Source organism: Salinigranum marinum, assembly GCF_024228675.1.
Taxonomy (GTDB): domain Archaea; phylum Halobacteriota; class Halobacteria; order Halobacteriales; family Haloferacaceae; genus Salinigranum; species Salinigranum marinum.
In genome coordinates this window covers 1182850-1238788 of the sequence record NZ_CP100461.1, presented here as the reverse complement: position 1 = coordinate 1238788, position 55939 = coordinate 1182850, and the positions used below count along the sequence as shown (strand labels likewise).

At 69.2% G+C, this 55939-nt stretch carries 52 protein-coding genes and 1 pseudogene (1 of these 53 cut by a window edge); 28 read left to right on the top strand and 25 right to left on the bottom strand.

What is annotated here, in order from left to right; translation table 11 throughout:
• The 3 genes from NKJ07_RS06060 to NKJ07_RS06050 all read left to right on the top strand — a co-directional run.
• Positions 1-416 carry the 3' portion of a metal-dependent hydrolase gene (locus NKJ07_RS06060; RefSeq protein ID WP_318569687.1) on the top strand. Its footprint begins 307 nt before the window's first position, so 416 of the gene's 723 nt are visible here — the last part of the coding sequence; the start codon falls outside the window, past its left edge; its stop codon occupies positions 414-416.
• A 47-nt stretch (positions 417-463) separates the two neighbouring features.
• Positions 464-910 (top strand): SRPBCC family protein, encoded by a 447-nt coding sequence (locus NKJ07_RS06055; protein WP_318569686.1) that lies wholly within the window; start codon positions 464-466, stop codon positions 908-910.
• A gap of 131 nt (positions 911-1041) precedes the next feature.
• On the top strand, positions 1042-2763 hold the full coding sequence (locus NKJ07_RS06050) for a sensor histidine kinase (protein ID WP_318569685.1): 1722 nt from the start codon (positions 1042-1044) through the stop codon (positions 2761-2763).
• A gap of 130 nt (positions 2764-2893) precedes the next feature.
• Here NKJ07_RS06050 and NKJ07_RS06045 read toward each other — a convergent pair whose 3' ends face one another.
• Together NKJ07_RS06045 and NKJ07_RS06040 are read right to left on the bottom strand one after the other, a co-directional pair.
• Positions 2894-7114 carry a PKD domain-containing protein gene (locus tag NKJ07_RS06045; protein WP_318569684.1) on the bottom strand — a complete coding sequence of 1407 codons (4221 nt, stop codon included), beginning with the start codon at positions 7112-7114 and terminating at the stop codon, positions 2894-2896.
• Positions 7115-7240: 126 nt separating this feature from the next.
• A complete protein-coding gene (locus NKJ07_RS06040) occupies positions 7241-7924 on the bottom strand; it encodes a hypothetical protein (RefSeq protein ID WP_318569683.1) in 684 nt (227 codons plus the stop codon).
• Between the two features lie 89 nt (positions 7925-8013).
• Between NKJ07_RS06040 and NKJ07_RS06035 the strand changes: the two genes are divergently transcribed.
• Positions 8014-8433, top strand: coding sequence for an OsmC family protein (locus tag NKJ07_RS06035; protein WP_318569682.1), 420 nt, complete (start codon positions 8014-8016; stop codon positions 8431-8433).
• A 110-nt stretch (positions 8434-8543) separates the two neighbouring features.
• Positions 8544-8951 (top strand): OsmC family protein, encoded by a 408-nt coding sequence (locus NKJ07_RS06030; protein ID WP_318569681.1) that lies wholly within the window; start codon positions 8544-8546, stop codon positions 8949-8951.
• Positions 8952-9051: 100 nt separating this feature from the next.
• Here NKJ07_RS06030 and NKJ07_RS06025 read toward each other — a convergent pair whose 3' ends face one another.
• Complete coding sequence (locus NKJ07_RS06025) at positions 9052-9189, bottom strand: hypothetical protein (RefSeq protein WP_318569680.1); 138 nt, start codon at positions 9187-9189, stop codon at positions 9052-9054.
• Between the two features lie 81 nt (positions 9190-9270).
• Complete coding sequence (locus NKJ07_RS06020) at positions 9271-10056, bottom strand: HAD-IIA family hydrolase (RefSeq protein ID WP_425504730.1); 786 nt, start codon at positions 10054-10056, stop codon at positions 9271-9273.
• Positions 10057-10136: 80 nt separating this feature from the next.
• Here NKJ07_RS06020 and NKJ07_RS06015 point away from each other — a divergent pair, with 80 nt between their 5' ends.
• Both NKJ07_RS06015 and NKJ07_RS06010 read left to right on the top strand, forming a co-directional pair.
• On the top strand, positions 10137-10412 hold the full coding sequence (locus tag NKJ07_RS06015) for a hypothetical protein (protein ID WP_318569678.1): 276 nt from the start codon (positions 10137-10139) through the stop codon (positions 10410-10412).
• Between the two features lie 98 nt (positions 10413-10510).
• Positions 10511-11302: a GTP cyclohydrolase III gene (locus tag NKJ07_RS06010; protein ID WP_318569677.1), complete on the top strand. Its 792-nt coding sequence runs from the start codon at positions 10511-10513 to the stop codon at positions 11300-11302.
• 131 nt (positions 11303-11433) lie between these two features.
• Here the strand turns inward: NKJ07_RS06010 and NKJ07_RS06005 are convergent, their stop codons facing one another.
• The 3 genes from NKJ07_RS06005 to aroA all read right to left on the bottom strand — a co-directional run bounded on the left by NKJ07_RS06005 (position 11434) and on the right by aroA (position 17533).
• Entirely contained in the window at positions 11434-14556 is a 3123-nt protein-coding gene (locus NKJ07_RS06005; RefSeq protein ID WP_318569676.1) for a translocation/assembly module TamB domain-containing protein, read from the bottom strand.
• A 181-nt stretch (positions 14557-14737) separates the two neighbouring features.
• Positions 14738-16102: a right-handed parallel beta-helix repeat-containing protein gene (locus tag NKJ07_RS06000; protein ID WP_318569675.1), complete on the bottom strand. Its 1365-nt coding sequence runs from the start codon at positions 16100-16102 to the stop codon at positions 14738-14740.
• 144 nt (positions 16103-16246) lie between these two features.
• Positions 16247-17533 (bottom strand): 3-phosphoshikimate 1-carboxyvinyltransferase, encoded by a 1287-nt coding sequence (gene aroA, locus NKJ07_RS05995; RefSeq protein WP_318569674.1) that lies wholly within the window; start codon positions 17531-17533, stop codon positions 16247-16249.
• Positions 17534-17673: 140 nt separating this feature from the next.
• Here aroA and NKJ07_RS05990 point away from each other — a divergent pair, with 140 nt between their 5' ends.
• Positions 17674-18096 carry a CBS domain-containing protein gene (locus NKJ07_RS05990; protein ID WP_318569673.1) on the top strand — a complete coding sequence of 141 codons (423 nt, stop codon included), beginning with the start codon at positions 17674-17676 and terminating at the stop codon, positions 18094-18096.
• Positions 18097-18190: 94 nt separating this feature from the next.
• Positions 18191-19378, top strand: coding sequence for a Xaa-Pro peptidase family protein (locus NKJ07_RS05985; RefSeq protein WP_318569672.1), 1188 nt, complete (start codon positions 18191-18193; stop codon positions 19376-19378).
• Here NKJ07_RS05985 and NKJ07_RS05980 read toward each other — a convergent pair.
• Positions 19354-19839 (bottom strand): hypothetical protein, encoded by a 486-nt coding sequence (locus NKJ07_RS05980; protein ID WP_318569671.1) that lies wholly within the window; start codon positions 19837-19839, stop codon positions 19354-19356. The genes NKJ07_RS05985 and NKJ07_RS05980 overlap by 25 nt on opposite strands.
• A gap of 320 nt (positions 19840-20159) precedes the next feature.
• Between NKJ07_RS05980 and NKJ07_RS05975 the strand changes: the two genes are divergently transcribed.
• The 5 genes from NKJ07_RS05975 (at position 20160) to surE (ending at position 24986) form a co-directional block, all read left to right on the top strand.
• Positions 20160-20678, top strand: coding sequence for a hypothetical protein (locus tag NKJ07_RS05975; protein ID WP_318569670.1), 519 nt, complete (start codon positions 20160-20162; stop codon positions 20676-20678).
• Positions 20679-20778: 100 nt separating this feature from the next.
• A complete protein-coding gene (locus NKJ07_RS05970; RefSeq protein ID WP_318569669.1) occupies positions 20779-21627 on the top strand; it encodes a prephenate dehydrogenase/arogenate dehydrogenase family protein in 849 nt (282 codons plus the stop codon).
• Entirely contained in the window at positions 21624-23054 is a 1431-nt protein-coding gene (locus NKJ07_RS05965; RefSeq protein WP_318569668.1) for a small ribosomal subunit Rsm22 family protein, read from the top strand. Before NKJ07_RS05970 ends, NKJ07_RS05965 begins: the two co-directional genes overlap by 4 nt.
• 102 nt (positions 23055-23156) lie before the next feature.
• Positions 23157-24149, top strand: coding sequence for a hypothetical protein (locus NKJ07_RS05960; protein ID WP_318569667.1), 993 nt, complete (start codon positions 23157-23159; stop codon positions 24147-24149).
• A 60-nt stretch (positions 24150-24209) separates the two neighbouring features.
• Complete coding sequence (surE, locus tag NKJ07_RS05955) at positions 24210-24986, top strand: 5'/3'-nucleotidase SurE (RefSeq protein ID WP_318569666.1); 777 nt, start codon at positions 24210-24212, stop codon at positions 24984-24986.
• A gap of 12 nt (positions 24987-24998) precedes the next feature.
• On the opposite strand, the gene NKJ07_RS05950 is transcribed toward surE, so the two are convergent.
• Positions 24999-30218, bottom strand: coding sequence for a right-handed parallel beta-helix repeat-containing protein (locus NKJ07_RS05950; RefSeq protein ID WP_318569665.1), 5220 nt, complete (start codon positions 30216-30218; stop codon positions 24999-25001).
• A gap of 153 nt (positions 30219-30371) precedes the next feature.
• The gene (locus NKJ07_RS05945; protein ID WP_318569664.1) at positions 30372-31166 is read right to left on the bottom strand and encodes a helix-turn-helix transcriptional regulator; all 795 of its coding nucleotides are present in this window, start codon (positions 31164-31166) and stop codon (positions 30372-30374) included.
• Positions 31167-31263: 97 nt separating this feature from the next.
• Between NKJ07_RS05945 and NKJ07_RS05940 the strand changes: the two genes are divergently transcribed.
• The gene (locus NKJ07_RS05940) at positions 31264-31830 is read left to right on the top strand and encodes an arsinothricin resistance N-acetyltransferase ArsN1 family B (protein ID WP_318569663.1); all 567 of its coding nucleotides are present in this window, start codon (positions 31264-31266) and stop codon (positions 31828-31830) included.
• A gap of 34 nt (positions 31831-31864) precedes the next feature.
• Here the strand turns inward: NKJ07_RS05940 and NKJ07_RS05935 are convergent, their stop codons facing one another.
• The 3 genes from NKJ07_RS05935 to NKJ07_RS05925 form a co-directional block, all read right to left on the bottom strand.
• Complete coding sequence (locus tag NKJ07_RS05935) at positions 31865-32971, bottom strand: hemolysin family protein (protein WP_318569662.1); 1107 nt, start codon at positions 32969-32971, stop codon at positions 31865-31867.
• Between the two features lie 176 nt (positions 32972-33147).
• On the bottom strand, positions 33148-33438 hold the full coding sequence (locus NKJ07_RS05930) for a chorismate mutase (protein ID WP_318569661.1): 291 nt from the start codon (positions 33436-33438) through the stop codon (positions 33148-33150).
• A 55-nt stretch (positions 33439-33493) separates the two neighbouring features.
• Entirely contained in the window at positions 33494-34372 is an 879-nt protein-coding gene (locus NKJ07_RS05925) for a shikimate kinase (RefSeq protein ID WP_318569660.1), read from the bottom strand.
• Positions 34373-34404: 32 nt separating this feature from the next.
• Here NKJ07_RS05925 and NKJ07_RS05920 point away from each other — a divergent pair, with 32 nt between their 5' ends.
• The 3 genes from NKJ07_RS05920 to NKJ07_RS05910 all read left to right on the top strand — a co-directional run bounded on the left by NKJ07_RS05920 (position 34405) and on the right by NKJ07_RS05910 (position 35513).
• Positions 34405-34560 (top strand): hypothetical protein, encoded by a 156-nt coding sequence (locus tag NKJ07_RS05920; RefSeq protein ID WP_318569659.1) that lies wholly within the window; start codon positions 34405-34407, stop codon positions 34558-34560.
• A 252-nt stretch (positions 34561-34812) separates the two neighbouring features.
• Positions 34813-35283 carry a DUF5796 family protein gene (locus NKJ07_RS05915; RefSeq protein ID WP_318569658.1) on the top strand — a complete coding sequence of 157 codons (471 nt, stop codon included), beginning with the start codon at positions 34813-34815 and terminating at the stop codon, positions 35281-35283.
• Positions 35280-35513 (top strand): DUF7508 domain-containing protein, encoded by a 234-nt coding sequence (locus tag NKJ07_RS05910; RefSeq protein ID WP_318569657.1) that lies wholly within the window; start codon positions 35280-35282, stop codon positions 35511-35513. Before NKJ07_RS05915 ends, NKJ07_RS05910 begins: the two co-directional genes overlap by 4 nt.
• A 148-nt stretch (positions 35514-35661) precedes the next feature.
• On the opposite strand, the gene NKJ07_RS05905 is transcribed toward NKJ07_RS05910, so the two are convergent.
• Positions 35662-35796 carry a DUF7128 family protein gene (locus NKJ07_RS05905; protein WP_318569656.1) on the bottom strand — a complete coding sequence of 45 codons (135 nt, stop codon included), beginning with the start codon at positions 35794-35796 and terminating at the stop codon, positions 35662-35664.
• 89 nt (positions 35797-35885) lie between these two features.
• Here NKJ07_RS05905 and NKJ07_RS05900 point away from each other — a divergent pair, with 89 nt between their 5' ends.
• From NKJ07_RS05900 to NKJ07_RS05890, 3 genes are all read left to right on the top strand, one after another.
• Positions 35886-38108 (top strand): AAA family ATPase, encoded by a 2223-nt coding sequence (locus tag NKJ07_RS05900; RefSeq protein ID WP_318569655.1) that lies wholly within the window; start codon positions 35886-35888, stop codon positions 38106-38108.
• Positions 38109-38198: 90 nt separating this feature from the next.
• Complete coding sequence (locus tag NKJ07_RS05895) at positions 38199-38507, top strand: hypothetical protein (RefSeq protein ID WP_318569654.1); 309 nt, start codon at positions 38199-38201, stop codon at positions 38505-38507.
• 96 nt (positions 38508-38603) lie between these two features.
• On the top strand, positions 38604-39011 hold the full coding sequence (locus NKJ07_RS05890) for a DUF7522 family protein (protein ID WP_318569653.1): 408 nt from the start codon (positions 38604-38606) through the stop codon (positions 39009-39011).
• A 3-nt stretch (positions 39012-39014) separates the two neighbouring features.
• On the opposite strand, the gene NKJ07_RS05885 is transcribed toward NKJ07_RS05890, so the two are convergent.
• Positions 39015-41864: a DEAD/DEAH box helicase gene (locus NKJ07_RS05885; RefSeq protein ID WP_318569652.1), complete on the bottom strand. Its 2850-nt coding sequence runs from the start codon at positions 41862-41864 to the stop codon at positions 39015-39017.
• A 92-nt stretch (positions 41865-41956) separates the two neighbouring features.
• Here NKJ07_RS05885 and NKJ07_RS05880 point away from each other — a divergent pair, with 92 nt between their 5' ends.
• Complete coding sequence (locus NKJ07_RS05880) at positions 41957-42235, top strand: hypothetical protein (protein ID WP_318569651.1); 279 nt, start codon at positions 41957-41959, stop codon at positions 42233-42235.
• Between the two features lie 30 nt (positions 42236-42265).
• Here NKJ07_RS05880 and NKJ07_RS05875 read toward each other — a convergent pair whose 3' ends face one another.
• From NKJ07_RS05875 to NKJ07_RS05865, 3 genes are read right to left on the bottom strand one after another with little or no spacing between them, the layout of a single operon-like run.
• Complete coding sequence (locus NKJ07_RS05875; RefSeq protein ID WP_318569650.1) at positions 42266-43060, bottom strand: metallophosphoesterase; 795 nt, start codon at positions 43058-43060, stop codon at positions 42266-42268.
• A complete protein-coding gene (locus NKJ07_RS05870) occupies positions 43061-44821 on the bottom strand; it encodes a hypothetical protein (RefSeq protein WP_318569649.1) in 1761 nt (586 codons plus the stop codon).
• Positions 44818-46104, bottom strand: a complete 1287-nt coding sequence (locus NKJ07_RS05865) for a Single-stranded DNA binding protein (protein WP_318569648.1) — start codon at positions 46102-46104, stop codon at positions 44818-44820. Before NKJ07_RS05865 ends, NKJ07_RS05870 begins: the two co-directional genes overlap by 4 nt.
• A 110-nt stretch (positions 46105-46214) precedes the next feature.
• Here NKJ07_RS05865 and NKJ07_RS05860 point away from each other — a divergent pair, with 110 nt between their 5' ends.
• Positions 46215-46634: a DUF7510 family protein gene (locus NKJ07_RS05860; protein WP_318569647.1), complete on the top strand. Its 420-nt coding sequence runs from the start codon at positions 46215-46217 to the stop codon at positions 46632-46634.
• Positions 46635-46766: 132 nt separating this feature from the next.
• Here NKJ07_RS05860 and NKJ07_RS05855 read toward each other — a convergent pair whose 3' ends face one another.
• Complete coding sequence (locus NKJ07_RS05855; protein ID WP_318569646.1) at positions 46767-47810, bottom strand: glycosyltransferase family 4 protein; 1044 nt, start codon at positions 47808-47810, stop codon at positions 46767-46769.
• A gap of 180 nt (positions 47811-47990) precedes the next feature.
• Between NKJ07_RS05855 and NKJ07_RS05850 the strand changes: the two genes are divergently transcribed.
• The gene (locus NKJ07_RS05850; RefSeq protein ID WP_318569645.1) at positions 47991-48662 is read left to right on the top strand and encodes a 2,5-diamino-6-(ribosylamino)-4(3H)-pyrimidinone 5'-phosphate reductase; all 672 of its coding nucleotides are present in this window, start codon (positions 47991-47993) and stop codon (positions 48660-48662) included.
• 68 nt (positions 48663-48730) lie between these two features.
• Positions 48731-49063, top strand: coding sequence for a thioredoxin (gene trxA, locus NKJ07_RS05845; protein ID WP_318569644.1), 333 nt, complete (start codon positions 48731-48733; stop codon positions 49061-49063).
• Between the two features lie 37 nt (positions 49064-49100).
• On the opposite strand, the gene NKJ07_RS05840 is transcribed toward trxA, so the two are convergent.
• Both NKJ07_RS05840 and NKJ07_RS05835 read right to left on the bottom strand, forming a co-directional pair.
• A complete protein-coding gene (locus NKJ07_RS05840) occupies positions 49101-49250 on the bottom strand; it encodes a hypothetical protein (protein WP_318569643.1) in 150 nt (49 codons plus the stop codon).
• Positions 49251-49341: 91 nt separating this feature from the next.
• Positions 49342-49644, bottom strand: coding sequence for a NifU family protein (locus NKJ07_RS05835; RefSeq protein WP_318569642.1), 303 nt, complete (start codon positions 49642-49644; stop codon positions 49342-49344).
• 130 nt (positions 49645-49774) lie between these two features.
• Here NKJ07_RS05835 and NKJ07_RS05830 point away from each other — a divergent pair, with 130 nt between their 5' ends.
• Positions 49775-50500: a ribosome assembly factor SBDS gene (locus tag NKJ07_RS05830; RefSeq protein ID WP_318569641.1), complete on the top strand. Its 726-nt coding sequence runs from the start codon at positions 49775-49777 to the stop codon at positions 50498-50500.
• 21 nt (positions 50501-50521) lie between these two features.
• On the opposite strand, the gene NKJ07_RS05825 is transcribed toward NKJ07_RS05830, so the two are convergent.
• The gene (locus tag NKJ07_RS05825) at positions 50522-50839 is read right to left on the bottom strand and encodes an FUN14 domain-containing protein (RefSeq protein WP_318569640.1); all 318 of its coding nucleotides are present in this window, start codon (positions 50837-50839) and stop codon (positions 50522-50524) included.
• Between the two features lie 221 nt (positions 50840-51060).
• Between NKJ07_RS05825 and hflX the strand changes: the two genes are divergently transcribed.
• Together hflX and NKJ07_RS05815 are read left to right on the top strand one after the other, a co-directional pair.
• Entirely contained in the window at positions 51061-52362 is a 1302-nt protein-coding gene (gene hflX / locus NKJ07_RS05820; RefSeq protein ID WP_318569639.1) for a GTPase HflX, read from the top strand.
• 44 nt (positions 52363-52406) lie between these two features.
• Complete coding sequence (locus NKJ07_RS05815; protein ID WP_318569638.1) at positions 52407-52820, top strand: hypothetical protein; 414 nt, start codon at positions 52407-52409, stop codon at positions 52818-52820.
• Between the two features lie 5 nt (positions 52821-52825).
• Here NKJ07_RS05815 and NKJ07_RS05810 read toward each other — a convergent pair.
• From NKJ07_RS05810 to NKJ07_RS05800, 3 genes and pseudogenes are all read right to left on the bottom strand, one after another.
• Positions 52826-53707: pseudogene (locus tag NKJ07_RS05810) on the bottom strand (NAD(P)H-binding protein).
• Positions 53708-53860: 153 nt separating this feature from the next.
• Positions 53861-54388 carry a cyclic pyranopterin monophosphate synthase MoaC gene (gene moaC, locus NKJ07_RS05805; RefSeq protein ID WP_318569637.1) on the bottom strand — a complete coding sequence of 176 codons (528 nt, stop codon included), beginning with the start codon at positions 54386-54388 and terminating at the stop codon, positions 53861-53863.
• Positions 54381-55814 (bottom strand): NAD(P)H-hydrate dehydratase, encoded by a 1434-nt coding sequence (locus NKJ07_RS05800; protein WP_318570418.1) that lies wholly within the window; start codon positions 55812-55814, stop codon positions 54381-54383. Before NKJ07_RS05800 ends, moaC begins: the two co-directional genes overlap by 8 nt.
• Positions 55815-55939: the final 125 nt, after the last annotated feature.

The window sequence follows — 55939 nt, the reverse complement described above, 5'->3', positions numbered from 1 at the left end:
TGACGATGCACCGCGCGGACCACACGAACGGCATCATGACCGGCTACGCGAGCAACGCGGGGATGCCCGGCGGGTTCGTGATCTCCGACACGGTGCCCACACAGGTCTCCGACGAGGAGTCGACCACGTTCTACCACGCCGGCGACACCGGGCTCATGAGCGAAATGCGTGACGTCATCGGGCCGTATCTCGAACCCGACGCCGCCGCCCTCCCGGTCGGCGACCACTTCACGATGGGACCGTGGCAGGCCGCAGTCGCCGTCGACTGGCTCGACGTCGACCACGCGTTCCCGATGCATTACGACACGTTCCCGCCGATCGAGATCGACACAGACGACTTCGTGAACGAGGTCGCCGGAACAGGGAGCGACGCCGAGGTCCACGTCCTCGCGGGCGACGAGACGTTCGAGCTCTGAGCCCGGGACCGGCACGCTTTCGCCCACCGCCGTCACACCGTCGACCGATGGTCTCCGTCTCGACGATCGAACGGGTGTCGGTCGCCCCCGAGCGCGTCTTCGCGTTCCTCGACACGCCGGCGAACCACGAGCGGATCTCGCCGAGTATCGCGTCCGTCCACGACGTCGAACCGCTCGAGAGCGGCGGCCACCGCGCGGCGTACACGTATCGGATGGTCGGTGTCACGCTCGGCGGGGAGATCGAGGTCGTCGCCCACGACCCGCCGCGACGGCTGCGGTTCGCCATCACCGGCGGGATCGACGGGGAGATGGACTGGCGGATCGACGCCGACCCCGAGGGGGCGCTCGTCACCTGTGAGGCGACGTTCGAGGTGCCCGGCGGCGCTTTCGGGTCGGTGGTCGAACCGGTCGTCCGCGCGTACAACCAGCGGGAGCTGGACCGGACGCTCGCGAACCTGCAAGCGGTGCTCGAAGCGCTCGACACACGGTCGTGACTGCGTCGGCGTCGCTCGACCCCGGCCGGTTCTCGCAGTCGATACTCCCGACGGCGGCTTTTTACACACCGACCGGCTCTCACCGGTGACAGCGGCGGCTCACGTCGCTCCCGACGGACCGACCGCGAGAGATGAAGCTCAGAACCAAGTTCGTCGTCGTCCTGTTCGCCGTGACGGTGGTACTCAGTAGCGTCACCTACGGTGGGCTGGAGCTGTACAAACAGGAGACGCTCGAACGGAACCAAGAGAGCGTCGACGAGTCGGCGCGGCTGGCGGCGGACCAGATCGCGAGCAAGGTCCGCGAGCGCCGCGACTACATCGGTTACGTGGCCTCACAGCCGGCCACGGCGAACTTCTCGAAGGCCGAGGCAACCGTCGGGGGCGTCGTCAACAACAGCCGGTTTTTCGCCGCACAGATCGTCGCGGCCAACGGGACTGTCGTGGCGTTCGGCGGCCAGATCAACGAGACTGTCCGTCGAGGGACGCTCGGGGCGAACGTCTCCGACGAGGCGTACTTCGCGGAGGCGACGACGCGGAGTTCGTACGTCTCCGCCCCCGAGTCGGTCCCGTCCCGGGACCGCACGCTCGTCGTCATCAGCGCGCCGATCATCACCGACGACGGGCTTCACGGCGTGTTCGCGGCCTCGATCTACGTCTCGACCGACACGCTGCTCGACCCGGTCGCGGCGCTCGACACGCGGACACAGCGGGTGACCGTCACCGCCGACGACACCGTGTTGCTCGACAGCGACGACCGGTTCAGCCAGGTGCTCGTCGGGAGGGCCACCGTCGAGGGGACCGGCTGGGAGCTCACGGTCGCTCGAGACCGCTCACGGCTGAACGCGCAGCTCCAGTCGCTGGCGCTCGCACAGGGTGTCGGTCTCTTCTTGGTGTTGCTGGCGGTCGTCGGCTTCTGGACGTGGGAGTACCGGATGAACCTCCGGCAGACGGAGCGGCTGCTCGACGGCTTCTCGGCGCTGCTCGACGGCGACCACGGCTACTCCCTCGACATGACGGCGAGCGAGGAGTGGATGCAGATCGGCGAGGGGTTCAACGAGCTCTCGACGGGGCTCGCAGCGCGCGAGGCGGCCGTCAACGAGCGCGAACAGCGGCTCGAAGTACTGAACCGGATCCTCAGGCACAACCTCCGCAACGACATGAACGTCGTGCTCGGCTACGCGGACGTCATCAGCAGCCAGTCCGAGCGTGCGGTCGTCGTCGACGCGGCCGAGACGATCCACGAGACGGGGAGCGATCTGGTCGACCTGGGCCGGAAGGCCCAGTGGATCGACGAGGGGCTCGACGACTCCGCCGCCGAACGGCGCCAGATCGACGTCGTCCCGCTGGTCGACGACGTCGTCGCCGACCTGTCGGCGGCGTACCCTGCGGTCGAGGTCCGGACCGCGCTCGCGTCGTCCGCGCCGGCGCTCGTCGCCCCGGCGGTCGAGACGGCGCTCCGCAACGTCGTCGAGAACGCGTGCGAGCACAACGACGCCGCCGAGCCACGGGTCGACGTGGCGGTGACGGTCGGAGCCGGCGACCCGTCAGCCGACGGCGCTGACGCCGAGTCGGGGGCGAACACCGACGCCGACCCGGTCCCGGCCCCCGACGGCGGCGACGGCGGACGGGTTCGGATCGTCGTCGCCGACAACGGCCCCGGCATCTCAGACTACGAGCGGGAGGTCGTCACGGGGGACCGCGAGACGGCGCTCGAACACGGCAGCGGCATCGGCCTGTGGCTCTCGCGGTGGCTCGTCGAACACTCCGGCGGGACGCTCGACTTCGATGACAACCTGCCGCGCGGCACCGTCGTGACGCTGTCGTTCGCACGGGCGACCCACGACGCGCAGTGAGTCGGGTCGCTCCCGGGTTAGGGTCGAGACGAACCGGACAGTGATGAGGGACTCGTGACGAACCGGACGGTGACGAGAGACTCGTGACGAACGTGACGACCAAGAGTGAGACGCGAGCCGGTCGAGCGGTTCAGCCCGATCGCCGCCGGTAGTAGCCGACGACACCGCCGCCCAGCACGACGACGAGCGCGGCGACGGCACCCGCCATACCGAGGGTCCCGGTGCCGGACGTGCCGCCGTCACCGGGATCGGTTACGGTCGCCGACCCGTCGGCGGCGGTTCCGACGGCCGTCGTCGCCGGGTCGTCGTCCCCGTCGCTCGTGACGATGACCTCGCCGGCGACGGCGTCGTTCACCCGGACGGTGTACGAGCCGGCCTCGGCGATGGGGCGCTCGAACTGGACCTGTCGGCGACCCCCGGCGGCGATGGTCAGCTCCCGGCTGTCGACGACCGCGTCGTCGATGACGAGGTTCGCGACGAACGCGCCGTCGGCCCCGCCGTCGTTGGTGATCCGGACGAACACCTGGAGGCTGTCGCCCACCCGGATCTCGTCGACGGCGACTCTGACCGTCCGGAGCTCGAAGTTCGGCTGTTTCGCGCCGACGGCGAACTCGGAGAGTCCCGGCGACGACGCGCGGAAACGAACGGCGTCGTCGCCCTCGGCGACGACCGTCGTCGGTAACTCGGCCCACGCACCGTCCTGATAGCGGTAGAGCGCGACTTCCTCGGCGGCCACGCCGCGGTCGGCGAGCCGCGCCTTCGAGACGCGGAAACCGACCGAGACGTCCGTCACGTCGGCGTTGTCGATCGAGTGGTCGACCCTGACGTTCGAGAGCAGGTCGGTGTTGTCGTCCCGGTCGAACGCGGGCGAGCCGTCGAGTCCCCGTCCGGTCGTGACGCGGAGCGAGACCGTCTCGCTCACCGACGGGGTAAAGCCGATGCCGGTAACGCCGACGGTCGCGTCGGGGGCGTCGGCCTCGCCGTCGTCGCCGTCGAACGCGACCGAGACGGGGTCGCCCGCGGTCACGGCCGTCTCCGCGGTCCGGACCGTGGGCGCGGGGTCGGGCGTCGTCGCCTCGGGGGTGCTCGTCGGTGCCGGCGTGGTCGCGCCGGGCGTCGACGGTGCCGGGGCCGATCCGGCACCGCTCCCCCCGCCCCCGCCACCGGCCGTCGAGTCGGCCTCGGCGGTGATGCGGACGCTCTCGGACGCGCGGTTCCCGGCGGCGTCCCGCACGGTGAGCGTCACGGCGTACGTCCCGGGGGTGTCGAACGTCTCGGTCGCCGTGCCCCCCTCCAGCCGTGCCGTGCCGTCGACGTCCCACATGTACGAGTCGATGCCGACGTCGTCCGTCGAGGCGGTCGCGTCGAGGGTGACCGGGTCGCCGACGGGCACGGTCCGATCACCGCCGGCGTCGGGCACCGGATCGGTCGTGTCCGAGACGTACACCGTCGTGGAGTCGGTGTCCGCGTTGCCGGCCTCATCGGTCGCGGTGAGCGTCGCGGTGTACGTCCCCGGCGTCGCGTACGTGTGCGACGGGGTCGCGCCGCTCGCCGTCGAACCGTCGCCGAGGCTCCAGTCGTACGCGTCGACGCCGCGGTTGTCGGTCGAGGCCGACCCGTCGAGCGAGACGGGGTCGCCGACCGAGACGGTTCGCGCCGGACCGGCCGTCGCGGTGGGCGGGGTCACGTCCGTCACGGTCACGATCCGGGTGTCGGACGCCGTGTTGCCGGCGGCGTCGGTCGCGGTGAGTGTCGCGGTGTACGTGCCCGGCGTCGCGTACGTGTGGCTCGGGCTCGCGGCGCTGGAGGTGTTGCCGTCGCCGAACGTCCAGGTGTACGAGGCGACGCCCACGTTGTCCGTCGCGGTCGCGGGGGTGAACGACACCGCCGTGTCCTCCTCGGCGGTCGTGTCCGTCCCTGCGTCCACCGTCGGCGGAGTCACGTCCCGGACCGTGACGAGCGTCTCGTTCGACGCCTCGTTGTTCCCGTCGTCCTCGACGGTGAGCGTCACGGCGTACGTCCCGGGATCGCTGAACGTGTAAGTCGTCGACTCCCCGGTCGCGGTGTCGCCGGTGCCGAACTCCCACGAGTACGAGACGATGCTCCCCGTGTCGGTCGAGGCCGAGCCGTCGAACGTCACCGGCGTGTCCTCGTCGACCGTCCGGTCGGGGCCGGGTCTGGCGATCGGCGACGTCGTGTCGACGACCTCGATCGTGGCGGTGTCGGTGTCCGTGTTGCCGGCCGCGTCCGCCGCCGTGAGCGTCACGGTGTACGTCGCCTTCGTCGTGTACGTGTGCGACACGGTCTCGCCCGAGTCGCCGGTGCTGTCGCCGAACGTCCAGGAGTACGTGTCGACGCCGACGTTGTCGGTCGAACCCGAGCCGTCGAACGAGAGCGGTTCGTCGACGTGGACCGTCCGGTTCGACCCGGCCTCCGCGGCCGGCGCGGTCGCGTCCGCGACGGTCAGTTCCCGCGTGGCCGTGTCCGTGTTGCCGGCGGTGTCGGTCACGGTGAGCGTCGCGGTGTACGTCCCGGGGTCGTCGTACGTGTGTGACGGCGTCGGGCCGGTCGCCGTCGCCCCGTCACCGAACGCCCAGGCGTACGAGGCGACGGCGACGTTGTCGTCCGAGCCCGAGCCGTCGAACGCCACCGGCGTGTCCTCGTCGACCGTCGCGTCCGCTCCCGTGGCCGCCGTGGGCGACTCGTCGTCGGTGACCGTCGCCGTGAGCGCCGTCTCCGTGTCGAAGGCGTCGGTGGCCGCGTTCGTCGTGAGCGTCGCCGAGAGCGACCCGCTGGTCGCGGGTGCGAGGGTCACGTCGACGGTCGTCGCCTCGCCCGTCGAGAGCGTGACGGGCGAGGGGTCGCTCGACACCGAGACGGAGGTGGTGTCGCCGGCGAGATCGAACGCCTCGACCGTGACGTCGCCCGAAACGCGGCTCTCGACGTGGAGTGACCGCGTCGTGGTCGATCCGAACCCGACGGTGCCGAAGTCGACCGGCGACGGCGTCACGTCGAACGCGGTGGTCACGTCGGTGAGCGCGAGGTCGTCAGTCGTCCCCGCCGCGACGGTGTAGGACGTGTCGAGGAACGCGTCGCCGTCGGCGTTGTCGTACATCTGGCTCGCCCCCGACCCGTCGGGGGCGGCCCAGTAGTTGCCGCCGACGAGCGACCCGCCGACGACGTTCGTTCCGGTCCGTCGAGAGACGTGCCAGTCGGTCGGGGGGACATCGTCGGCGAACCGGACGTTGTCCGAGTTGTTGAGGTAGTTGTCGTAGAAGAGGTTGTCCTCGGGCTTGTCGTCGGGGAAGTAGATCCCGGCGACGCCGCTGTCGTTGATCCGGCTCCCGTTGACGACGTTGTTGTCCGGTTCATCGAGGTAGAACCCGTAGTCGGTGCTCGATGCGACCGTGACGTTCGCCACCGTGTGGACGTGTTTCTGGAGCCGGACCCCCTCCGTGTTCGCGGTGAGCGTGCTGTCGTTCAGCGTCGTCGTCGCCGAGGAGAGGTGGACGCCGTGTGCGTTGCCGTCGGCGGTGACGTTCGTTACGACGGTGCGGTCGCTGTGGTGGACCCTGAAGCCGGCGTCACCGTTGTCGTCGGCCGTCGCGTCGGCGACGACGCCGTCGGCGACGTCCTCGACGGAGACGCCGTGCAGGCTGTTGCCCGTCGCGGTCGCCGACCGGACGGTCGATCCGTCGGCCGCCTTGAGGTGAACGCCGTGTTCGGTGTTGCTGTCCGCCGTGATCCGGGTTACCGACGCGTCGCCCCCGTCGACGAACAGCCCGTGACGACCGTTGCCCGTCGCCGTGCTGTCGACCACGGTCGACCCGGTCGCGTCCTTCAGGTAGAGCCCGTACTCGGCGTTGGACGACGCGGTGACGCCGTCGACCGTCGACGACGCCGTCGTGTCGAACTCGACGGCGTGTTTGTTACCCGTGCCCTCGACGTTCCGGACGACCCCATCGGTGACGTCCTTGAAGAAGACGCCGCGGTCCCAGTCCCGGACCGTGAGATCCCGCACGGTGACGTTGGTGTACGAGCCGTCGACGTGGACCGCGTTGTTGTTCCCCTCGCCGTCGAGCGTGCGACCGTCGCCGTCGACGACCACGTCGCTCGCCTCGACCGTGATGTAGTCGCCGTCCTCGTGTTCGTCGACGTCGCCGCCCACCACGTAACAGCCGGGCTCCGTGATGACCGTCGCCTCGGAGACCGTCGTACAGGTGGCACCGCTCGCGATCCCGATCGGTCCGTAGAGCGGGACCGCGGCGAAGACGACCGCGAGGACGACCACGACCGCGAGGACGACCACGACGACGACCCCGCGTACGCTTCCGAGCCTCGGTCCAATCACTCGGTTCCCTCCCGATGGTCTGTGGACATGTATCGCTCCTGCCCGTTGAGACAGCGGAGGGTTACAAAAAGCCGTAGTCGACAGTATCTCTCGTGATACTCGACGGGGGAGAGCGCGTCCGCCGCGCTACGACTCCGCCCCGACGGCCACGCTGAACAGTCCGAGGACGACCGCGACGCCGGCCGCGATCGCGCCGACGGTGCCGACGGTGGGTACCCACGCGAGGGTCGTGTACGGTCCGGCGACGCCGTTGGCCGGCGACGCGAACGCCCGGACGGCCTCGACGCCGGCGTAGCCGAGCCCGAACCCACAGAGCGCGGCGGCCACGGCGAACGCGCCGACGCCGAGGCCGACCATCGTCGCGACGTTGTCGACGGCGACCAGGTGAAGCGCCTCGCGCTCCGTGAGCGCCGCGTCGCGGGCGCGGGCGGCGACGAGGGCGACGGCGACGCCGGCGGCGAGTTCGGCGGCGAGCCCGAACACCGCGACGATCAAGATGGCCGGCGACGCCGAGAGCGGCGCGCCGCCGAGGAAGCCGTCGCGGACGGCCGGTGGGAGCGTCAGCCCGATCGGGAGCAGCAGCGACAGTACGCCGGCAGTCAGCGCGAACGCGGCGAGCTTTCGCCGCTGTGAGAGGTTGGTGATCCCGACCGCGAGGCGTTGCCTGTGGAACGCCGTCCCGTCGAGCACCGTCCGGGCGAGGGGGTCGTCGGGGTCGTCGGTCATCGGTGTGGACTGCCGGCGGCCGCGGTCGACGGGCCGCGGGTCGACCCCGGCGACGGTTCGGTCGACGCTCAGGACTCGGTCCACCTAACTCTCATGGCAGGCGGCTCTCCCCCCGGGGCGACCGCCGCGTTTGGGGGAGTCTTTATCAGGTCGCGGCGAGAGTTATCACCCGTATGCCAATTAGAAGCTCGGAAGCGACGTGGGAAGGTGACCTGAAGAACGGAGAGGGGACGATGGCGCTCGGGAGCGGCGCGTACGAGGGGTCGTACTCGTTCCTCTCGCGGTTCGAAGACGGCGAGGGGACGAACCCCGAGGAACTCATCGCGGCCGCCCACGCGGGCTGTTACGCCATGGCGCTGTCGAACGACCTCGCCTCGGAGGGCCACGACCCCGAACGCGTCCACGCGACGGCGAACGTCCATCTCGACATGGAGAGCCTCACGATCGACACGATCGAACTCGTGGTCGAGGCGTCGATCCCCGGGATGGACGAGGCGACGTTCATGGAGTACGCAGAGGGGGCGAAGGAGAACTGTCCGGTGTCGCGGGTGCTCGCCGGCGCTGAGATCACACTCGACGCGACGCTGGTCTGATCCGGCGCGACGGAGACGTCGCGGTCGGTGCGCAGTCGATCCCAGGTCGTGCGCGCGGTCGGCCCGAGTCATCAGCTTTTATGACGCCGTGGCCCTCCGATTATGATTGCATGGCAGATATTCAGACTCACACGCTCAGTACGGACGGCTTCGCTTCGAAGAGCCAGGTCGGCGACTACACGATCGACATCGACGCGACCAACGAGACCGGCCCGAACCCGAACCAGGTGCTGGTCGCGGACTACGCGGCGTGCTTCCTGCCCGCGTTCCGCGTCGGCGGCCAGCAGACGGGCCACGACGACCTCGGAGCGATCCAGATCGACGCCGAGGCCGACCTCGACGACGGCGATGACCTCTCCGGGATCCGGTTCGACATCTACGTCGAGGCCGACCTCGACGACGAGACGCTCGCCGACATCACGGAGCGCGCCGAGGGGATCTGCCACGTCCACGCGGCGCTCCGAGAGGACCTCTACGCCGACGTTACGGTCCACGGCGGCGTCGAGATCGACGCGTAAGCGGGGCGCATCCGGCGGCGTTTGCGCGGTGCTCGCTCGACGTTCTCCGACACCGACACCCGAGAGCCGCGGCTCACGGCGGAGTCACGAAAAAGCGGGACTACCGTCGGTACATCCGGTAACTCATCGCCCGACCGTCGACGATGACGACCTCGCGCTCTTCGGGGTCGTGTGACGGGGGCGATTCGTGCTCCTCGCGGAAGACGTACGGGCTGTTCCGTTCTTCGTCTGGTTCCATGTCTACCAGTAGCACGCGGCATCTATATAAATCTTCGTTAGACGGTAACACGCCTCATGGATCATCGCGGCCGTGACAGTCTCAGTTCAGTGCGTCGATCTCGGCGAGTTCGGCGAGCGAGTCGACGACGTAGTCGGCTTCGATCTCCGACGCCGGAGTCGTCGCCGCGTCGGTCACGCCCGTGGTGACGAGCGCGGTCGTCATGCCGGCCGCCGCACCCATGGCGATGTCCGTGTCGAGGCGGTCACCGACGACGAGACACTCCTCGGGGGGGAGGCCGAGGCGCGACTGGACGAGTTCCCGGGCGGTGCGGGAGGGTTTCCCGAGCACGATGTCGGGGTCGCGGCCGGCGACGCCTGCGATGGCGTGGATGACCGCGCCGGATCCCGGCACGTCACCCTCGGCGGCGGGAATGACCATGTCGGGGTCCGTGCCGACGAACGCGACCGACTCGTTCCGGAGCACCTGCATCGCGACTCGGAGGTCGTCGTAGTCGAACTCGCGGTCGATCGAGGCGACGAGCACCGACGCCGCCGCGGGGTCGTCCACGAGGTCGACGCCCGTCGTCCGCAGGATCTCCCGCAGTCCGTCCTCGCCGACGACGTAGTGTCGGTCCCCGTCGTGTTCGGCGGCGAGATATGTACTGGTGACGGTGGCGGCCGTGACGACCTCGTCGGCCGAGACGTCGAAGCCCGCGCGGGCAAAGCGCGGTTCGTACGCCTCGGGCGCTTTCGTCGGGTTGTTCGAGACGAACAGTCGCCTGAGGCCCGACTCGTCGATCCAGTCGAGCCCCGCCCGCGCGCCCGGAATCGGCTCGTCGCCACGCACCACGGTTCCGTCGACGTCAAGGATCACCCCGCTGAGCATCACCGGGGGAGAAGGACGCGATGTGGTTCAATGTCGCGGTCGGGGATACGGTTAAGTAATGTTACGTGGTATCAATACACATGAACGGGCACGGGGGGACACACGGGCAGACGGAGGAGTGGCCGACGGTCGGTCGTGTCGAGGGGGCCGCCTGCGGTGCCGTCGGGTTGGGGCTGACGGTCGTCGTTCTCACTTTCGGCTACTCGGTCGTCGTCGCGGTCGCGATGGCGGTTCCGCTGTTGTCGACGACGGCGATCGTCTTCACCTGGGCGTTCCTGTGGCTCGTCACGTGGTTCGTCCTCGTCGTGGGCGTCGCGTACGTGCGGGATCGGACGGGAGACGCAACGAGCTACTGACAGTTCGGGCGCCACCCGCGTCTCACAACTGTGATGGGTGCCTCACGATCGTGACGTAAACCAAAGGAGGCATATTCCCGCCCTCCTTGGGTGCGGGTGTGACGAACACGCAGCTGACTCTCGTCCAGATCGACAACTACGGCCCGTGGACGGTCACTCCCGAACCCCGCCGGGAGATGGACCTGCAGACGATGCAGTCGCGGCTGTTCGCCGATCTCGCGAACTTCGTCGGCGCGCGCGACGGCTACGTCTTCTTCACGCGCTTCGACAACATGATCGCGGTCACGAACGGCCTGACCTCCGAGGACCACGCCCTCCTTCAGGAGTCGATCGGGAACCGGTATCCCGTGACGGTGAGTCTCGGGATCGGGGTCGACGAGGTGCCTGCGGTCGCACTCGAACGCGCCACCGAGCGACTCCAGCGGATGGGGAGCGCACAGGACGGCAACCGCCGGCAGGTCCTGAAAGGCGCGCCGATCGAGGCGTCGGCCCGGCGCGACGACGACGTCCGGATCGCGCACTTCGACGTCAACGACGCCACGGAGAAGTACACGGACCAGCTCAACGAGTTCGACTCGTTCATCGAGATCGAACAGGGGTACGCGGCGCTGATGCGCTACATGCGCGAGGCGCACGGCGCGCTCTCGTTTTTCGTGGGAGGGGACAACATCATCGCGGCCTGTCCGGCGCTGTCGACCGAGGCGTATCACACCGCGATCGAGCACGTCGAGGAGAGCGTCGGCGTCGAACTGAAAGTCGGCGTCGGGGTCGGCGCGACCGCACACGAGGCCGGCATGATGGCGAAACACGCGCTCGAGACCTGCCGGCACGACGGCACTGTCGTCGAGTTCGGCTCGCACGCGGCGCCGGCAGAAGTCGAGTCGGACTGACGGCCGTGCGGGTTCGACTCGGCGGCTTCGCCGTCCGGCGCACACCGGCGGACGCCGGAGTCGACGGATCTCCGACCCGGTAGGGTGAACTGCGACTCCGTCACCGCGATCGGGCGCTGGACCGTCGCCGGTCAGCGGTGGATCGCACGCGTGACCGCGACGACGAACATCCCGACGACGAACACGCCGAGAAACCCCTCCAACTGGGCGGCGAGCCGAATCCAGTCGTTCTGGATCTCCGGCTGTGTGATGACGAGCGTGACGAACAGGCCGAGGCTGCCCGAGAGATAGCCGAGCACCCCCGACCCGGCAAACGGCGCCACGCCCCCGACCGCTTGCGCGGCCCAGAAGAACATCGCAAACGCCACCACGATTGAGGCCGCAAAGCCGAGGACACGCAGCGGCCGTTCACCGTAACCCATCGTCGCCCAGAGAAAGACGTTGCCGAGCCAGTCGAGCCCGGCTTCGACCGGTCCGGAGTCGCTTTCGATCCGTCCGAGTGCCCGGTTCCAGTGTTGGCGACGAGCGTAGGCGGCTTCCTTCTGAAAGAAGTTCCCCGCGGCCGTCTCGTCGCCCGCATCGCTCGCGCCGTTTTTCGCCTTCGCGTACGTCGACTCTAGTTGGTTGTCCGTTCCGCGGACGGCGTCTGGATCGGCGAGGTCGCGCGCGATCGCGGCTTCGGTCCTGTGTACCAGTTCGGTCGCGGCCCGAGAGTCGACGCCGTCGGTCGCCAGTGCCCGCCGTATCTCGTCGTCGTCGAGTGCCTCTCGAACGGCGGCCGCGCACCGCTCGACCTCGTCGAGACTCCCCCTGATCGGAGCCGAGCGGCTGACTGAAGGAGGAGTGACCGCTCGCACCCGGTCGAACAGCCACGTGATGGGGTCTCCCTGCGCTCTGCGGTCCGGCACGTCGACCGGTTCGTACGCTCGGTCGAGATACGCGAGGAGACGGTCGGTACCCGCTACCCGGTGTTCGTACCGTTCGACGAGCTCCACGAGCGACCGGTCTTCCGCCGAACCGTGGTCGACGGACTCGGCGACGAGACAGTCCACGAGCGACGCCGCGAGGTCGCTCGCGGCGTCGAAGACGACCTGTGGCCCGGTGTCGTCGCCGGCCGCCTCGCCGTCGAACGAGACCGTCTGTGTCACGGCTCCGATTGCCCTGTACCCCCCGCTGCGCGGCTGGTGGACCATCCAGTCCGTGTCGCGGAACTGCTCGCGCTTGCTGCTGAACACGAACCCGGCGAAGGAAGTCTCGAGAAACCGGGCGTGTGCGAACGGGTTCGGGGCGTCTGCGGCGATGTCGACGTCGCCGATCGTCGTCCGGTCGAAGTCGTAGACGACCTCGGCCGATCTGCCCGCGGCGGCCTGGAGGGAGCCACTGTCGACGGTCGACCCGCGGAGCGAGACCGCTTCGACGGCCGGATGGGCGAGTTCACATCCGACGACGACGCTCGCAGCAGTCGTCTCCTCGACGGCGAGTCGGCCGCCGACACGCGCCGTCGCTCCCGTCTCCGGATCTCGGGTGACCGCGATGCGGCCCCCGACGGTCGATCCGTCAACGATCACCGATCCGCCGGCCGACCCGCCGACGAAGAAGACGCGGTCGTCGACGGTCGCGTTCGCGAGCGCCACGTCGCCGTCGACATCGGTGCCCCGCATGAACACGCCCTCCACATCGCTGTTGGATACCGAGACCTCGCCCGCGATCTCGGCGTCTTCGAGCCTGATGTAGTTCGTCACGCTGGTCACGGAGGTGCTGACGTCCCCGCCAACGGCGGCGTCATCGAGCTTGACTCCTCCGTCGACGTCGGTACTGATCAGTTCGACGTCGTCGTCCACGGACGCGTCCGCAAGCTCGATCTGTCCATCGACGGTCGTCGAGATCAGCGACACCGAGTCGGCCACGTCCGCTCCATTGAGTTCGACCAGCCCTCTGATGTTTGCGGTGTCGAGGTCGACCCGCCCGCGAACAGTAACCGCCTCGGCCTGGAGCCCGTCGGCGTCGACATCGCCGAGGGCGGCGTCACCGCCCACGTCGGCGCCCCCGATCGAGAGGAGTTCGACTGCCGCGTGGTGGCAGTCGAGCGTTCCCCCGATCTCGGTCCGGTTGCCGTCGACGTGCCCGTCGACGGTGGCCATTCGCAGGTCGACGTCTCCCTCGACCACCCCGTCGGTGCAGGTCACGCCCTGCCCGGCTTCCAGTCCCTGACAGCGCACGTCACCGCCAACGGAGATGTCCTCGAACACGAGGAAGGTTCCGAGGGTGACGCCGTCGAGAATCACGTTGTCACCGATCTCTCCACTCCCTGACACGACGCGTGTCCCCACCTCGGTACCGGCGAAGGAGACGCCTCGTCGAACCGCCAACCGATCGAAGCTCACGCCCTCGCCCACCCTCGCGTCCCTCAGCGACACGCCACGACCGACCGACATGCCATCGAGCGTTACGTGTGCCCCGGTGTCGGTCCGGTCGAGTGCGGCGAGTTCGGCGACCTCGGTGCCGTCGAGGGTGAGCGTCTCACCGACGGTCGCGTCTTCGATCAACACGCCGCCCGTCACGTTCGCGTCTGTCATCTCGACCGTCCCGTGCGTGGTCAGCCTGGCGGCCGTGACGTCGCCGGCGACCGTCACACGGTCAAGCGACACGTCGCCAGTGACCGTCGCGTTATCCAGCGAGGCGTCTCCAGCGACGACCGCGCCGTCGAGGTCGAGCGAGGCCTCGATCCGTGCCCGGTCGAGCGCCACAGCGCCCGACTCGTCCGTCTGTGCGACCCCCGACAGCCGGAGTTCGTGCCCGACCCGCGCGTTGCGGAGATCGAGCGTCTCGACGCGGACACACCGCAGATCCACCGGGTACGCGTCCATCGCGTCGATCCGCTCGTTCGACAGCCGAACCGGTCCGAGAGAGGCCCCGATGAACTGCTTCTGTCGGTGTTTGTACTCGTCGCGGGGGAACGCCGCCGGCACCTCCCACAGCCCGTCCGGTTCCCCCTCGTTCCACGGCCGGTCGTCGGTTTCGCCGTTGAGCAGGTCGTGTGCGACCTCGCCCGCCGGGCGTCGGCTCTCGACGCTCGTCTCGGCGCGGTGGTCGTGGAATAAGCAGTAGTCGTCGTCCGGGCGAGTCCGTCGGTGACAGTGCCACGACCCGTCGTTGAGGAACCGGGGCTCCACCGCGACGTCGCTCCCGTGACGGTCGTTCCACGCGTCGACGGCGAGCGCGTACGCACACCGGTTCCGATCGTCAGCACTCACGATCGATGCCTCCGGTCGGTCGGCGTTCGGCCGGTCTCTCGGTCCACCGTCCCCTCCCAGCAGCTGGCGACACGGTAGTCAAACGACAAGCTTTGGCCCTCAAACATAAATCTATCCCACACCGTTCGCCGTCGCGCTGGACGTGCGCCCAGAACCGACCGAACCCGAGCCCGACCGAGGTTCAGCCGTCGAACTCGAACGCCCCGAGATCCGGCGCGTCACCCACGTAGGCGACGCCGACGTCGACGCCGGCGTCGATGCACGGCGACCCCTGCCGGAGGTGGAGGAACAGGTCGTGATCCGTCGCGACGCTCGCGAACAGCGGGTCGTCGATGTCGAGGTCCCACGTGTTGGCCGTCGAGCGGGCGTTGTACAGCAGGTTCGCCGGGCCCTCCCCGTTGGCGAAGGCGATGCAGTTGCGGACGACGTGGTCGGGTTCGGTGTCGCCGGTGAACTCGAAGCCGTACGTGCCGTTGTCGTAGGCGGTGCAGTTGTCGAACGAGTTCGCCGCCGACGCGCCGTTGCAGTCGAAGCCGATCGCGTCGTTGCCGAACGCGACGGCCCGGACGACCTGGTTACCCCCGGTTCGCCACCCCCCACCCATCTTGAAGCCGTTGCCGTCGCCGACCGCCCCCTCGCCGTCGCTCCCGTTCGAGTGGGCGAGGCAGTCGACGAGGACGCTCGGCCGGTCGGGGTCACATCTGAAGAAGTCGAAGCCGTCGTCGGCGTTGTGGTGGGCGACGCAGCGCTCGAAGCGGTGGCCGCCGCTGAACCGCCGGTTCTGCCCGCCGATGTAGAAGCCGTCGGAGTTGCCGTCGACGCTCCCGTGGTGGCAGACGACGTCCCGGACGACGTGATCGTACGAGTCACGGTAGAAGCCGATCCCGTTGCCCTCGGTCGCGTCGCCCTGCCCGTAGTGGTGGATCTCGAGGTCCTCGAACACGCAGCCGATCGCCGGCTGATCGCCCTTTGCGACGCCGGGGACCCGGATTCCGTCGTTGTCGGCGTTCGCGAGGTCGAAGCCGCGAAGCGTCATGTACTGGGCGCCCTCCATGCGGATCGCGGACGATCCCGCGCCGCTGGCGTCGATCAGCGGCCGGCCGTCGCCGTACGGCTCGACGACGATCGGTGCCGTCTTCGTGCCCGTAACGCGGAAGAAGTCGACGCTGTCTTCGAGGACGATCGGTGCGGTCGCACGGAGTTTGACCACGTCGCCGGGGCGGAGCGTCACGCGCCCGCCGGCGGTCAGCGGCTGGAGGTCACGGAATGCCGTCTCGGGGCTCCCTCCCGACTGATCGTTCCGGCCGTCCACGGGATCGACGAAGTACGTCCCCGTCAGCCCCGTCGGCGTCGGCGTCGGCGTCGGTGACGGCGTCGGCGTCGGCGTCGGTGACGGCGTCTCGGACTCCGGCGCGGGCTGGTCCGCCCGCCGGCCGCTACAGCCGGCGAACAGTCCCACGGCCGCGACCCCGCCCACACGGGTGAGGAACCGGCGGCGCGACGGCTGAGCCGTGGCGCGTCCGTCCGGGTTCCGGGACCGTTCCATCAGGCGTACATGGCCGTGAGTCGATATAAATCAGCCGTGAGCAGGAGAGACAGACGCACGCCGGAGGTCGCTCACACGCCTCGCGCGGTCGCACCCAGCCGCCGATCGGGCGAACCGTCGGGCGTCAGGAGGCCGCTCCCGGTGTCAGGCTCGGTCGACCGTCACGCCGAGCCCTTCGAGGACGTCGAAGAAGCCGGGGAACGAGACGTCGACGTGTTCGCCGCCGGCGATGGTCGTCGTCCCCTCGGCGACGAGCGCCGCGACCGCGAGCGACATGACGATCCGGTGGTCGTGCCGGCCGTGGACGTCGGCCCCGACGAGGTCGGTCTGGCCGCCGTGGACGGTCAGCGTGTCGTGTTCTTCGGTCACGGACGCGCCCATCTTCGTCAGTTCTTTCGCCATCGCGCGCACTCGGTCGGTCTCCTTGTACCGGACGTGTTCGCAGTTGACGATCCGGGTGTCGCCATCGGCGACGGCACCGAGCGTGGCGATCGTCGGCAGGAGGTCGGGCGTGTCGCCGACGTCGACCTCGACGCCCGAGAGCGGCGTGCGGGCGACGTCGATGACGCCCGCGTCGCGGTCCCAGTCGACGTCGGCCCCCATCCGTTCGAGGATCGAGACGATGGCCGAGTCGCCCTGGGCGCTGGGCCGCGCGCCGTGGACGGTCACGCCGTCGTCGCCGGCGACGGCTCCCGCCGCCAGGAGGTACGACATCGAGGAGAAGTCACCGGGGACGTGGTACTCGCCCCCCGCGGGCTCGTACGTCTGCTCCCCGGCGACGGAGAACCCCGCGTCGGTGCGGTCGACCGTGACGCCGAAGTCGTCGAGGACCTCGACCGTGATATCGACGTACGGCGCTGACTTGAGCTCGGTTTCGAGCTCGATCTCGATCCCCGCATCGGTGACCGCGCCGGCCATCAACAGCGCAGTGATGAACTGCGAGGAGACGTCGCCGGGAATCGAAACGTGGCCGCCCTGGACGTTGCCGCCGACGACGAGCGGTGCCTGGCCGTTGCCGCGGGTGCTCTCTGCGCGTCCGTCCAGCCCGTCGATCGCGTCGAGGAGCGGGCCGTGTGGACGCGACCGGAGCGAGTCGTCGCCCGTCAGGACGGTGAGCCCGTCGCCGAGCGCGGCACAGGCCGTGACGAGCCGCATCGTCGTCCCCGAGTTGGCACAGTCGATGACGTCGTCGGGCACCGCGGGCCGGCCGTCGAACCCCTCGACGACGGCCGTGCTTCCGTCGCGGTCGACCGTCCCGCCGAACGCCTCGACCGCGCGCATCGTCGCCCGCGTGTCGGCGCTGACGAGCGCGTCTCTGACCGTCGCCGCCGAACTGTACCCCGCGGCGAGGATCGCACGGTGTGTGTAGCTCTTCGACGGCGGCGCGCGCGCGTCGCCCGCCACGGCCGACGGAGCGAGAGAGACGTCCATACGCGGGCATCGCGGAGGGGAGACGAAAGGCTACCGAACGCGGCGAGGCGTGGGTCACGTGACGGTGGTGGGGCTGTGGTCGGTTGTGCGACGTGACCCCACGACCGCAGCGATTTACTTCCCGCGCTCGTACGTCCGGTATGACGATCCGAGAGATTGCACGGCGAGACGTCGTGACGGTCGACCTCGAGGCGACGGTGACGGAGATCGCCCGCGTGATGCGGGACGAACGGGTCGGAAGCGTCGTCGTCGTCGACGCCAAAGGGACGGTCGCGGGACTGCTCACTGACCGCGATCTCGTGGTGTCGGGCCTCGCCGAGGGTCGTCACCCCGACGAGTGCATCGCCAACGACATCCTCTCGACGAACGTCTTCGCCGTCGACCCCGACGACGGCGTCGCGACGGTCGCCCGACAGATGTGCGAGCAGGGCGTCCGGCGCGTCCCCGTGATGGCCGACCACGACCTCGTCGGGATCGTGACGCTCGACGACCTTCTCGTCCACCTCGGCGAGGAGTTCGACTGTCTCGTGTCGGTCGTGAAAAGCGAGTTCCCGGACCGATAGCGGCTCACGGCGCGTCGGCTCCGGCGTCGGTGTCTCCGGCGTCGGTGTACCCGCCGGGGACAACCGTTTTGCCGCCGCTGTCCAATCGGACCGCATGAGCCGCGATCTCACTCCCCTCGACGGCCGTCTCGGCGGCGACTTCGACGGCTACCTGATCGACGCCGACGGGACCGACTCGAACCAGCGGTACCTCTCGGGGTTCGACGCACCGGACTCGTTCGTCACGCTCTATCTCCCCGGTAGCGACGACGACGGCGGCGTCCACCTGCTCGTGTCGAGCCTGGAGTACGGCCGGGCGCGCACCGAGTCCCGTGCGGCGTCCGTCTCCCGGTTCGTCGAGTACGGCTACCGCGACCGGGTCGCCGACCACGGCGCGCTCGTCGGGCGGGCGCGGACGATCGCGGCTTTCCTCGCCGAGCACGGCGTCGAGCGCGTCGTGGTGCCGGCCGACTTCCCGCTCGGCGTCGGCGACGCGCTCCGCGAGGCCGACCTGACGGTCGTGGCCGACGACACGGACGTCCTCACGGGAATCCGGGCGACGAAGACGGACGAGGAGGTCGACCACGTCCGCGAGGCCCAGCGCGCGAACGAGGCGGCGATGGCGGCCGCCGAACGCCTCCTCCGGGAGGCGACGGTCGACGCCGACGGGCGTCTCCAGGGCGACGACGGGACCTTGACAGCCGAGCGGGTCAAAGAGGAGATCGAGATCACGCTTTTGCGCCACGGCTGTGCGCTCGACGAGACGATCGTCGCCTGCGGTGCGGACGCCGCCGATCCCCACGACCGCGGAAGCGGCCCGATCCGGGCCGAAGAGGCGGTCATCGTCGACATCTTCCCGCGCTCGAAGGCGACGAAGTACCACGCGGACATGACGCGGACCTTCCTGAAGGGCGACGCCTCCGCCGAACTCCAGCGACGGTTCGACGTGACCGACGCGGCGCGACAAGCGGCGCTCGACGCGCTCGAACCGGGCGTGACCGGCGAGGAGGTCCACGACGTGGTCTGCGACGTCTACGAGGAGGCGGGCTATCCCACGCTGCGGTCCGATCCCGAAACGGAGGTCGGGTTCATCCACTCGACCGGCCACGGCGTCGGACTCAACGTGCACGAGCGCCCGCGGGTGAGCCCCGACGGCGAGGAGCTGAAGCCGGGACACGTCGTCACGATCGAACCCGGACTGTACGATCCCTCGGTGGGGGGCGTCCGCATCGAGGACCTGGCCGTGATCACCGAGACGGGGTACGAGAACCTGACCGACTACCCGGTCGAGTTCGAGCTCTGACTCGTCGTCGGCCGGGCCGCGTCCCAGTCGTCGAGCAGCGACAGGAGCCCCTCGATCGTCGACGACGACGGGAATCCTGCCGCCTGGCGAACGACGTGGTCCTCGTCGATCAAGAGCGCGTAGATCGTCTCCTCGCCGAGCAGCCCCAGCGACTGGCGGAACTGGCGTTTGTTCACGCGTAGGACGAGCATCCGTTCGTGCTGATCCCCCGAGAGGAGATCCGCGCGCCGGGTCCGCCCGACGAGCATCCGGCTCCGCCAGTCGACGACGAGCAGTTCGTAGTACTCGAACTCGTCGTACCGCTCCGCGAGTCGGTCGGCGACCGAACACCAGGGGTCGACGAGGGAGCGTTGCTGCCACTGGAACGAGACGACGAGCAGCGTCGGGTCACCGTCGAAACCCCCGGGAAGTGATATATGTCTCCCGTCGAGTGTCGATCCCGAAACTCGCGGAAATCTCATTATTCGAAACAGAATTTGGCTCTGTGTATAACATATTAGTTTCAAATATCAAATTAGATTATTAGAGTGTGACGAATGTCAGACGGATTCTTCGAGTCGTTTCAACGAGAGTATACTGTTAGAACCTGGAGACGAAACGGTCGGTCCGGTCGGGATCCGGCTCCGTCGGCCGGCACCGTCTTGTCCGTCGAACGCTTCGAGACGGCTATGTCGCGACAGTGTCATCCGCGTCGCCACGACCCCGACGAGTCCCGGGTCCGTCCCCGTCCACGCACCGAGACGGCCGCGAGCGCCGACGCCCGCCGACCGTCCGCGCACCCATGACCGAGGGGGTCCTGAGTCGGCTCCTCCGACTGTTCCGTGAACCGACCGACGGGGCGGCCGCGACGGGGACGACGGACGACGGTGGTTCGCGGCGTGCGCGCGCGGACGGGGACGGTCAATCCGGGAGCGCGAGTGAAGACCGCGGCGGGGCCGCCAGCGACCGAGGAGATGGGGGCGACGGCGACACCGATGCGATCGCTGTCGTGGTGCAGGCCCCGCCGGCGGGTATCAGACGGTTCGAGCTCACCCTCCGGGCGGGCGTCCCCGTCACCGACGTCGACCCCGAACTACTGACCTCACATTTCGAAGCGTTCGACGAGGGGACCGGGACCGTCCGCGCCCGCGCGGTCGACATGGAGGGCCACGGACGGACGATCGAGGCGGCGGCCCCGTTGTTCGTCGTCCGGTTCGGCGCACCGGTCGATCCCGACACGGTGTCGCTCGACGGCACCGTCGACGGACACGACGAGGAACCGGTCCCGTGGTCGCGGGTTCGGCTCACTCCGGTGGACTGACCGCCCGCTCTCGTCTCGTGGGGTTCGCTCGCTCGGCCGGCGGCGGTCAGCCCGTACCGCTTCCGAAGCCTTTTGCGACGTCCCGGGCTACAGGTGCGCGATGCAGTTGCTCGTCGTGGGCGCGGGGTCGATGGGGCGGTGGTTCGCCGACACCGTCGAGCGCGCCGCACCCGGCGAGATCGACGTCGCGTTCGCCGACACGGACGCCGCCACCGCCGCGAACGCCGCCGCCGCACTCGACGCCCGGACCGTCCCCGTCGACGGGACCGAGCGGTTCGACGTGATCTGTCTGGCGGTTCCCATCTCGGCCATCGACGCGAGCGTCGCCGCGCAGGCCGACCGGGTCCGGGAGGCGACCGTCGACGTCACGGGCGTGATGGCACCGCCCCTGGCGGCGATGCGTGCCCACGTCCCCGATCGAGAGCGGGTCAGCTTCCACCCCCTGTTCGCGCCCGCGAACGCGCCCGGCAACGTCGCGGTCACCGCCGACGAACCCGGGCCGGCGACCGACCGACTCCGCGCCGCGCTCGAAGCGGCGGGCAACACCCTCTTCGAGACGACCGCCGCGGAGCACGACCGGGCGATGGAGACGGTCCAGTCGAGCGCTCACGCCGCCGTCATCGCGTACGCCCTGGCCGCCCGCGAGGTACGACCGGAGTTCCACACCCCGGTCTCCGGCGCGCTCGCCGAGCTCGTCGAGACGGTCACGGGCGGGACCCCGCGGGTCTACCGCGAGATCCAGGCGACGTTCGACGGGGCCGAGCGGGTCGCCGACGCCGCCGCCCGCCTGGCGGCCGCCGACGACGAGACGTTCGACGCGCTCTATCGGGAGGCGAGCGGAGCCGTCGGGAACCGCGACGCCGTCGAGTCCGGCGAAGGCACCGACGATGCCGACGACAGCGAAGGCACCGACGATGCCGACGACCGCGCCCACGAGGACCGCCGATGACCGACCGCGAGGGGATCCGCGCCAACGCGAAGTACCTGCGCGAGGTCCGACCGATCGATCCAGACGAGATCTACGAGTACGTCGACGGGAGCCCCCACCCCGCGGTCGTGCGGCAGGTGCTCCGCGAGGAGGCGGTCGACCTGGGTCTCGTCGAGCGCGACGACGGCACGTTCGTCCCGGCTCCCGAATGCGTCGTCGAACCCGGGTGGGCCCCGACGGCGTTTCCGGAGCGGTACGCCCACGCGTTCGAGGAGTTCCTCGTCGAGCGCGAGGGGATCGACTGGCACCGAGGTGAGTCCGGCGATCGCCTGCGCGAGACGATCCGCCGACTGAAAGAGCGGTACTACCGCCGCCAGTCCGTCGCGTACGACGACCGCGTCGCGCTCGGCTACGGGCTCTACCACCTGCCCGACTACTACGCCACCGTGGGGTACGTCCTCGACACGCTGGCCGAGCGCGGCCTCGTCAAGACGCCGCTCCGCGTCCTCGACGTCGGCGCGGGCACCGGCGGCCCGGCGCTCGGCCTGCATGATTTCTTCCCACGCGAGGCGCTGGTCGACTACCACGCCGTCGAACCGAGCGCCGCGGCCGACGTCCTCGAACGCCTGCTCGGCGAGACCGGGCGGAACTTCCACCCGACGATCCACCGAACGACGATCGAAGCGCTCGATCTCCCGGGACTCGTCGACGACCCCGGTTCGGGCGTCTCGGGCGGTGGCTTCGACCTCGTCGTCTTCTCGAACGTGTTGAGCGAACTCGACGACCCCGTGGCCGCGGTCGAGCGGTCGCTCGACGTGCTCGCGCCCGACGGCGCGGTCGTCGCGCTCGAACCCGCGGATCTCAACACGGCGACGGCGCTCCGGACGGTCGAACGCGAAGTCGTCTCGCGAACGGGCGCGACGGTGTACGCACCGACGCTCCGCCTCTGGCCCGACGCGGAGCCCTCGGACCGTGGCTGGTCGTTCGACGTCCGGGCCGACCTCGCGGTGCCGTCGTTCCAGTCGCGCCTCGACGAGGCCGGCGACGACCCCGGCGCGTTCACCAACCCGACGGTTCAGTTCGCGTACGCCGTTTTCCGACCCGACGGGACCAGACGACTCGCCGTCCGGGCGGACCCCGCACGGCACGCGAAACTGGCCGACGCCGACCGACACGTCACGCGGCGGGTCGATCTCCTCGCGGTCAAGTTGAGCCACGATCTGACGGACGACGACGACACGAACCCCGTCTTCAAGATCGGCGACGGCAGCGAGTCCACCGGCGTGTTCGCGGTCCTCACGCGGGAGACGTCGCTGAACGAGGTGCTCGCGGGAGCCCCGTACGGGAGCGTCCTCTCGTTCGAGCAGGCGCTCGTTCTCTGGAACGACGACGAGGGGGCGTACAACCTTGTGGTCGACGACACGACCGTGGTCGATTTCGTCGGGTAGCCGTCCCCGAGCGCGGCCGACCCGACCCCGCACCCGCCAGCTCGTTATCAGTATGGATATCAGCGGCGATAGCGTTAACCGTCGCCGGACGGCAGAGCGGGTATGCACCGGCGCGCCCTTCTCGTCGCCGTCGCCGGACTCTCCGGCTGTACCGGTCTCGTCCCGCTCGGTGGGGGGACCGGGTCGGCCGGCCAGTCGAGCGGTTCTGCCAGCGATACGGACGAGTCTGAGGCTCCCGGGGGAAGGCAAGGAGGGACGGCGACCGCCACGGCGGCGGCCACGCCGTCGGGCGGCACGCCGTCGGCCGCGGCGTTGCGCCGAATGGACGTCCCGGCACTGCTCGACCGGGCCCGGGACCAGACCGACCGCGCCGTCGACGCGTACGCGGGCGACGGCGGCTCGCTGACGGCGATCACGGCCGCGACCGCCTCCTTCGACCCGACGCCGTCCATCGAACACCTGTACAACGCGCAGGCGGCCTACGAGGCGGCGAACCGACAGGGTATCTCGGCCGAGCAGGAGCAGACGATCCAGCGCCTCCGCCGGGTCAAGACGCTCCTCCGGCTCGCGATCGACGCCCAGTCACTGCTCGTCCAGGCGCACATCGACCTCGAGGAGTTCGTCGACGCCGTCGAGTACGTCGACGCCGAGTCGGTGGGCTCGATCAGCGACCGGGTCGCGAGCCGCCGGGAGCGGGCGACCGCCGTCGTCTCCGAACTCTCCCAGAGGCGGTACGTGCAGTCGGTCGGCGTCGTCGACCGGCTCTCGCGCGCCGAGTACGACGACAAGCGCCTGCAACTCGAGACCGAAGCGCAGGTGCTCGATCGGCTGTTCGACGCGTTGGGAGGGGTGATCGAGGGCGTCCGTCTCCTCTCGCAGGCCCGCGGGAAGCGCCGAAGCGGAGCACCGTACGCCGCCGCCAGGCTGGCTAGGGACGCCGAAACGGCGTTCGTGCGCGGGAGGGCGTCGCTCGACAGCGTGGCCAGCGCCATCCCGCCGCAGGGACAGGGGTTTGCCGCCGTCGCGGCGGCGCTGGTGACCGCGGCCGACGACCGCCGCGTCGACGCCCGGGAGTTCTACGAGGGCGTCGCCTGACGCCTGCTCCGTCCGTCGCGCAAGCGGAGCGTTTTTGCAGACACCATCGATGTGTAGACTATGGAGATCCTCCTGACGAACGACGACGGCATCGACAGCGTGGGCTTTCGCGCGCTGTACGACGCGCTGTCGTCGGTCGCCGACGTGACCGCCGTGGCACCCGCGGAGGACAAGAGCGCGGTGGGGCGACAGATGTCGGCCGACGTGCTCGTCGAGGAGCACGCACTCGGCTACGCGATCCACGGGACGCCCGCGGACTGCACCGTCGTCGGGCTGGAGTCGCTCTGTCCCGACGTCGACATGGTCGTCGCCGGCTGTAACAAGGGTGCGAACCTCGGCGCGTACGTCCTCGGTCGTTCGGGCACCGTTTCGGCCGCCGTGGAAGCCGCGTTCTTCGACGTGCCCGCCATCGCCGTCTCGCTGTACGTCCCCGGCGGTGACCGACCCTGGGAGGAGTTGGCGACCGACACCGAGGACTTCCGGCCGGCGACCGACGCCGCCACGTACCTCGCCGCCCACGCCCTCGAGGCCGGCGTCTTCGAGGGTGCCGACTACCTGAACGTCAACGCGCCGCTGGACGCGGTCGACGAGCCCGAGATGCGCATCACCGAGCCGTCGACGATGTACGACATGACCGCTCGGCCCGACGGCGACGACCGACTCACGCTCCACGACCGGATCTGGGAGCGCATGCGCGACGACGACCTCCCGGACCCCGATGGGACCGACCGACGGGCGGTCGTCGACGGCCACGTGAGCGTCTCGCCGCTTCTCGCCCCGCATCCGACCCGACACCACGAGGCGCTCGACGGCCTCGCGACAGCGTACCGGAGATAAAACCCCGCGCTACTACCGTCGGCGTCGCCTGGACAGGACGACCGACAGCACGGCGAACAGCGCCAGCAGCAGCGTGAGCGCTCCGAAGCCGTCGAACGTCGTCGACGTGGTCGCCGGCTCGGCGTCGGTCGGCGTCGTGGCGTCGGCACCGACCGTTGTCGTCCCCTCGGAGTCGGCAACGGACGTCTCGGGTTCGGACGTCTCGACTGCGGTCGACACACCTCCGGTCGCTGTCGTCGACTCGGACGCCGGTGTCTCCGTCGCCTGCGGAGTGACCGTCGCGTCGGAATCGGACGACACTGGCGTCGGCACCGGGGTCGGTGTCGGTGACTCCCTGTCGTCGCTGTCCCGGTCGGTGTCGGCGCTCCCACTGCCGCCGTCACTGTCCGCCGGCGTCGATGTCAACTCGCCCGCGCCGACCGCGAACACCGAGAGTCCGGGCGACGTCGCCTCGAAGACGGACGCGGTCGGCGTGGTCCTGACGAGCGCCGTCGACAGCGCCGTCGGCGAGCCGTCGACGTAGCGGTACAGCGTGACGTCACCCGGGGAGACGCCCGCGGTGGCGAGTCGAAGCCGTGAGACGCGGAACCGGAAGACCACCTCGTCGACGTTCTCGTCGGGCACGGAGTGGTCGACGGTGACGTACCCCAGCGACGTTCCGCCCGCCGCGAGCGGGAGCGAAGACGTCCCGCTCGGTGCGTCGTCGCTGCCGGTGAGGTTCAGGCTGAAATCTCCGCCGTCGGTCGTCAGGAGCACGCTCTGGAACGTCGTGTTCGACAGATTCGCTAGGCCCTGCGTGCCTCCGTCGACGAGCACCGGCGTTCCCGCCCCCGGGTTCGACACCGACGCGTCGAAGCGGTCACCGGCTCTCGCCTGCTGGACGACCGAGCCCTGGACCCCGATCGTGTACGACGCCGAGGAGTTACTCACCTTGCCGCTCTCGGAGATACTCGTGGCGTTCGCCTGATAATCGTAGCTTCCGTCGACGAGTGGAGACGTCAGCGTCGTCGTCGTGGTGCGCGTCGTGAGGGTAGCGACCCGGTGGTTCGCACCGAACATCGTGGTCCCCGTCGCGGGGTCGTCGACGTCGTAGTCGGTGTACACCTCGTCGTCACCGTTCCACAGTTCGTAGTGGACGGCCACTTCTTCTCCTGGCCCGACTGTCACCGTGTCCTCGTCGTTCGGGAAGGTGCAACTCGACTCGTCGGCTGGGTTCTGACAGGTCGACAGCGCCTGCACCGACACGCCGAGGAGCATCCCCGCCTCGGGAAGCCACTGGTCGTTGAAGTAGTTCCCCTCACCGGCAGGGCTGTTTAGCTGTGTCGCCCCCGCCGCGCGCCGCGCATCGCGATACCACATCGACGAATACTCGCCCGTCGGGTCGCGGAAATAGAGTCGAGTCGACACTGTCGACGACCCCGGCGGTGGCGGCACTTGGAACTCGTAGTAGCCGAACTCGTCCGTCGTCAGCGTGGCGAACGGGTCGAAGTCTCCTGTCCCGTCGTCACGGAAGGCCGTCACTCGGATGCCGTCGAGTGCCTCGTTGCCGTCTGTGTCTGCGCGGACGACGCCCGACACCTGTGTTTTCGGTGCTGGTGCGAGCACTGTGCCGATGAGGTCGATGTACTCTCCCACGGTGCCGCTCTCGACGTCGGCCGTTGCCTTACTGCTCTCGTTGGACTCCCACTCTTCGAGGTAGTCGCCGCTGTCGTCGCGGTAGCGAATTTTCACTGAGACGTTCTGTTCGCCCGGCGGCGGATACACTGCTCCTTCCCAGTAGCCGTTCTCGTCGGTCCGCAGGTTCGTCCACTCGCCGTAGCTACCGGTGCCGTCGTCGCGGAACACCGTCACGCGGATGTCCTCCAGCACGTCGTTGTTCTCGTCGTAGACGATGCCGAAGTACGTGACAGCCACGTCGTCGCGACGGGGCATCGTCGCCATCACGTTCGGGAGCGTCCAGCCGGCGACTGCGTCGTCGATGACGTCTGCGTTCGACACCGTCCGCGCGTCCCGCCAGTACGTTCTCGCGTACTCACCGTCGGGGTCAGCGAAGCCGACCTTCAGGTCGACCGTCGTCTCCCCATCTCGGACGGGCACCTCCGTCTCGTATCTGCCGAACTCGTCGGTGTAGGTCGCTGCCGAATCGTACTGCGTGAACCCTCCATCCGCCTCCTTGCGGTACGTGACGACCAATATGTCCTCTAGGCTGTCGCCGGCTTCGTTCCTGACGACGCCGCTGACCGTGACGACGTTTCGCTCGAGTTCCTCGTTCCGGACCCGTGAGTCACCGACGAGTGCGCTAATCTCGGTGGCATCGGCCATCGTCCGGATGTCTTGGTAGCCGCTGCTGTTCCACTCCTGGGCGTACTCCCACGTCGGGTCGGTAAAACGGAGTTTGACTGTGACGCGGTTGTCACTCGGATTCGCGGGCTCGACGTCGATGTCGTAGCGTCCCTGTGCGTCGGTCGATTCCGTCGTCCACGCGCGGAAGCTGCCGGTGCCGTCGTCGCGGAACGCCGTCACCTCGATACCGGGGAGTGGGTCACCCGACTCGTTCGTCACCGTGCCCGAGAACCCGCCGGTGACGTCGTCCGCCACGGGGAGCGACTCACTCACGAAGCGCGTCTCGCCACCGGGAACGGTCACGGCTGTCGCGTCGCTGTAGCGTGTCGCGTCGTCGTAGTACCGAGAGGCATAGACGTCGTCGGTGTCGGTGAATTCGACCTTCACGTCGACACTCGACTCACCGGCAGGCAGGTCGACCTCGGCGGCGTACTGGCCGCTGGCGCTTGTGAACGTAAAAGCGCCCAGCGAGGCTGCGCCGGTCCCGTCGTCGATGTAGACGTTCACGAACGCGTCTTCGATCGGTGCTCCTGACTCGTTCGTCACCCAGCCGGAGACGCGGGCGACGTCGGGCGCAGGCGGGGCGTCGTCGACGAGTGTCGCGTTCAGATCGGCGCGCTCGGCGCTCACAAGCCCCGCGACGACGGTTGCGGTCGACTGGCTCGCCCCGTCGTACCACTGCTCGGTGTACTGGCCGCTCGGGTCGGTGAAGCGGAGTTTGACGCGCACGAGAGCGTTGTCCGAGTCGACCGGGTCGACGTCGACGTCGAACTCCCCGCTCGAATCGGTCGATTCGGTCGTCCACTCGCGGAACGTGCCGGTGCCATCGTCACGGAACACGGCCACGTCGATGTCCGACAGCGGCGCGCCCGACCCGTCCGTCACCGTCCCCGAGAAGCCGGCCGTGACGTCGGCTTCTCTAGGCAGGGTCCCGCTGACGAGCCGGCGCTCGCCAGCCGGCACGTACACTTCTAGCCCGTCTGCCAGCGTCTCGGCGTCGTCGTAGTACCGCGAGGCGTACACGTCGTCGGGGTCGGCGAACAGCAGTTTGACCCTGGCGCCCGACTGGCCCGGCGGGACGTCCATCTCGTACGTGTACTGCCCTGTCGCGTCGGTTCCGACGCCAGGGAGCTGTCTGAGGTCGCCACCGGCGTCCTCGCGATACGGGACGACGAGTATCCCCTCGATGGGGTCGCCGCTCTCGTTTCTGACCCGGCCGTAGACGGTGGCGGTGTTGTCGGCCAGTTCCGCGTCGGCGAACGCGGTGAAGCCGCTCTGGACGTCGAGCGTGTCGGCCGTACTCTCTCCCGCAGCGTCGTCGTACCACTCGCCGAGATACACGCCGCTCGGGTCCTCGAACTCGACTTTGAACCGGGCGGTCGTCTCGCCCGCCGGGACGTCGACGTCGACGCGGTACTGACCGGCTGCATCCGTCGTGTTCGTCTCGTACGCGGTGAACGTCCCCGTGCCGTCGTCGCGGTAGACGGCCACCTCTACTCCCGCGAGTCCGACGCCGCTGTCGTTCGTCACCGTTCCCGAGACGACTGCCGGCGATGCGGTCGTCCCTGGCGGTGCGGTGAGCGGTGAGCCACAGTCGACGTTGCCGACGCACTGCCCCGCGAGCGGGCCGCTGGCCTGCCCCCACCAGTTGTCGGTGGCGTCGCCGACGGGTCGGCCGTCCCGCCCCTCTTCGGCGTTGATGCCACCGTTGACGTTGCCGGTGATGACGGTGTTGTTGACGGCCCACGAGCCGAGCGTGAACTCCGCGTTGACGCCGAAGTAGCCCCGGTAGTCGCCGTTGTTCTCGATCCGCGAGTCGTCGATGCGCCAGTTCCCTTCCGCGCGAGTCACCGCGATGCCGCCCCAACTGTTGTCGCGGACGGTCACGTTCTCGATTCGGAAGTCACCCGGGTTGTTCGGGACGTACAGCCCCCAGTCGTAGTTCCCCGTGACCACCGAGTCGCGGATGGTCCAGTCGCCGCTGCTCCCGAACCCACCCCCGATGCCGCTGTCGCCGTTGTCCGTGACGGTCGCGTTGTGGATGGTCCAGTCACCCTGGAAGTTCCCGATAGGGTGGATGCCGAAGTCGGCGTTGCCCGACGCGGTGTGGTTCCCGATGACCCACGCGCTGTCCTCGGCGGTGGTTTGGACGCCCGACGCCCCGTTGTCGTTGGTCGTCGAGTCCAGCAGTCGCCACCTGCCCATCGAGCTGCTCGTGTACACACCGTAGTAGCCGTTGTCGGACGCGTTGCTCTCCCGAATCGTCCAGCCGACGGCGTTCGGGTTCGGATATCCGTCGACCTCGATACCGACGTCGCCGTTGCCGACGGCGGTGACGCGGGTCATCGTCCACGGGGTGCCGTCGACTGCCCCGACGTCGACGCCGTCCTCGGCGTTGTCCCGAGCCGTGACGTCACGGATGGTCCACCCGCCCGTGATGATCGACTCGTCAGCGTTCCGGGAGCTCTCCATGGCGGACGCCCCCACGGTGATCCCATCGGTGTACCGCTCGACGGTGAACCCGTCGATGGTCAGGCCCGATCCGACAGCCGGGTCGACGGTGATGCCGACCGTCCCCGCGCCGAGCGACTGCTCCTGCACGGTCGACCCGTTCAGCGTCGCGCCGTTCGGGGCGACGAGCGTCACCTCCTTCGTGACCGTGATCGCCTCCCGATAGACGCCCGGTCGTACCTCGACCGTGTCGCCGGCGTCCGACGCGTCGAGCGCGGCCTGGATCGTCTTGTAGGGAGTGCCGCCGCCCGCGTCGACGACCCGTGTCGTCGCCGCGCTTGCCGGGACGGTCGCGACGTAGACGCCGACGCTTCCGAGGACGACCGTCAGGACGAGCAGAACCGCGAGACCGCCCTGCAGGCCGTCTGTCGTCGACACGTTCACCGTCGCGCCCCGACGCGTCCGTCCGCCGTCGACCACTCCTCACCGACACGCCGACAGTCAGACGTGTCGAACAGTCTGTTAGTACGCACTTCCTTCATAATTGAAATACTGACAGGAGTGTCTTAAGCTCACCCCGTGAACGGCCGTTCACGCCGTGAACGCGTCGAGGTCCAGTGGCACCGCCGCTGCCCGGATCTCGTCGAGCGTCCGCTGCGTCCAGGCGACGAGAGCGTCGTCGTCGGACTCGACGACGCCCGCCGGCGCACCGCTGTCGGTGACGGCCCCGAGAAAACAGCGCCCGTCGAACAGGGCGACGAACGGGAGCGACAGTTCTCGCTCGACCGTGCCGACGAACGCGGCCGCCGCCGCGAGCGTGCGGAACTCGGCACGGAGTTGATCGTCCGCCGCGATGGCGTCGAGCGCGGGGCGGGTGAGGACGAGTTCGAGCCGTTGTCCACGGTTCCGGATCGCCGACCGGTGGATGTCGATCGCCTCCTTCGTCGCCCCCTGGGAGTACATCCGGGCGTGGTCGGCGATCCCACCGACGGTTCCGATCCGTCGGTGGTGACGGTTCGGCTCGGCCGTGGTGGGGACGGTCACGTCCGCGTCGCCGAACGCCGACAGCGGGACGTCGAGCCGGTCGATCGGGAACCACGGTAACACCGGATCGAGCCGGTCGATCGCCCGGAGCCGGTCGAGAACCGACAGCAGCTCCTGGGCGAGCAGTCGGCCCCGTGTCGTCGCTTCGTACCCCTCACCGCTGTTTCGCACCCATCCGCGCTCCCCGAAGTCGTGCAGGATCCGGCCGACCGTCACGCGCGAGGCGGGCGTCTCGTCGACGAGTTCCCGGCGGGAGTACCGCCCCTCGGCGAGCGCCCCCAACACCGCAACCCGATTCGGCGATCGCGTGAGGAAGGCGATCTCGTCGAACGGTGGCGTCATACACAGACATTCACGAGGTGTGATATATACTCTCTCCCGGCGTCGGCGTCCGCCACCGAACCACTGGACTTACTGCCTCGGGTTGCGGCGTCGGCTCATGGACTGCCTCCGGATGGCGACGCCGGCTGACGCACCCGGGATCCGGCGCATCTACGCGCCCTACGTCGAGGAGACGGCCGTCTCGTTCGCGACGACGGTCCCGTCGGTCGCGACGCTCGAGACGAAGCTCTCGAAGACGCTCGAACAGTTCCCGTGGCTCGTCTGCGAGCGCGACGACGGCGTGGCCGGCTACGCGTACGCCGGGGCGCTCCGCGAGCGCGACGCCTACCGCTGGTCAACCGAACTCTCCGTGTACGTCGACGCGACCGCCCAGCACGAGGGCGTCGGCCGCCGGCTGTACGAGGCGTTGCTCACCCTCCTGACGGCCCAGGGGTACGCGAACGCGTACGGCGTGATCACCCTGCCGAACCCCGCCAGCGTCGCCCTCCACGAGGCGCTCGGCTTCGACCGCGTCGGCGTCTTCGACGACGTCGGCTACAAAGACGGCGACTGGCACGACGTCGGCTGGTGGCGGCTCCGGCTTCCCGAGGCTGCCGCGCCCGATCCGCCACGCTCGATCGACTCGCTGGCCGACGACCGGGTTCAGGCCGCACTCGCCGGGTGACTCCCGGACACGATCTCCCTGCTCCCGGACACCCTCAGTCGGCGGTGACCGACGCCTCGCCGTCGAGTGGGTCCTCCAGTTCGCCCGCGATGGTCTCGAATGCGTCCGTCGTCGTGACCAACCCCACGGTGTGGCCGTCGTCGACGACGACCGCCAGTTCCTGCTGTTCGGTCTGGAACCGGTCGATGAGGTCGCTCACGGCGAGCTCCGGCGGGACCGTCATCGGGGCGGCGGCGAGGTCGGCGAAGTCGGCCTCCTCGCGTTCAAGCGCCCCCCAGTGCTCCAGCAGCGACGGGACGTAGACGGTGCCGGCGACGTCGTCGAGGCTCTCGCCGACGAGCGGGAACCGGGTGTGTGGTGTCGCGCTGATCATCGAGAGGTTCTCGCCCGTCGACTGCTCGGTCGAGACGGCCACGATCTCCTCGCGGTCGACCATGACGTCCTGGACCTGGATCCGGTCGATCGCGAGCGCGCTGATCACCTCGCGGCGGCGCTCGGGCGAGAGGTCCATCGTGGTCAACACGTCGCCCATCCGGCTGAGTAGCTCCGCGCGCGTGGCGGGTTCCTCGTCCCCTTCGAGTTCCTCTTCGGCCCACGAGCGAGTGATCTCGACCCCCAGGAGCGAGAGGAGCGCCTTCGCGACCCGGTCGGCGAGGCGGATGACCGGTGAGAGGAGCCGCGTCCACCAGTAGAGGATCGGCGCACCGTACTTCGCGATGGTCTTCGTCCGCTCGATGCCGAGATACGTCGGTGCCTGCTCGCCGACCGTCAGATGCAGCAGGTTGATGATCGCGAGCGCCGTCAGCGCCGCGAGCGCCGAGTGCCCGCCGGTGGTGCCCCCGAGGATGCCCTCGACGCCGACGGCGATCAGCAGGGGGTCGACGATCGCCGCGAGCGCGGGCTCGGCGACGACGCCCAGGCCGACGCTACAGATCGTGATCCCGAGCTGACAGCCGGAGAGGTAGATCTCGAGCCGTTCGGTCATCTCCCAGGCCCGCTCGAGGCCGCTCGATCCCGTGAACTCCGCCTCCGAGAACTGCCGGACGCGAGTCATCGCGAACTCGATGGTGACGAAGTAGCCGTTGCCGAGGAGCAAGACGAGGCCGGCTACGAGCCGTCCCAGTGTAGCGGTGGTGACCATCTGCCGGGTTGCGACTCCCGACGCCCGACGGGAAAACCCACCGGATCGTGGCGTGACGTGTGGCCCACTCACGCCCGCTGAACGACCACGGGCAGGTCCTCTTGTGACCTCGAGAGAACTGGTGTCGGACGCGGAGTCTACCCGTCCGTCAGCAACACTGGTCCGGAACGCCTAGTCTACCGACTCCGCCGTTGCTCCGCCTTATTCAGTTCGATCAGCAACCGGAAGACGGCCTTCACGAGGTTTGCGTCCACCTCGAACCGTTCTGCGTTCTGCGCAGCGCGTTCCATCACGCGCTCTTCTTGGGACTCGTCGGTCGTGGGCAGGTCGCGTTCGGCTTTCACGTCGGCGATCGTGTCGGCCACGTACGTTCGGCGGGCGACGAGTTCGACGATCTCGCGGTCGATGTCTTCGATCTCTGTGCGGAGTTCGTCGAGGTCCATGTCCTCGGGCTTGGGTTCTGTCATGCTGTGAGTGGTGTCGATCGGTGTGGTCTCGGTCAGTCCGTCGTGGCGTGTCGGATCACAGGACGCGCGCGCCGTCGGTTCGCGTGGTCGTCAGCCGTGTCGTCCCGTCGCGCTCGTCCCAGGCGGCGGCGACGGGTTCTAGCGCCGCCCGTTCGCCGACGGCGACGACGCTCGGGCCCGTCCCAGACAGGGAGACGCCCGCGGCGTGGGGCATCGCCTCGATCGCCGGCTCCGTGGGGAAGCCGAGCGCCGCCGAGAACGCGAGGCCGTTGACGGTCATCGCCTCGGCGTATCTTCCCTCGGAGGCCAGGTCGGCGACGAGCCGCGCCATCGGCGCGACGCGTTCACAGCGGGAGACGTCGGCCTCAGCGCTGTACGCGCGCTCCGGCGGGGTCCAGACGAGGGCGTCCCAGTCGCGTTCCTCGCGAGAGCGGAGTTCATCGGCCGTGTTGTCGGTGAGGGTGACGCCGCCCAGCATCGACGCGGAGGCGTCGTCGAACGCGCCGGTCACGGTCACGCCTGCGTCGCGGGCGGCGGCGACGCCGAGCCGGCAGGCGTCGAGCCGGCTCACCGCGGCGGGGCCGTCACCGACGTCGACGCCGAGCGCCGACAGCGTCGCCAGGACGGTCGCGTTCGCCGCGGCGCTCGACGACTTCAACCCCGCCGCCATCGGCACCTCGCTCTCGGTGCGGACGTGGCCGCCGACGCGCTCGTCGGGGCTGTACCGGTCGACGGTCAGTTCCACGCACCGTTCGACGAGTCTCGTGTCGGCGTCGGGCTGTTCCGCGACCGCGCCCTCGATCCGGCCGGAGCCGTCGAGTTCGACCGTCGCCGTCGTCTCGACGTCGAGTGCGAACGCCGAACCGACGCCGGTGGCGAGCGCGTTCAACACCGTCCCGGCACCGAGCGCGACTGCGCGACCGCGACCCTTCATACGTGTCCCGTGTGCGAACCCGTCGTTTAGGTGTGACGGTTCGCGTGGTGGGCGTGTGTCGGCTGAGCGTCGAGAGCGGCATCCGACTCGCCTCGGACCCGGCCCCGCCCGGATCGACGGCCGAGGACGAACCGACGCGCGTGAGGACGGAGTCTCTCGGGACGAACACGGCCGCGAGCGTGACGTGAGCGCAGTCGCCAGGGCGGCGAAACGCCACGTCCCCCCAACCGAGCGCGCTCCTCGTCGCTCACTGCGTTCGCGGCTCCGATGGTCTCCCCTCGCGCGCGGGTCGTCTGGCGAGACCTGCGGTCTCGCCGGCTCCCGTTCGCTCACCTCACAGGAACGCCGATGAGCCGGCGCGACGCCACGCGCCACCCCCGGGGGTCGAAACCGCCAACCGAATACGGACGCTCTTTACCGCTCGACGCCAACGCCCATGTATGAGCGCGCCGCACCGAACCGACGTCGCCCCGAGCACGCTCTCGGTCGCACTCTTAGAGGAAGGCGTCGAGGTCGAGTACACCGACGGCCGCCGGACCCTCTACCGTGGCGTTCCCGAGAGAGTGCCGGGGACGCTCACGACGAAGCCCGGGCGGGACCTCCACGTCCTCGTCACCGATCCGACCGACTCCGAGGGCGTCCTCGTCTACGTCAACGACCGCAAGACCCACGACGACATCCTCGAATCGACCGGCGTCGGCCGCGTCGTCCTCGACCAGGACGAGGACGAAGAACTGTTCCCCGGAGTCGTCGTCCGTCGCGTCGGCGAACTCCGCTACGAGGTCGAAGCCGACCCCGAAACCGCCCGCGGCCGGGTGTTCGCGTTCGTCGAGGACGACTGGGGAGAAGACTCCTACGAGTTCGTGAACGCCGAAAGCGAGGCTGGGGACGATTCAGAGGCCGGGCCGTGAGCCTCCGCAAGCCCTGGAAACCCCTGTCGAAGGAGACGCTTCGGGCGGTGCCGGACCGGTACGGCGTGTACGAACTCGGTGACGACGACGGGAACTCCCTCGGCGTCGACGCCGGCCCGCTCCGGGACGAACTGAAGGAGGCGCTCGCGTACGGCGACGGCTCGACGGTCCGGTGGCAGGTCGCCACCTCGCGCGAACACGCCGAGTCGATGCTCGACGATCACCGCTGAACCGCGCCGTCGACGCCGTGCTCGCGCGTCCCCGGGAGGATGACCGACTGCGATCCACCCCGTGAGGGTGATCGACTCGATCCGACCCGGATCGTCTCGGAGCCGTCGCTCCCCGCGTCGCCGGCGACCCTTCTCCCCTCCCTGTCCGTCACTGCAGATACGAGGGGGATTCGGTGTCGCAGTGTCCTTCGTGCGCCTCGGCGTCCTCCTCGGCGTCGAACAGCATCCCGCAGTCCTCACACTCGTACCACGTCCCGTCCTCTCGGCGGGTCGTCGTAACCATACCGTGCGGTACGGTGTCGTTCGACAAAAACGGTTCCCCCGCGCCGCAGTCCGCGGAAAGCTAAGTAGCGTCGAGACCCAACCACGCGTATGACAGACGACGCGGCGGTCGAACTGACCGTCCGCGGTGCGGAGAAACGCGACGCCGGCCGGGGGATCGCTCGGCTGCCCGAGACGGTTCGCAGACGGCTCGGCGTCCTGAGCGGCGATAGCGTCGTCGTCGAAGGCGACCGGACGACCGTCGCGAAGGTATGGCCCGGCCGTGGCTCGCTCCCGCCCGACGGCCTCCAGATCGACGCCGACACGCGGGCCAACGCCGGCGTGAAGATCGGCGAGACCGTCCGCGTCTCGGCCGTCGACGTCGACGACGCCGACGCCGTGACCGTTGTCGCCCCCGGTCACGTCACCGACGAGAACGCGCTGGAACGCCACGTCAAGCGCGGGCTCCGCGAGCGGCCGGTGCGGGAGGGCGACCGCGTCCACCTCGAACACCTGAGTGAGGCACCGTTTCTCGTCCACGCGACGAAGCCCGACGGCACGGTTCGCGTGACCGAGGGAACCAAGGTGTTCGTCCGGATGCGCGACGACGGGGAACGGTCGGGGTCGTCCGGCGCGGGCGAGTCGGCGTCCACCCCGCCGTCGACCCGCGCTTCGCCCGACGAGACGGGCCGCACCGGTGAGCCACGGACGACGTCCGAGCCGACGTCCGGAGGCGCGCCGACGGCCGCGGAGACGGGCGTCTCCTACGAGGATATCGGTGGGCTGGACCGCGAACTCGAACTCGTCCGGGAGATGATCGAACTGCCCCTCTCCGAACCCGAGGTGTTCGCCCACCTCGGCGTCGACCCGCCGAAGGGCGTTCTCCTTCATGGTCCCCCGGGAACCGGCAAGACGCTGATCGCCAAGGCGGTCGCCAACGAGGTCAACGCCTCGTTCCACACGGTTTCGGGCCCCGAGATCATGTCGAAGTACAAGGGCGACTCCGAGGAGAACCTCAGGCGCGTGTTCCAGCGCGCCCGCGAGGAGTCACCGGCGATCGTCTTCTTCGACGAGATCGACTCGATCGCGGCCAAACGCGACGACGACTCGGACGTCGAGAACCGCGTCGTCGGCCAGCTGCTGTCGTTGATGGACGGGCTCGACGCTCGCGGGGAGGTAGTCGTCATCGGCGCGACCAACCGGGTCGACTCGCTTGACCCCGCGCTCCGAAGAGGAGGCCGGTTCGACCGCGAGATCGAGATCGGCGTCCCGAACGAGGCCGGCCGGCGGGAGGTGCTCGAGGTCCACACCCGTCGGATGCCGCTCGCCGACGACGTCGACCTCGACCGTCTGTCGGCGAGAACCCACGGCTTCGTCGGTGCCGACCTCGAATCGCTGACGACCGAGGCGGCGATGACGGCGCTCCGCCGCCGGGAGGCCGGGAGTGCGATCGGTGAACTTCGGGTGACCCGCGCGGACTTCGAGACGGCGATGGCGGGCGTCGAGCCCTCGGCGATGCGGGAGTACGTCGCCGAGAAACCCACCGAAGGGTTCGACGCCGTCGGCGGCCTCGACGAGGTGAAAGCGTCGCTCGAACGCGCCGTCTCCTGGCCGCTCACGTACGGCCCGCTGTTTGAGGCGGCCGACGCCGCACCCCCCTCCGGCGTCCTCCTGCACGGCCCGCCGGGCACCGGCAAGACACTCCTCGCCCGCGCGACCGCCGCCGAGTCGGGCGTCAACTTCATTCACGTCGCCGGCCCCGAACTCTTAGATAGATACGTCGGCGAGTCCGAGAAGTCGGTGCGCGAACTGTTCGAACGGGCCCGACAGACCGCCCCGGCCGTCGTCTTCTTCGACGAGGTCGACGCCATCGCCTCCACCCGTGGGACTGGCGGGGACACCGAAGTCACAGAACGCGTCGTCTCGCAACTGCTCACGGAGCTCGACCGGGCCGCCGAGAACCCCTCGCTCGTCGTGCTCGCCGCCACCAACCGCCGCGAGGCGCTCGACCCCGCACTGCTCCGTCCGGGGCGGTTCGAGCAGCACATCGAGGTGCCGCTGCCGGACGAAGCCGCCCGGCGGGCGATCCTCGGCGTCCACACGCGCGAGAAGCCGCTCGCCGACGACGTCGACCTCGACTCGCTCGCCGAGCGGACGACCGGCTTCTCGGGGGCCGACCTCCAAGCGCTCTGCCGCGAGGCCGCCGTGCGGGCGGTCACGCTCGTCGCCGAGCGCTACGACGGCCCGGCGGCGAACGAACACGCCGACGAACTGGTGATCGGAGCCGAGGAGTTCGAGGCGGCCTTCTCGGCCGTCGCGCCAGCGGGCGACTGATCCGCCCTCTACTGTTATCCCCTCGCGGCGCGAGACGGTCGGTATGTCCGACAGGTCTCGTCAGTGCCGACCGGGGCGGGGTGATGACAGGTGAGAACGCCGTGGCCGACCAAGCTGCGGCGGGAGTGGCGGGCGCTCACCGGCGGGCCCGTCTCGTTCTCGTGGTGGGTAGTGCGGGCGCTCGGGCGCGTCGCGTTCGCCGTCGCCGTCTTCGGCGTGATCGGCCTCGTCTACTTCGAGCCGCCGATGCTCGCTGACGTCCTCGCCGGCACCGCATCACCGCTGTCGCTCCTCCCGTGGGCGCTCACGACGCCGACGCTCGTCGGCTTTCTCGCGATCGTCGCCGGCGTCGCGTTCGTCCTGCCGTTCCTGCCCGACCGCGACCCGCACGACACCTGAACGGTCATCCCCGCGGCCTCGACTACCACGACGCTGCCCCCTGCACCGACCGCCGGCGTCCCCACCTTCTTGTACTCGGGGCGCGGTTGCTCGCGCATGAGCGACGATACCCCGACGGACGTCGAACTCCTTCCCGAGGAGGCACGAGGACACCTCGCGACGACGTGCCGGACCGCCGCCGGCGACAGCGTCCGCTCGGTCGTCTACTTCTCCCGGACCGACTACGAACAGGTCTATCTCAGGGGAGACCTCGAACGCGACGCCGACCTCGACACGTTCGTCGGGAGCGAGTGGCAGGACTTCAACATCACGCAGAACGCCTACCAGGGCTCCGAACTCGGCGACTACCGCTACACTATCCGGGTGTTCGAGAACGGCTTTCTGGTCAGGGTAACGACCCACAACCACGGCGTCATCATCACCACCGACAACGTCACCCTCCGCGACTTCGAGGAGCTGGCGACCGCCGTGGGCCACCTGTTCGACGAGTGGAACCTCGACTGAGGCTCAGTCCCAAAACGACTGCGTCCGCGCGTACTGGCGCTCCTGTTCGAGGATGTCCCGGTAGAAGTCGTCCTCGTTTTCCCTGAGCTTCGAGATGATGCGCGCGGCGTTGTGCGGCCCGACGCCACGGGCGGCCATCGCGATCAGTGCCTGCTTGCCGTGGGCCTGGACGAGGCTCGCCGAGCGGTACGCGCGCTTCGTGAGCCGCTCCTGTTCGTCGTCCTTCTCGGGCGCACGCACCGCTTTTACCGCGTCGTCGTCCCACGGGTTCAGCGCCGCGATCCGCGTCGCGCCGCAGTCGGGGCACTCGGGGCGGTCGGGTACTCTTCGCACTTTGGTCTTCCGCCGCCACTCCTGGCAGTGCAGGCAGAAGAGGATGACGCGGTCGTTCCGGATGCGTTCGCGCACCGCCTCGATGACGCTCGCGTCGGCGTTCTCGGGGACGAGCAACTCGCGCCCCGATGACTGCCCGCCCGTCCCGAGCGGGGTTCGCTCGCGGGCCACCTCGAGCCCGAGCTCGCCGTCGTGGAGCCGGGTGAGAAGCTCCCTCGTCGCCTCCGGCGCGAGGTCGCGGTGGAACACCTCCCGGACGGCCTCGTCGAACACCGGCGTGTCTTCGAGCGCCGCGAGCAGGCGGTCGCCGCCGAACCGACCCCGGCCCTGGTAGCGTTTGAGCGTGCCGAACTTCGCGGCGACCTGCGCCAGCGTGAACTTGAGCGTGTCCGAGTTCTTCAGCGCGAGTTCGCAGAGCGCCTCGACGTGGGCCGGGTCGGTCTCTTCGAGGGTGGAGACGAACGCCGACGCGCGCGTCCGCTGAGGTACCTCGAACGTCACGCGGTAGGGGTCGACCTCCATGCCGACGGAGGAACCGGTGCGCTGGCCGACGAGCGCCGCCAGCAGGCGGCCGAGCGTCTCGTTCACCTGGTGGCCGTTCGTCGAGTTCAACACCACGGTGCGAGCGTCCCCCTCGACCACCAGTCGGTCATCGGTGGGGAGCGGATGGCCGGTCTCGACGTGGCGCTCGATCGGTTCGAGCGCCCGTTTCACCGTCTCCACGTCCGTCGGATACCGCCCGCAGAGGTCGCGTGCCACGGATCCGAGGTCGGCCCCCGCCGCCAACTGGCTGCCGGCGACCGCCCGGAGTTCGCCGACCTCTCGGGCGACCGCCTGGGGGACGGGGATCTCCTGGCCGATCCAGGAGGGAACCTCGCCAGTGGGGTCCGCGATGGGGCTGACGTTCACGCGGCTCTCCTCGTCGTCGATCTCGTCGATGCGCCACATCTCCCCGCGCTGGATGAACGACGCTCCCGGTTCGGCGAAGTTCACGACGAACCGTTCGTCGAGCGTCCCGACCTGCGTCCGACTCGAGAGGTCGTACACCTCGTACGTCTCCTCGTCGGGGATCATCGAGAGGTTCGCGTAGAAGTACTGCCACGTCCCGCCCGACTTCTCCAGGCGGTCCGCCTCCTCGTCGAGCCACACCAGCCGGTTCGTCGACAGCTCCCGAACCACGGATTTGAAGGCCTCTCGGGAGAGGTCGCGGAAGGGGTACGCCCGGGTGACGAGGTCGTACGCCTCCGGCGCACGCACGTCGCCGACGTCCATCAACAGCCCGACGATCTGGTTGGCGACGACGTCGAGGCTGCCGTGGTGGATGCTCGCGGGTTCGACGGCTCCTTCGACCCCCCGGCGGGCGATGGCCAGCGCCTCCAGCGCGTCGTCGGGGTGGCCGACGACGACGGTCCCCTCAGACACCAGATCCTGGCGGTGGCCCGCGCGGCCGACGCGCTGGAGCAGCCGGGCCACCTCCCGGGGACTGCCGTACTGGACGACGTGGTCGACCCGGCCCACGTCGATGCCGAGTTCCATCGACGACGTACAGACGAGTCCGTCGATCTCGCCGGTCTTGAATGCGTCCTCGACGTCCACCCTGGCTTCCCGGGAGAGCGAGCCGTGGTGGACGCCGATCGGCTCATCGAGCTTCGTGAAGAGCGCGCCGAGCGCCTCGGCGGTCTGGCGCGTGTTGACAAAGACGAGCGTCGACTCGTTCTCGCGGACCAGATTCCTGACGAACCGGACGTGCGTCGCCATCTCCTCGTCGCAGGCCAACTCACCGGCGAGCAGACGATCCTCGTCCCTCGACTCCGGCCACCGGACGGAGAAGTCGACCCGATTGCCCACGTCGACCTCGACGATAGTGAAGTCACGGTTGCCTGTCAGGAACTTCCCCACCTCCGCTGGCGAGCCGACCGTGGCGGAGAGGCCGATCCGCTGGTACGCTTGCGAGAGAAGGCGGAGCCGTTCGAGCCCCACCGACAACTGCGCGCCGCGTTTCGAGGAGGCGAGTTCGTGGACCTCGTCGACGATCACGTGCGAGACGTCAGACAGTGCGCGCCGGAGTTTCTTCCCGGTGAGCATCGCCTGGAGCGTCTCGGGCGTGGTGACGAGGACGTCCGGCGGGTCGTTCGCCTGTTTCGTCCGCTGGTACCGCGTGGTGTCACCGTGACGGACGTCGACGTCGATCCTCAACTGTTCGCCCCACCACTCCAGGCGGTCGCGCATGTCGCGGTTCAGCGCCCGCAACGGCGTGATGTACAGCGCCGAGACGCCCTCGCGCTCCGTTTCGTCCATCCCACAGATGTCGGAAAACACCGGGAGCATCGCCGTCTCCGTCTTGCCCGTCCCGGTGGGGGCGATGACGAGCGCGTTTCGCCCCGACGCGAGCGGCGGGATCGCCCGGCGCTGTGGATCGGTCGGCGTCGAGAAGCCCCGGTCGGAGAGTGCCTCGCGGACCCGCGGGTGGAGATGAGTGAACGCGTCCATCCCGTCGCTCTCGGCCGCGGGGCCGGTCATACCCGCGGTAGCGACGCGAGCGGATTAAGCCACTCGTTTCGCTCGATCCGCGGAGGCGGTGGGCTCTTCACCCCCGCTCCCAACCCCTCCCTATGGCCCACGTCGAAGTCGACTACCCGCGGCTGTACTGGCTCTCCTTCGCCGTCGCCGGGCTCGTCACGCTCGTCCGTGCCGTCGTCCAGGGGCTGTCGGCCGTCACGCTCCAGACGCTCGTGCTCCTCGTCGCGGGGATGGTCGTCTTCGGGACGGCCGCACGGGGATTGAAACATCCCGAGGCCTCCGGGGCCCCGACGGAACCGACGCCGCTGTTGCTCGTCGCCGTGCTCGGGGCGACCGTCTACTCCGTGTTCACGCTCGCGACGATCGTCTGACCTGGGGGACCCGCTCGGGGCCCCGGCGTCTCAGACCTGCCGGTAGTGGCCCAGTCTGGTGCCGTCGAGGAGGTACAGGTCGGCGTCGGGGAGCGCACCGGGGAGGAACGGGGCGAGAAAGCCCTGGCCGTCGACGTTGACCCACGTCCCCCCGGAGCGGTCGTTGAACGCCGGCACGACGACGAGTTCCGTTCCCTCGATCCGATTTCGGTCTCCCACTCCGACTCCCTCTCCGTCGCCGTCGTCCTCGACGTGTCCCGCGAACGCCTCCCGATCGAGGGGACCGCGGAGCCACGCGCGCTCGACCCGACTCCCCCCCACGGCATCCTCGAGTTTCACCGCGGGGTGCTCGTGGCCCATGCAGACGACCTCGGCGCGGAGGACGTCGCGCGCGGGCCAGGTGTGGCCGTGGAGGAAGCCGACGGGGCCGAGTCTGAGACCCGCCGCGGCGGCCACCTCCAGTTCGGGGACCGCGTCGGCGACCCCGCCGTCGTGGTTGCCGGGGACGAGCGTCATCTGGACTCGGTCGGTGACCCTGTCGACGAGCGTTCGGAGTTCGTCGACCTCGTCGCCGTCGGGCCGTCCGATCCGGTGGACCAGGTCCCCCAGGACGAGCAGGCGGTCGGGGGCGGTTCGGTCGAGGAGTCGCTCCAGACGGGCGAGACGCGTGTCGGCTGCGCTCGCCAGTTCGACCCCACGTTCGTACCGGAGCCCCACCTCGATGCCCGCGTGATAGTCGGCGATACAGAGCACACGCTCGTCGCCGGTCGACGCCACGGCCGCCGGCTCGCCGGGGACCGGCTCGACGAGCGCCTCGCCGGACATTCAGATGGCCTTCAGCGAGTCTTCCGCGGGCTCGTAACACTGCCCGCTCATCAGCGCGCTCTGGATGGCGTCCTCGACGTCGCCCGGAGCGACGCCGTACTCGTCGACGACCCATGCGACGACCGCCTCGCGCGACGCACCGTCGCCGTCGTCGAGTTCCTCCATCGCCTCGACGGCGACCGCCTCGACGTCGACGTCCGTGGCGTCCGCGGTACCCTCGGGGTCGTCGGGTTCCGTCTCGGCCGCGTCGGTCGACTCCTGCCCGGTCGACGCGTCCGCGGCGCCCGTCGGCTCGTCGGCCGTTCCCGACCCGGAGCCGAGGTCCTCGTCGAGTTCGTCTTCGAGTTCCTCGACGGAGGGAACGTCGATGCCTGCCTCGCCCGCTGGGTCGACCTCGCTCCCAGTCGAGAACTCCGTGCCGAACTCGGCTTCGATCTCCTCGCGCTCGTCCGCGTCGAGTTCGTACATCTCGTCGCCGGCGACGTCGGTGTCCACGTCCACCTCCGTCCCCGGTTCCGACTCCGGCCCCGTCGGATCGTCCGCGGCGTCCGTCCTGCCCGTCGATCCGCCGGTGTCGAAGTCACCCAGTTCGTCCCCGGCCCCGCGGTCGCTCGTCTCGGGCGTGTCGGCCGTCGCGTCGGTCGTCTCGTCGGGAGCCGACTCCGTCCCGCGCTCGGCGGCGCCGGATGCCTCCGCCGCCGAGGGTGACTCGACTGTGTCCTCCCCGGCCGGTTGGGCGTCGGCCGAGTCGCTCTCGGTCGCGGCCCCTGCGTCGAACGACGGCACCGTCTCGGACTCCGTCGACGCCTCGCCCGTGTCGACGGCCGCGGCGTCGGTGGGCGTAGCGTCGGCGGGTTCGGATTCCCCGGCTCCGGCCGCCGCCCCGGGGGCGCTCTCCGACCCGGCCGCGGTCGGAGCGTCGGTTTCGACGTCGGTCTCGGCTTCGGAATCGGCCGCCGTCACGCGCTCCGCCTCGTCGGCATCGGGCACGGGTCCCGCACTGACGAGGTCGAGATCGGCCGCCAGCGCGTCGAGGTCCGCCTCGTCCGTGCCGGCGTCGCCGGGTGTGAGTTCGAGCGCCCGGACGCTGTCGCGGTCGCCGGCGACGACTTCGAGCGCGTCGAACGCGAGGCGGCGCAGGGCCGCGAGATACGCCGGTGCCGTGCCGTAGTGGTTGAGCGCGAGCGAGACACCCGACGCCAGCGACGCGTCGACGCCAGCCGCTTCGAGCCCGGCGCGGAGTTCGTCGCCTTCGAGCCCGGAGCGGGCCGCGGCGGCCATCACTCCCACTCGATTGAGCGTCGCCTCGGCGGCCGAGACGGTCCACCGGTCGCGCGTGTCGGCGTCGACGCGGCTCAGCGACTCCGGCCGGACCGAGGTAAAGACGCGGTCGGAGTCCTCCGGCTGGAACGTCCGGGCCTTGCCCGAGAGCGCGACGAACGCCGGCGGGGAGGCGCGGTCGAGGAAGGCCATCTCGTCGGGCTGGTACTGCCCCGCGTAGCTGACGAACGCGCCCGTCGGGTCGACGACCCGCCCCCGGAGCACGTCGTCGTTCACGCGTTCGACCTCGGTGAGGACGCCGACGGCGAACAGTCGGTTGATCCGCGCGCCGCTCGGCGTCACGACGTAGTTCGGGGCGCGCTCCTCGTCCGACTCGGAGTACGAGAGGGAGGCGTCGTCGAACTCGGCGGCGAACAGCCGGTAGGCGACCTCGCGGCTCGGCCGCTCGGCGGCGTCCGAGCCGTCCGCGTTCGAACTCACCTCGACACCCCCTCGGTGGCGAGTCGCTCACGCGCCCGCGCCGCCGGGTCCTCGTCGGACTCGGCGAACTCGGCGGCGTCGAGGTTCGCGCCGTAGTCGTCGACGGAGAGGTTTCCTCTGACTCGGTACTCCCGACCGACGAGTCGGTCGCGGATGCGGTCGGCGACGACCTCCTTGTCCATCGCCTCGCGGGCCTGCTCGCGCGCCTCGGCCATCGTCCCGCCGTACACCGATTCGGTGCGGTCACGGTCGAGGACGACAGTCACGGCCCCGGTCCCGTCGTCGAGAATGGCCTTCACGCGCATGTCGTCCTCGCCGTCGACGTCGCCGTGTGAGCGGCACTGGCCGTTCTGGATCACGCGCCCGCAGTCGGGACAGCGCTCGATCAGCCCGGAGCCGTCACGCACCTCGAGGAGGTTGCCGACGACTTCCACGTCGAACAACCCACCCGAAGAGACGGCTTCGCGGATCGACAGCCGCGGCGCGGACTCGCGGACGGAGACCCCCTCGTCCAGGACGGAGACGGTCGTGAACTCCGAGAGGTTCACCGACGGTACGCCCCGAAACTCCCGGACGTACACGTCGTCGAGCCGGAGGTCCGCACCCGCAGTCACGCGGTCGTGTGGGTCCCAGTCGGTAAAGGGGAGCCGACCGGACGCGTCGCCGAGGACGCCCGAGAGGATGTCGGTCTCGCCGTCGCGGCCGTCGATCGTCCGCGACTCGACCTCGACGACGCGGACCTCGACGCTCCGCCCGCGATCGCCCGGTTGTAGTTCAGCGAGGGCGGCCTCCCCGCCGACGGCGTCGTCGTAGGGCGTCTCGACGGCCTCAGAGGCCATCGCGACGGTCGTGGAGCTCCCGAGGTTGAGTTCCGGGTTTCCGTCCCACTCGCGGACGCCCGCGTTGCCGATAGTGACGGCGTCGCCGGCTTCGAAGCCGAAGTCCTCCCACGAGGTGTACGAGATCGTCCCCGTCGCGTCGGCGAGTTCGCCCTCGCGGATGACCTGGTCTTCGCCCTGGTACCGGATCGAGCGCGTTCCGACGGTGAGCACGCGCGCGGTGACCGTCACGTTCCCGTCGTCGGTCGTGATCTCGCCGATCCCCTTCGAGGACGGGGCCGACGTCGACCCGCCGGTGTCGCCGCCGTGCTTGCGCCGGACGCTCTGTTTCGCCTCGTCGACCGGGACGCTGTACTGGAGCAGGTTCTGCAGGTCCGCTTTGACCTCCGCTTTGTCGACGCCGAGGGCGGAGGCGAGCTCCTCGGCATGATCGTCGATGTCCATCGGACGGAGGTATGGGCGGGCTGTGGTAAAAAGCGTTCCACGCGGGCGGCAGCCGGACGCCGCCGACCGTGAGCCCGACAGTTAAGTACCGTCCCGACACACTGACACGTATGGCCGCCGCCGACGACGTCGAGTTCACCGTGGAGATCACAGCGGGCGAAACGCTGATCGAGATGACGGGCGACCGCGACACGGCCGTCATCGTCCGTTCGGAGTCGGGCGAACGGATCTATCTCCCGCCCGAAGACTTCGAGCGCCCGCCCGAGACGAGCGACAGCCCGTACCAGTCCGCCCGGAGCGACAGCCCGTACCAGTCGGCCGCCCAGAGTGACAGCCCGTACCAGTCCGCCCAGAGTGACAGCCCGTACCAGTCCGCCCGGAGCGACAGCCCGTACCAGTCGGCCGCCCAGAGCGACAGCCCGTACCAGTCCGCACGACAGCAGTTCCCCGAGGAGGGGCTGCGGTCGACGGCCGACGGCTACGCCATCAGACATCCCGAACCCGTCACCGACGTCCGCGTTCTCAGGTAAACCGGCCGTTCCCCCTTTTCGTACCCGTCGCGCCGAGAGCCGCGCCGCTCGCGTCGTCGCGGACGAGAACCGACCGATCCGGCGGGCAAGCCCGCCTGGCTGGTCGAGGGCGATCCCGCCGGCCCCGGCGGTTCAGGCGATGCGCTCGTATAACTCGAGATGCTCGTCGACGACGGTGTCCCAGGTTCGGACCTCGTAGTCGAGGGGTTCGTCCATCTCGAGCGCTCGGGCGATGGTGTCGGCGAGCGAGCCGGAGTCGACCTCCGCGGGGACGACACAGGACTCGGGGATGACCTCGGCGGCCCCGCACTCGGTGGCGACGACGCGGGTCCCGACCGACAGCGCCTCCGTGATGGTGATCCCGAACGGCTCGGAGTACGACGGCGAGACGAACAGGTCCGCCGAGCCGTAGTAGTCGCCGAGATACTGCTCCTCGATGAAGCCGGCCCACACGATCCGGTCGTCGACGCCGAGCAGTTCCGCGAACTTCTTCAGCTGGTCCGTGAGGTGGCCGTGTCCGCCCATCACGAGCGTCACGTCGTCGCGCCGGAGCTTCTCCAGCGCGTAGATGAGGTGTGACAGCCCTTTCTGGTCGGTGTGTCGACCGACGTAAAAGAGCATCTTCCCGTCGATGTCCAGTTCGTCTTTGATGTCGCGGCCCGTGCGTTCGAGCGAGGAGAAGCCGTTGTGGATGACCTCGGACTCGCCGCCGTACTCCGCGTTGATCTTGCGCGCGGTGATGTGACTCACCGCGACGAGTTCGTCACAGCGTTCGACGACGCGCCGTTCGGTCTCGACCTCGCGCTGGGGCGGGTCGATGTTCCGGTCCGACGACAGCGAGTGAAACGTCGTCACCCACGTCGCGTCGCTGTTGTTCATCGCGCGCGACCCCGGCCCGTAGCCGAACCAGTCGTGGGTGTGGATGATGTCCTTGTCCTCCGCGCGCTTTGCGAACTCCGCGGAGAGCCGACCGATGCGGGTGATGATGTCACCGTCTCCGGTCGGGACGCCGATGATGTTCTCACGGTCCTCGGGGGCGTACTCCCCCGGCAGGACGAGTTCGATGTCGACCCCGCGATCGAGGAACCGCTCGAACATCTCACCGACGAACGTGTCGAGACCACCCGTGACGTTCGGTGGGTATCCCCATCCCAGCCAGAGCACTTTTGGCGACATCGTTGACACCTCTTTTCGGGAGTGGGTATATAATTCATGGCGGTGGGCCACCCCTCACAAAGGCGGTGTGCGGTCGCTCACCGCCCCGATCCGAACGTCGGGCCGCAGACCCGGGAGAACGCCGTCGATCACCGTCGATCGACCGACAGTCTCATTCGCTCCGCCCGGTAAGTCGGCGGCATGGACGTCGTCGTCAACGCCGCGACGAGCGTCGACGGGAAGCTCTCGACGCGGCGGCGGGAACAGTTGCGGATCAGCGGTACTGCCGACTTCGACCGCGTCGACCGGCTCCGGGCCGCGGCCGACGCCGTCATGATCGGCGTCGGGACCGTTCTCGCGGACGACCCACACCTCACGCTCGACGACGACGATCGACGCGTCCACCGACTCCGCTCCGGGCGGTCCGGCAATCCGGCACGCGTCGTCGCCGACTCCCGCGGCCGGACGCCACTCGACGCGCGGATCCTCGACGACGCGGCCGAGACGTACCTCCTCGTGACCGACGTCACTTCCGAGGACCGCCGCGATGCGCTCGCCGAGGCGGGCGCACGCGTCGTCGTCACGGCGGCCGACGGCGGGGGACACGTCGACCTCACGGCTGGGCTCGACTCCCTCGAATCCGAGGGGATCGACCGCCTCATGGTCGAAGGCGGAGGCGAACTCGTCGCATCGCTCTTCGCCGCGGGCCTCGTCGACGAACTCTCCGTCTACGTCGGGTCGCTCGTCGTCGGCGGGCGGGACGCACCGACGCTCGCCGACGGCGACGGGTTCGTCGACGAGTTCCCGCGGCTGGAACTCCGCGACGTCGAGCGGGTCGACGACGGCGTCGTGCTCCGGTACGACGTCGGCTGAGCCCCGGATGTGCGGTCGCGCGGCAAACCGTCTCAACTCTTAAGACTGTGCCACCGGTACGTGCACGCATGAGCACCGCACAGCCCGGCGAACCCATCCACGTACAGAGCAAAGAGCACCTCGACGAACTCGTCGCCGAACACGACGTCGTCCTCGTCGACTTCCACGCCGACTGGTGTGGGCCGTGCAAGATGCTCGAACCGACGATCGAGGAGATCGCCGCCGACTCCGAGGCCGCAGTGCTGAAGGTCGATATCGACGAACTCCAGGACCTCGCGCGCGACGCCGGCGTCCGGAGCGTTCCGACGCTGCAGTTCTACGCGGGCGGCGAGCAGGCGAAGCGACTCATCGGCGTCCAGGATAAAGGCGACCTGCTCGACGTCATCGCGGAACTGTCGTAACCGGAACTCCGAAGTCGTAACCGGAACGGAAAAGACGTTACTGGATCCGGGCGTACTGTGTCGAGTGATCCGCGGTCGCCGCGTGTTCGTCCGCCAGACGCCGGGCGGCGGTCGAGTCCGACTCCAGCGACTCGAACGCACAGTCCCGACAGACGATGTGGAACGTCGCGTTCTCGGGGGAGAGCATGTTTCTCCACAGACACGCGTCCGTGATAAGTACGCGCCGCGTGTGTTCGTTAAACCACTCCTTCAGCCGATTAATCCACCACTAAACGGCCTCAGAACGGCACGTCGGAGAGGTCCGGTCGCCCGCTGCGGTCGTCGAACCCGTCGCCCGTGGCGGTGTGTACCTCGCGTATCTCGTCGAACTCGGTCACCAGGCGCGCTTCGAGCGCCTGGATCGTCAGTGGCGAGATGCCACAGCCCGAACAGGCACCCGCGAGGGTGAGCCACACCTGGCCCGTCTCTTCGTCGATCGCGTCGATCCCGGCAGTGCCGCCGTGCATCTCGATCTGCGGGAAGTTCCGCCGCATGAACCGTTCGAGCCGCCGTGCGAGCGGTTCCGCTTCGGTCGTCTCCATACCTCTCCGAGCGCGGCCAGCGGTGATAGCGGTTCCGCCCCGATGCCGACAGCGAAGACCGGACAGCGGCGGCCCGAGTCGTCTTCGGACGCAGCGAGGGCTTTTAAATTCGGAGGTGGTAGTCCTCGACATGATTTCACTCGACGAAGCCGTCACCGCCCGCCTCGAATCACACGGTGCCAGGTTCGAGGTCCTCATCCACCCCGACGCCGCGCTCGCGATGAAACGAGGGGAGTTCGACGGCGACCTGGAGGAGGTCATCGCCGCCGAGGACGTCTTCGAGGACGCCTCGCGTGGCGATCGCCCCGCCGAATCGGACCTCGAAACGGTGTTCGAGACGACCGATCCCATGGAGATCATCCCGGAGGTCGTCCGACGCGGGGAGATCCAGATCACGGCCGACCAGCGTCGGGAGATGCAAGAACAGAAGCGGCGACAGCTGATCGACCGCATCGCGCGCAACGCGGTCAACCCGCAGATGGACGACGCACCGCATCCGCCGGATCGAATTGAGCGCGCGCTCGAAGAGGCCGGCTTCCGCGTCGATCCGATGGAACCGGTCGAGACACAGGTCGACGACGCCCTGGAGGCGCTCCGGCCGGTGATCCCGATCCGGTTTTCGGAGGTCACGATCGCCGTGCAGGTGTCGGCCGACAAGGCCGGAAGCGCACAGGCTCGCATCCGAACGTTCGGCGACCTCGAACGCGAGGAGTGGCAGAACGACGGCTCGTGGGTCGGCGTGCTCACGTTCCCCGCGGGGATGCAGAACGACTTCTACGACCTGGTGAACGACGTGACGAGCGGCGAGGCGGAGACGCGCATCATCAAGGACAAGGACGACCTGAACGTCCGCTGACCGTCGAGCGGGAGACCCGAGCTATCCCTTCTTGAACCCGAGCAGGAACCCTCCGGTAAAGCCCGCCGACACCGACAGCGTCGACAGGATCGTCATCGCCCAGTCCGGTGGGGTGCCCGAGGTGGCGGCCTCGCCGGCACCGGCCATCCCTCCGGTGAGCGCCTCCCAGTCGACCGAGAGGATCTGTCGGGACTCGAGGAACTTGAACAGCGCGAGTTCGAGCCCGACGATGATCGCGACGATCTTCGCGACCTTCTTCGCCGCGAACCCGATAATGCCGCCGACGACTGCCCCGCTCCCGAGTTCGAGACCGAGTTGTTGGAGATTGATATCGACCATAGCCACAATCTCACGGGTCTACATAAGTCGTTTGTGGGTATCCTGACAGTCAGTGGAGGTGACGAGTGCCGTCGGCGTGCCACGAGGTAACATACAAGAGCACGTGGTGTCTACGGGCGGCCATGGAGGTGTGAGACCGTCATCACGACTGCCCGCCCGCTTAAGCCGCTCGACGGCCAACGTGGGACAACAGTGCTGGAACACACCCCGGTGGTGGACGGATGAGCCGTAGCACGATCGTCGCCAAGCGCGTCGATGCCGGAACGGCCGACCTCTCGGAGATCAGGGATCTCGCCCGTGCGGCCGGCTACGAGGTCGTGGGCGAACTCACGCAGACGCGCGAGGAGGACGCGGCGTTCATGTTCGGCGAGGGCAAAGTCGAGGAACTCGCGGCGCTCGTCGCCGAGACCGACGCCGACGCGGTGGTCGTCGACAACCGGATCGGCCCGTACCAGACGTACAACGTCGGGGCGAAACTCCCGGGTGACGCCGAGGTCGTCGACCGTTTTACGCTGATTCTCGACATCTTCGGCCAGCGCGCCCAGACGAAGAAGGCACAATTGCAGGTCGAACTGGCCGAGTTGCGGTACGAACTCCCGCGCGCGGAGGCGAAAGCGTCGCTCGCGAAACGCGACGAGCGCCCCGGCTTCATGGGACTCGGCGAGTACGACGAGAGCCGCGAACAGGACATCAAGGCGCAGATCGCCCGCATCAAGCGGGAACTCGACGCCATCGCGGAGAAAGAAGAGACCCGCCGGGAGGAACGCCGCGAGTCCGGCTTCGACCTCGTGGCGCTCGCGGGCTACACGAACGCGGGGAAGTCGACGCTGATGCGTCAACTCGCCGCGGACCTCGCGGTCGACGAGAACGACGACCTCCACCCCGACCTGGACCCGACGGCGGAGTCCGAGGACCGCCTGTTCACCACCCTCGGCACGACGACTCGTCGCGCCGAGACGGGAACCAGGGACGTCCTGCTCACCGATACGGTCGGCTTCATCTCCGACCTGCCGCACTGGCTCGTCGAGTCGTTCAAGTCCACCCTCGATTCCGTCTATCGAGCCGACCTCGTCCTCCTCGTCGTCGACGCCTCCGAGTCCACAGAAGAGATGCGCGAGAAGCTCGTCACCTGTCACGACACGCTGTACGAGCGCAATGAGGCCCCCATCGTCACCGTGTTGAACAAGATCGACAAGGTCGACGAGAGCGAACTTGAGGAGAAGAAACGTGCCCTCTCGGCGCTCGCGCCGAACCCCATCGTCGTCTCGGGACTGACGGGCGAGAACATCGGCGAACTCACCGACCGGATCGAGGCCGAACTCCCCGACTGGCAGCGCGAGCGCCTGCTCCTCCCGATGACGGACGACACGATGAGCCTCGTCTCGTGGGTCCACGACCACGGCCACGTCGAACGCGAGGAGTACGACGGCGACTCCGTCACCCTGGAGTTCGAGGCGCGCCCCGCCGTCGTCTCGAAGGCACGGGCGAAGGCGGGCGACCTGGCCACGGTCGAGTCGGCCTGAGTCCGGGCAGCAAGGTTCAAACGCACGAGCGCCAATAGGCGTTCGTGACCCGTTCGCTCCTCGTCTATGACGGCAGCAACGCCCTGTTCCGAACCGCCGCCGAGGCGGCCACGCGGTATTCGTCGGACGTCCTCACCGTGCCGTGGCAGACCGCCGAGATCCAGGCCTTCCTCGACGCCCAGTTCGGATCGCGGCCGTTCGCGTTCGTCCTCGTCGAGGGCGACAGCGTCCACGTCGGTGGCGACACGGTCGAACGGTTGCTCCGGCGCCGGGGGATCTCGGGCCCCGTGGTGCGGTTTCTCACCCGGGCGTACCCGACGGTCGCGGCCCCGTTCGGACGCGCGGTCCACGGCCGCGAACCCGCCGACATCCACGGGACGTTCCCGCTCGACGACGACGCACGTGCCCACCTCGACCCGCTGCGTCGGGGGTACACGATTCCTGTCGAGACGGCCTGAGCGACTCACGCGGAGAGCGCCCGTCGCACCGCATCGTCGATCGGCGTCCGCTCGATGGGGACGACGCGCTGGAGGTCCATCTCGTCGCTCACCGTCACCGGATGACGCATGCTCTCGACCAGCGGCCGGGCGATGGCGTACTGGACGTCGGTCGTGAACCGGAGCTAGTGCGAGGACAGTTCCGGCGTCATCACCGGGACGGGGAGGATAACTACCCGTCTGCCCTTCTCGGCGGCGGTCAGTTCGAGCAGCGACTCGTACGACCACACCGACGGCCCCCCGATGTCGTACGTCTCCCCACGGGTCTCGTCGACGCCGAGGAGGCCGACGAGATACGCGACGGTGTCGTCGACGCCGATGGGTTGACACGGCGTCCGGACCCACTCGGGGACGACCATCACCGGCAGGCGGTCGGTCAGATCGTCGACGATGCGGAAGCTCGCGCTCTCGGGACCGATGATGATCGCCGCCCGAAGGACGGTCAGGTCGAACGCACCGGCCGAGAGGACGGACTCGACCTCCCGCCGCGATGCCAGATGTGGCGACAGATCCGTCTCGTCGCCGCTGATTCCGCTCAGGTAGACCACCCGGTCGACGCCGGCCCCCGACGCCGCCTCGCGGAACCGGCGTGCGTACCGCCGGTCCTGCCCGGCGAAGTTCTCGGCGGTGAGCGAGTGGATCAGGTAGTACGCGACATCGACGCCCGCACAGAGCCCACCGAGCGAGCCGGGGTCGCCGAGATCACCCTCGAACGGTTCGACGCCGTCGGGGAACGTGGTCTCGCTCGCGCTCCGGGAGAAGGCCACGACGTCGTGTCCTCGGTCGGCCAACGCGTGGACTAAACGGGACCCCACGAACCCGGTCGCACCCGCGACGAGCACTCGCATCGTCTGTGGCTTCGGTCGGACACTAATGACGGTTGTGTCGGTCTCTCATACGGTCTGTCGTCAGTCAGCGCCGTCTGTCGCCGCCCCCGGGGCGTCGACGACCGGTAACCGGTGACAACAGACCGTATCACACCGGTCGGCTCGGCCGAGCCGTCAGACCCGTTCTTTCTCCTTTTCGAGGACGTGGACGTCCGTGATCCGCGTGTCGGGGTACTGTCCCGACTCGTTCTTCTCGGCCGCCTTCACCATGTCCCAGACGACGTTCAGCCCCGTCGTCACGCCTTCGAGCGCCTCCATCTCACAGCCCGTCTTGCCCGTCGTCTCGACCGCCACCGTGAGCACGACCCGGTCGTCGCCGAGGTCGAAGTCGGTTTCGACGTTCGTGATCGGGATCCCATGGCACATCGGGATCGTCTCCCACGTGTGTTTCACCGCCTGCACCGCGCCGACGCGGGCGGTGGCGAGCACGTCGCCCTTGCCGATGTCGTCGGCGCGGATCGCGTCGACCGTCGACGCCTGGAGGTGGATGGTGCCGCGGGCGACCGCGCGACGATCGGAGTCGGGCTTCGCGCCGACGTCGACCATCTGGACGTTCCCCTCCTCGTCGGTGTGGGTGAGTTCGTCGCTCGCTTCGGTCTCCCTGGGGTCTTCGCTCGGGGGCGTCTCGCCGGTGTCACTCATCGCGCTCACCCCACAGCGCCGCGGGGAGCCGATCGAGGAGGTCGGTGGCGACGAGGCCGAAGCCGCGTTCGTCGACGGCGATGTCGCCCGCGCGACCGTTCACGTACGCCGCGACGGCCGCCGCGTCGAGCGGGTCCTGCGTACAGCAGAGCGCGCCCGTGACGCCCGCGAGGACGTCGCCGGTGCCGCCGACCGTCATCCCCGGGTTCCCGGTCCGGTTCACTCTCGTCTCGTGTGGGTCGGCGACGACGTCGTACGCGCCTTTCACCAAGAGCGTGTGGCCGAGGTCGCCCGCGAACTCCGCGACGAGCGTCCGGCGCTCGCGCCACGCCTCGGCGGTGGTGCCGCCCATCTTCCGTAACTCCCCCTGGTGTGGCGTACAGACGAGCGTCGCCTCGGTCTCCACCTCGGGGACGACCTGCAACGCGTCGGCGTCGACGACCGCCCGGCCCTCGTACCCCGTGAGGAACGCACGAACGGCCGCGAGGGTTTCGTCCGCCGACCCGAGCCCGGGGCCGAAGACGACTGCGTCGTGGTCGGCCGCCCGTTCGAGCAGCGCGTCGACGTGTCCCGGCGCGAGCGTCTCGCCCTCGAACGGCACGAGGATGAGGTTCTCGCTGTACCCCTGGATCTCGTGGGCGACGGCGCGGGGACAGGCGACGCGGACGAGGTCCGCGCCCGCCCGGAGGGCCGCGCCCGCGGCCAGCGCGGGGGCACCCGCGTACGGCCCGCCGCCGACGACGAGCACCTCGCCGTGGTCGCCCTTGTGTGACTGTGGGTCGCGACCCAGCGAGAGGAGGTCACCGGGGCCGACGAACGACTCGGCCGCCTCGGGGATCCCGATGTCCGCGACGTGGACGGTCGCGTCCAAGGCGGAGAGCCCCGGCTTCTCGTCGTGGAACGTGACGACGTGGTCGGCGTCGACGGCTTCTCCCTCGAACTCGCCGGTGTCGGCGTCGACGCCGGAGGGGATGTCGACCGCCACGACGGTCGCCTCGGCCGCGTTGATCGCCGCCGCCGCGGTCGCCTCCGGTTCGCGGAGCGCGCCCGTGACGCCCGTCCCGAGCATCGCGTCGACGATCACGTCCGGCTCGCGGAGGTCGAGCTCGCGGGAGTCGCCGACGACGTGGGTGTCGTACTCGGCGTCGACAAGCGCCGCCCAGTTCTCCCGGGCGATGTCGGTCGTGATCGTCTCGGGCCGGCCGAGGAGGACGACCCGCGTGTCGAACGCGTCGAGAAAGCGCGCGGCGACCAAGGCGTCGCCCCCGTTGTTCCCCCGGCCGGCGACGATCGCTACCCGGGAGTCGCCGTCGCGTTCGGCGTCGGCCACCTCGCGGACGACGCGGGCGACCGCGTTCCCGCTCGACTCCATCAGTTGCTTGCGTGGCACGCCGAGCGCGGCTGCGTTGGCGTCGACGGCCGCCATCCGTCTCGCGGAGATCATAGCGCCAGTTTCGGCCGGCCGGTACCTAAATGACCGTGTCCGCGCTCGGGGGGCGCGGGGCAGACCGGTGACGGCTGCTCGCTACCGACCGCGGGACGCCGGTGCGA

Excerpts from the sequence above, each read along its gene's own strand:
- NKJ07_RS05865 (WP_318569648.1), bottom strand. The coding sequence starts at position 46,104 with ATGGACATCGACGATCATGCCGAGGAGCTCGCCTCCGCCCTCGGCGTC.
- NKJ07_RS06015 (WP_318569678.1), top strand. The coding sequence starts at position 10,137 with ATGAACGGGCACGGGGGGACACACGGGCAGACGGAGGAGTGGCCGACG.
- NKJ07_RS05960 (WP_318569667.1), top strand. The coding sequence starts at position 23,157 with ATGCACCGGCGCGCCCTTCTCGTCGCCGTCGCCGGACTCTCCGGCTGT.
- NKJ07_RS05835 (WP_318569642.1), bottom strand. The coding sequence starts at position 49,644 with ATGGAGACGACCGAAGCGGAACCGCTCGCACGGCGGCTCGAACGGTTC.
- NKJ07_RS06055 (WP_318569686.1), top strand. The coding sequence starts at position 464 with ATGGTCTCCGTCTCGACGATCGAACGGGTGTCGGTCGCCCCCGAGCGC.
- trxA (WP_318569644.1), top strand. The coding sequence starts at position 48,731 with ATGAGCACCGCACAGCCCGGCGAACCCATCCACGTACAGAGCAAAGAG.
- NKJ07_RS05990 (WP_318569673.1), top strand. The coding sequence starts at position 17,674 with ATGACGATCCGAGAGATTGCACGGCGAGACGTCGTGACGGTCGACCTC.
- NKJ07_RS05900 (WP_318569655.1), top strand. The coding sequence starts at position 35,886 with ATGACAGACGACGCGGCGGTCGAACTGACCGTCCGCGGTGCGGAGAAA.
- NKJ07_RS05840 (WP_318569643.1), bottom strand. The coding sequence starts at position 49,250 with ATGCTCTCCCCCGAGAACGCGACGTTCCACATCGTCTGTCGGGACTGT.
- NKJ07_RS05825 (WP_318569640.1), bottom strand. The coding sequence starts at position 50,839 with ATGGTCGATATCAATCTCCAACAACTCGGTCTCGAACTCGGGAGCGGG.
- NKJ07_RS05940 (WP_318569663.1), top strand. The coding sequence starts at position 31,264 with ATGGACTGCCTCCGGATGGCGACGCCGGCTGACGCACCCGGGATCCGG.
- moaC (WP_318569637.1), bottom strand. The coding sequence starts at position 54,388 with ATGAGTGACACCGGCGAGACGCCCCCGAGCGAAGACCCCAGGGAGACC.
- NKJ07_RS05905 (WP_318569656.1), bottom strand. The coding sequence starts at position 35,796 with ATGGTTACGACGACCCGCCGAGAGGACGGGACGTGGTACGAGTGTGAG.
- NKJ07_RS05925 (WP_318569660.1), bottom strand. The coding sequence starts at position 34,372 with ATGAAGGGTCGCGGTCGCGCAGTCGCGCTCGGTGCCGGGACGGTGTTG.
- NKJ07_RS06035 (WP_318569682.1), top strand. The coding sequence starts at position 8,014 with ATGCCAATTAGAAGCTCGGAAGCGACGTGGGAAGGTGACCTGAAGAAC.
- NKJ07_RS05945 (WP_318569664.1), bottom strand. The coding sequence starts at position 31,166 with ATGACGCCACCGTTCGACGAGATCGCCTTCCTCACGCGATCGCCGAAT.
- NKJ07_RS05915 (WP_318569658.1), top strand. The coding sequence starts at position 34,813 with ATGAGCGCGCCGCACCGAACCGACGTCGCCCCGAGCACGCTCTCGGTC.
- NKJ07_RS05875 (WP_318569650.1), bottom strand. The coding sequence starts at position 43,060 with ATGTCCGGCGAGGCGCTCGTCGAGCCGGTCCCCGGCGAGCCGGCGGCC.
- hflX (WP_318569639.1), top strand. The coding sequence starts at position 51,061 with ATGAGCCGTAGCACGATCGTCGCCAAGCGCGTCGATGCCGGAACGGCC.
- NKJ07_RS05850 (WP_318569645.1), top strand. The coding sequence starts at position 47,991 with ATGGACGTCGTCGTCAACGCCGCGACGAGCGTCGACGGGAAGCTCTCG.
- NKJ07_RS05985 (WP_318569672.1), top strand. The coding sequence starts at position 18,191 with ATGAGCCGCGATCTCACTCCCCTCGACGGCCGTCTCGGCGGCGACTTC.
- NKJ07_RS06020 (WP_425504730.1), bottom strand. The coding sequence starts at position 10,056 with ATGCTCAGCGGGGTGATCCTTGACGTCGACGGAACCGTGGTGCGTGGC.
- NKJ07_RS05855 (WP_318569646.1), bottom strand. The coding sequence starts at position 47,810 with ATGTCGCCAAAAGTGCTCTGGCTGGGATGGGGATACCCACCGAACGTC.
- NKJ07_RS06025 (WP_318569680.1), bottom strand. The coding sequence starts at position 9,189 with ATGGAACCAGACGAAGAACGGAACAGCCCGTACGTCTTCCGCGAGGAG.
- NKJ07_RS05935 (WP_318569662.1), bottom strand. The coding sequence starts at position 32,971 with ATGGTCACCACCGCTACACTGGGACGGCTCGTAGCCGGCCTCGTCTTG.
- surE (WP_318569666.1), top strand. The coding sequence starts at position 24,210 with ATGGAGATCCTCCTGACGAACGACGACGGCATCGACAGCGTGGGCTTT.
- NKJ07_RS05800 (WP_318570418.1), bottom strand. The coding sequence starts at position 55,814 with ATGGCGGCCGTCGACGCCAACGCAGCCGCGCTCGGCGTGCCACGCAAG.
- NKJ07_RS05930 (WP_318569661.1), bottom strand. The coding sequence starts at position 33,438 with ATGACAGAACCCAAGCCCGAGGACATGGACCTCGACGAACTCCGCACA.
- aroA (WP_318569674.1), bottom strand. The coding sequence starts at position 17,533 with ATGGACGTCTCTCTCGCTCCGTCGGCCGTGGCGGGCGACGCGCGCGCG.
- NKJ07_RS05890 (WP_318569653.1), top strand. The coding sequence starts at position 38,604 with ATGAGCGACGATACCCCGACGGACGTCGAACTCCTTCCCGAGGAGGCA.
- NKJ07_RS06050 (WP_318569685.1), top strand. The coding sequence starts at position 1,042 with ATGAAGCTCAGAACCAAGTTCGTCGTCGTCCTGTTCGCCGTGACGGTG.
- NKJ07_RS05830 (WP_318569641.1), top strand. The coding sequence starts at position 49,775 with ATGATTTCACTCGACGAAGCCGTCACCGCCCGCCTCGAATCACACGGT.
- NKJ07_RS05970 (WP_318569669.1), top strand. The coding sequence starts at position 20,779 with ATGCAGTTGCTCGTCGTGGGCGCGGGGTCGATGGGGCGGTGGTTCGCC.
- NKJ07_RS05860 (WP_318569647.1), top strand. The coding sequence starts at position 46,215 with ATGGCCGCCGCCGACGACGTCGAGTTCACCGTGGAGATCACAGCGGGC.
- NKJ07_RS05980 (WP_318569671.1), bottom strand. The coding sequence starts at position 19,839 with ATGAGATTTCCGCGAGTTTCGGGATCGACACTCGACGGGAGACATATA.
- NKJ07_RS05975 (WP_318569670.1), top strand. The coding sequence starts at position 20,160 with ATGACCGAGGGGGTCCTGAGTCGGCTCCTCCGACTGTTCCGTGAACCG.
- NKJ07_RS06030 (WP_318569681.1), top strand. The coding sequence starts at position 8,544 with ATGGCAGATATTCAGACTCACACGCTCAGTACGGACGGCTTCGCTTCG.
- NKJ07_RS05885 (WP_318569652.1), bottom strand. The coding sequence starts at position 41,864 with ATGACCGGCCCCGCGGCCGAGAGCGACGGGATGGACGCGTTCACTCAT.
- NKJ07_RS05880 (WP_318569651.1), top strand. The coding sequence starts at position 41,957 with ATGGCCCACGTCGAAGTCGACTACCCGCGGCTGTACTGGCTCTCCTTC.
- NKJ07_RS05965 (WP_318569668.1), top strand. The coding sequence starts at position 21,624 with ATGACCGACCGCGAGGGGATCCGCGCCAACGCGAAGTACCTGCGCGAG.
- NKJ07_RS06000 (WP_318569675.1), bottom strand. The coding sequence starts at position 16,102 with ATGGAACGGTCCCGGAACCCGGACGGACGCGCCACGGCTCAGCCGTCG.